The sequence below is a fragment of the Bacillus sp. OTU530 genome (assembly GCF_038440375.1).
On sequence record NZ_JASATP010000019.1, the window covers coordinates 57672 to 106281 of the forward strand.

The window sequence follows — 48610 nt, forward strand, 5'->3', positions numbered from 1 at the left end:
ATCTCTTTAAAGCAAACTTCCCTAACAATAAAATCTCCCCCTTTATATTTGATAGTACTTGCAAAATATTGTATCTTCAACATACGTCATCTTGTTTCCGATAAAAAACAAGATTTCCAATTTCAATTATACTGCTTTATATTACAATAAAACATAAAAAATATTATTCCCCATCCCTATTCAACTTAAGATCCTCGAATAATAAGAGAAAGTTTTATCAACTTTGTAGCGATGATGAAATGTATTTAAACAGTCTAAAAAAAGCCGCTCGTCTTGAAGCGGCTTTTTCCGTATGTATATAATTGAGCGTACTATCTCCAAGTAAGCTGCCGCGTGCTCTTAGCGATGCTTGCGAGCGTTACGCTACAGCTTATGCGGGGAGTGGCGAAAAAATGCAAGTACATTGTAAAAAATGGAAAATACATAAAATTCATACAAGTTTCCCCTATAAACCTGTTATACTTAATATTGCAAAAATACATAACTTTTAAGGAGGATTTTTTTTATGGCAAAGCTAGTAAACTGTAAAGCATGTGACAAGGAAATTGCAAAAGGGGTAAAGAAGTGCGTGCATTGTGGTAAAGATCAGCGTAATTTCTTTGGCCGACATAAATTTCTAAGCGGTATTGGGGCATTAGTCATTATAGGTATTATCATTGGAGCGGCAAGCGGAGGAAAAGAAGCTACTACTACATCCGGAACTGCAGTAACAGAGCAAGCAGCAAAAGTGTTCAAACTAAATGAGACATTCAAGGCTGATAATGTAGAATATAATGTTGCGAAGGTAGAAGAGAAAAGTGAGGTAGGGAACGACGTTATTAATAAGAAAGCGTCTAACGGCGGCACTTTCGTAGCGATAGAGTATACAGTTAAAAATGTGGGAACTAAACCGGTAAACCCATTCTCCATTAATCAAGCTCGTCTTGTAGATGAAAAAGGAACAGAATATAAACCTGATATCGATGCAACAAGCACTCATCAAACAGCAACAGGATTAGATAATTCTAAGTTCGCAAGCGACTTGAATCCAAATATCCAAGTCACAGACCAAGAGGTATTTGAAGTTTCCAAGGACGCTTATGCGGCTGGAAAATGGTATGTGCAGATTGGTGAAACAAAGGTAGAAATTAAATAATTACGAACCCTGCTCATCTGAGCGGGGTTTTTATTCATGAATAATATCAGTACAGTTCCTTACCATACGTTACATTAACGTATACAAAAAGAAACACGGACGAATACACTATTACATAAACTGTTTTTAGAAGTGGATTTTTGGTTTACATAAATACCGAACAGAATTAAAAACAGATAAAATGATGCACTCCTACATAGAAAAACTCCTGTATGAACGTACAGGAGCTTTCGACATCTAATAGTTTTTCTAGTTTAACAACCGCCGCCGTAACCTCTATGACCACTAAAGCAAGCAGCACCCACTATAATTAATAGGATAAATAATACGACGATTAGTGCAAATCCTCCAGCATAACCGCCACCGCCGTAACCACCGCCGCAGCCTCCATAACCATAACCACCATAACCGCCGTAACCATAACCTGAACCATACATGTGTTTATATGTCCCCTTTTCCTTTTTATTAGGAGAGAACAACTATTTGTAACGGATATAAGATATTGTATGTTTTAGGGGATTCTTGGAGCCAGTCTGTATTGTAAATAAATTAATTTGTAGAATGATCTTTTGATTAATGATAAATGAAAAGGTCCCCTCTGCGTAGGCGAGGATTTCGTTCGTTTATTTCACTGTAAATTCGTGCTTTCCAAGAACAAAGAACCCGCGACATTCCCAAAAAACAGGTTGAGATAAATCAAATGGTCCGATTTTGAGCTTAAGAGAACCATCTTCTCCACGCGTCACGTCGAAACCGAATCCTTTCTTGAATAAGTAGTCGTGTACTTCAAGCAATGCTGTTCCTGAAAAACCACCTGTATAAATAAACGCATGCGGCGATTCTTCTATTTTCGGCTTCCAGTCTTCAGCTTTTTCACGCGAAATCAGCTCATACTTATGACCATTTCCACGCAGGAATTGCTCACAATTCTTAAAGTTAGGCTGCGACGTATCAAACGGACCGATTAGAAACACAATGCTGCCGTCAGCTCCTCGCTTCACGTTGAAGCCGTGGCCGGTCTTGAACAAATACTCATGTACCTGTCCTAATGCTGCGCCGGCATAACCTCCTGTTTGGATGTGGTAAATGCCTGTTGGGAAGGTAGGAGATGCTGTCACTGTTGCAGTTGGTGTATACGGCTTAATTTTCTCGCCATCCACTACGTTATATAATTCAAAATGCGGATTATCCTGGAATGATTTCCAATCCCCTCCCCACTTGAATCCTTTTGCTTTCATAGCAGCGACAACTTTTCTAAAATTAGGAGTGACATCAAAATCAGCCGATTTTCCATCAGAGCTGTAAATAAACAAATCTACAGCCACGCCAAAATTATGATTGGATTGGCCACCTTTTGCATTCGTGACCACGTGCTTACAAGCTTTACCTGACGCTTTACAAGAATCACATTTAGCAGTACGCCCAATAGCATACACAGCATTTTGCTCTGCAATGGATCGGTATGCTTGTGCCACACAGACGTAAATACCCTGTGCATACATCTCCTCAATGACTTGACGCGTTTTGTCAGCAGTCTCAGGGTTCATTCCAGTAACATTTAGCTTCTTGTTCGCTTTTTCAAGTAACCAGTTTAAAGCAATTGTCATTGTACATCCTCTCCCTTGCTCTCTTTTTTCTTGTTTCGCCCTTTCAAAACTTCCACTGCATTCATAACCGGATCAGGAAGTTTCACGCCCATGCGTCCAGCGTTCTCTACAACAGACAATAGTTCATTACTCAAATAAAAAATGATGGTCGCATCTCGTACGGATGCAGAAAAGCCAAGCAAATGTAGGTCAATTCCCTGTTCAGCGATTGCTATATCCAACTGTGCGGCCAAGATAACAATAAGAAACATCATGACCTTTTTCGCAATACCACGGAATCCGACTTTTGACTTCAATTCCCCGTTTGCGCCGGCCGCCATGATACCAGAGGTGTAATCTACAATCGATGTAATCAATAAAAACTGAAGCAAATGACTCCACCCCCCAAATAAGAATCCAAAGAACGCTCCAAACCCTGCTGTAGACATTTTCCAAACTGTGCTGATATGTTCTTTCATGTTTCCTCTCCTTTCATGCGCAAAATAAAAAGAGCAGCCGTGGGCTACTCTTATAAAAAATATCTATATAAAAAGAGGAACATCTCTGCTCCCCCCTTTGGATTACTATAAAACTGTATTTTTAAAATAAAAACCTTTTTAGAAGACTTTAAAACGTGGGTTTATCCAATAATGAAGACTGTATAACCGGCTTATCTTCTAACCCATATTTCTTCAAAACACGCTCCACTAATTCCACAATCCATTTTGGTGCAGTTGGCGCTACATATACTGACTCAATTAGAGTTGATAAATCCACTGGAACATAATCACCGAATTCAAAAGGGTGCGCTGAGTAGTCAATCGCGTCTCCCTTTGTTGGGAATTCTGCGATAACCGCTCTCAATTCTCTTTCATGTTCAAATGACCGTCTTTTATGAAGAAAAGGGTGAAATGAGTTCTTTATCGGTATGGTATCACTAACATAATCAATGTATGCTACCATCCCAATGTAGACTTCCCTTTCTTCTGAAGAAAAGCTGTTACAAAGCTTTTGAAATGTAGATTGTATGGCGATTCCTTCATTACTTTTAAGATACAACTTCCACATTGCGTCAGATTCATACTTATTCATATGCCAACAATTAATGACTGTGCACTCTTTCATTTTGGCATCAGCAAATGATACGTGATTTATTAATTTTTCACGTAAATCCTTATCTACATGCTTCCAAGCGAAATTAAGCTGTTCATTTCGTTCTTCAAGTGTTCTTTTTGTAAGTACACCTTCAAAAGGATCTTCAAATTTATCAGAGCGAGTAAAAAAGATACTCTCTCTTTCTAGGATATCCACTAATTTCGTGAAATCCATATACCTCCAAATTTTAGTATTCTCATCATATGGCTTTTGAAAAACTGGATGTTCCACATACATTATTTATTTACCTCCCTCTTCATTTGAAAATACGGGAAGTGGGCAATATTGTCAATTCATTTTAGAACAGGCCTTGCACTTCATAACCCTTTCAAAATAAAAAGGAGTATCTCTGCCCCTCTGAATTGCTAACAAAGCCGTATTCTGCTCAACTATCGAACGCCGTTAGTTAGATAATACTTTCCCATCCGACTAGCCTCATACAATCTTTATATTCTTTTTCATTTAACCGTTCCTTCGCTTGACTACGAATGATTCTGACCCAACCTCTTTTTTCTTCAACATAAAATCCTCTTTGTCTGCAAAAAGCAACTTTATCAGGATACATACTCAATTAAATCACTCCTTTAAAAAGACTGGTATATAATACGTTTTAAGGATTGGAAAACTAAAATGTTTTATTGAAATTAAGCCAAAGAATGCCGTTAATGCTACAAGAAATATAGAAAAAGCTGCCCATAGCAGCTTTTTCTTGAACTCAAATCCTCTGTTAGTCAATCATAGAGCAGGGCTTTACCACGGAAAATACAAGAAAGTTACGCTCTTACATGGGAGTTACTACTCCACTACTCTAACGCGCAGACTCCCCGTTTTTCCTCTGTAAGAAGCCTTGATATCTGTTATACCTTTTCTAGTACCTTTATATTCGCCAGGAGTTTTAGTTGGATCAACACACGTATAGTAAGATGGACCTATAACCCTGTTATCTTCTCCAACGATTAGGTCCTGTTTTATCTCTCGGTCCCATTTACATTCGTTTGTTACCTCTTCCCTTTTATCACCACAGATCCAATATGCTCGAAAATGTCTTGTTTCATTTAATGGGATATCTGTGGATATTAATACCCCTATATCAAGGTAACCATCCTCCTCTATTTTTTTCTTCTTTTTATCCTCCAAATAATCAGAGAAAAACTTTTCAAATTCACTCACTTCTCCTGAATATCTTCCCCTATCTTGCTTCCCCTTTGACCCATGCGTTGGCCTATTCTTATCTCCAAACCCTCCTCCTACACTAGGGCTCGTCGGTGGAATACGAATGTCATCACTCATACTTTTCTCTCCTCTCTTTTTCCCTTTTAATATCCCAAGGTTGTACTGAATAGCTCTAATAGCTACACAAATCATCCAAAATTTCATATTTTTCAGATGAATGATTACACTTTTTTATCTCCACTTTCTTCGGCTTCTCGACTTTTTCTAATCTAAATATTGACGCCAAATAAAGATACTATATAGTGCACACATCAATAAGAATATTAGTTAATCCATTACTCATTTTTTATGACCCCCATAAGAAATAAAAATTAATAACTGACTATTAGTTTTACTTATTATTTAAAAATCCTTTTTTTATTTTATAAATGATTGCCTTTGGCAATAAACGAACGCCGTTAGCAAAATAAAAAGCCTTCAACAGGCTTTATTATAAAGATATCTTTGCTTTTAAAATCATCAAATCCATACTAAGAGCTTTGGGTTCCTCATTTTCAATGCTAATTTTACCTTCCTCAATTTTAACTGCATGTTTTGCACCTTCATCATGCACCCTTACAAAAACAACAGGTTGTTGCCCTTTTGTAATCTCTTCATAAGGTACCTTAATCGTCGCTCCTGCAGCAATAGTAAAAGTGTATGTGCGACTTTGCTCTTCTATTTCTTTCGTCAACGATTCCTTAATATCTTTTTTTATGTCATTGATTTTACTATTAATCGCTCTTTCGGCCCACGATTTAGATAAAACTGACAACGCCCAACCTGCAGCTCCTATAATTAAGGTTAAAACTATTCCAAGAATCGTCCAAGTCAAGACTAGATTGAATTGAACAGTTTGTTGCCATGCATCAACTACCTCTTTTAGTCCTTCAAATTTAGCAGATATAATTTCAAAATTTTTGTTAGAATCGGATATTTTCGTATTCAATTCCGATACTTTTTGATTCAATATTTCCACAGAGGAATTCGTACTTTGGGCCATCCCTATCCACACTCCAATTTATTTGCATATGATTGAAGTGTAAAACATAGCCTTGTTTCAATCAAATAAAAAATCATTTTTAACAAAAAAATAAAAAGAAAGCCGTTAATTAAATATCCGATTCAATTTCGATCATCTTTAATCCTAGTTCTAGCAATACTTGTTCAGGAGTGTAAATATCTCCATCAAATAACCGCCGTTCAGGTGCTTTGTTAAATAAGGTTACTAGCTTGTTGTAGTCCTCTTCGGTAGTAACCCAACTACACCAATAATCAGTAAGGTTTACTCCATCATTTGAAACACCTGTGGTAAATGTAAACTCCCCACCACTTGTGTCTATGGTTGCAGCATCATTGTTGGCTTCGATTACAATATTTTTATCAACTACAATAATTGCCCTACGCACGATATGAGATACCCCACTTCCTTAAAAGATATCTTTCAACCTTTATACGATTTGCATTGCTTAGTTTATCACTGTACAGAATAACCTCTGCTATACTTCCCTTTAAAAATCGAGCACCATCTACAATATATCCCGCTCCAATACATCCCAATAATTGATCTGCCGCATTGCCCGCATATGCGCTAACAATATGCGAAAAGTTAGCCGCTACTGTTCCAACGCTCTTAGGGTTAAAAATATCTATGCTAGGCTTAGAGAATGGAATGCCTACGGATAAGCCTATATTCATCTTTAATACACCGCCAATATATTAGTTGCTGTTGTGCCTATGGCCCATACCCTCTTAACTGCAATAGGATGAATAGTTCCACTCGCTAATGCTGTAAAGGTAACGGTATTCCCGCTAGATAGAGTAACTTTTACATCGCCAGTCACACCAATGTATATACCTTTAGTTGGGATTTTTGCTAAATCTGCTGCATCATTCGGTGTAACCGCCGCCGCATCTGTCGCATTACTGCCCGTTAGCGACACTTGCTTTGCATAAAAACCATCTGGCTGCTTTACATATTCTCGTAATGATCCCACTTTTTCATCTGCCATAAATCTATCTCCTTTCAAAATAAAAAGGAACCTCGATTGGGATTCCTGAAAGCCACATTCGATTAAATAAACTTAGGCAAAGTGGCTTGGAATAAATATAATTCTGTTGTTCCAGCGTTATTCTTTTGGAGTCTGCCGAAAATTCTCCGCTGCGGATCTGCTGCATGTGGGCCGAGGATATTATAAAACCCTTCGTAGTTACCACCTGTTGTATCCATCCTCCAAATCTCATACCAATCTGTACCGTTTTCCGAAGCGTAAAGGAGTGCACCGCCTTCCCCGTTGCTTCCGTTTCTACACCACGGTACAAGAGTTGCTTTCAATGTATCAGAATCGACTTTTGAATACTTATTCGCAAAGAATTTAAATACATCGCTGCCGTCTAGAAATTTCAAATTAACGATATCTGCTTCAAGAATAGGAGCTCTTGTTTTATCAGTAGGTCGCTTCCAATACCTGAAACCATCTGGCTTTCCGTCCGTACAGAAGACAATCCCATGTGGGTAGGAGATGATTTGCGTATATTGAAAGTAGCTGGCATTTGTAGCTGCAACCTTAGACCAAGTGGCTCCCATATCATCAGAATAATACAGATTAGCATTTCCGTTGTCGCCCGTTGCGATGAGGATTCGTCCTGCATACGGATCATACTCAGCGTCATGAATATGGTTGTTCGAGCCGCCATCCGTAACGGTTCCGTATGTGAAAATCTTTTTCCAAGTCGCACCGCTATCGGATGACATATATACTTCTTTTCCACCAGTACCATAGGCGGTCATCAAACAAATTTCCCCACAAACGCGGAACCCCATCTGATAAGAAGTAAAGCCAGCGGTAAAAGTGAACGCAATTGCGAAATTTTGTTGGTTCACATCCGAAACGTAAACTTCCCCCTGCCCATTCGATAGCTGGTGACAAACTACCACTCTTCCACTTTCTGTTACGAACACTGCTTCAATACGGTAGTAGTTGTTTGTGACAGTAAACAGAGTTGTTGTTGTTCCCCAATAATCTGTACTCTTCACAATTGCCGCACCTTGATTACCATACATGTGGCCTGTTTTTTGATCCATATGCTTCGGAAACTTGCCATTTGTCACAAGGGTTAGGGTCGGATTCACTCGTGCAGGAGAAGGGTATTTTGGTATTTGTGTTACGCTTGCATTTAAGGTGTTAGCAACTTCGACTTGCAATTTTCCGTCTGCTGCTTGTTTGAACGGCTTCTTTAAATCGCCTATAACTCTGATCCAATCTCTTACCAAGCTCATCGTTTTGCCCCCAATGCAATTACAGATACTTGCCCAAGTGTTGGTGCAGCTCCGTTCGATCTAACTGAAAAACGCACCATTTTGTAAGACATATCAAATAACCCACCATATGTATTTAGCAGGTAGGGCTTCTTATTGGAATCAGGCGGAACAATAATACTGTCAGCATCCTTCCATTGTGCGCCATCATGTATTCTAGGCGTTGCTGGTGTCACATCATTTTCAATTGCAGGCTGAATAGTTACTCTCATGTCCTGATCAGTGTTATTGATTACCCAATAATAAACTTCTGCATATTGCGAAAGATCAGTAATAGGACTTGTTACTGACGCTGTATCTCGAATAGGGACAGCATTGATGAGTAGTAACTTGTCCATGCTATTCATCTTGTACATTTCCAAGCGTCCGTCCGTTGACTGTACAACCTTTTTTCCTTTGCTACCTAGAAAATTCATCCACGCCATAATTATTGACCTCCCCACGCCTGGACATTAACCACGCCGGAGGTTGGTGCAACGTCAGCTTTTATAGAAAATTTAACTTCTCTCAAAGGCATGTTGAGAAGGTCCAAATATGAATTTAGAGAAAAGTATTTTCCTAATGTGTTAGAAGGAATTGTAATTGTATTCCCCTCAACGAAATTTTCTCCATCCCATTCTAGGAAACTCTTTGCGCCATCACCTGCATAAAGCTGCAGCAGCGGCGTAACTTTTATTGGTTGGTCCGTTGTGTTCGATACAAGAAACAATGTTTTCTTATAGGCTGAAAAGTCAATAGCGGCACTTGTGATTGAGTTAGTATCCGCAATTGATTGGTTCCTAAAAATTGAAATCAACTCGTTTTTCGCGGTTGATTTAACATTGCCCGGGTTTCCCGCTGTAAATAAAGGATTCCCAGCATCGTCAATTGGCTTCGTTTTTAAGAACGGGTTAAGAAGATTAAATCCTGCCATAGTCATCCCTCCTTATAGAATGGTTGTTGTAGAAGATTTATACAGTCCGTTTTCATACGTTAAATCTTCTTGGATGGTTCTTCCCCCACCTGTTCGGGCAATTCTCGTACATACCCCGTTCGTGTAGGTATAAGTTGTAACGTATTGTGTTCCATGTTCATCTATTTCGGTTTCTGTCTCAATCTGCCCGTTTGCGTTATAAGTGGCAGACTGACTTGTCATTACAGCAACCTTTTCTGGCGTGACAGATCCAAGCGCTAACTTTTCTGTTGTCACACTTCCAGGAGTAGGTACCCCGACTTGCTCCTCAAGAGTTTCGACTCGTGTTGCTAATCCGTTATGGGCAGTTTCGATATCAGTAGTGTTTTCATCCATCGCTTCCCAAAATGCGACTCCTAACCCTAGATTCAACAACTTTCTCAGGATAAGCATGCTCTCACCTCCAATAAAAAAGAGCTTACTCTGCCGTATTTTCGGTCAAAATAAGCTTTTGATTGATAACCTTGTAATTTGTTAGTTCTTGCTTAACAGTTTCTAAATCTTTGTCGTCGATAAAAAAGAAATGACTGTACTGTTGAAGAGGAATTACACGTTCGCCAACCAAGCTGGCTGTGAGATTACCTTCTTCATCTGTATTACAAAAGAGTAAAACAGCCATATTATCCCTCCTGTACAATGTACCTTAAACTCCCGTATACATAATCAACATCATTTGCTCCATACATCCGCCAATATACTGCTACAAGTTCGCCTGTGGGGACGCCTAGATCAATTAAGGCTTCTTTTCTATATCCTTGATCATCATTCCATCTTGTTTCGATAAGGTATGTTGAACTCAAAATAATTTCGTCATTTGAATCTAAAACATCAAAGGCTATCGTTCCTAACATCCCATTTGTTGTTTTCATATTAGCAACTACATGCAGATATCGGCTGTCATGCTTAAAGGTATAACGCTGTATGTTATCACGATTTGTAGTACGCACTCGGTAAAATTGTCCTATTTTTTCAACACCTTCAGTTTGAAAAGGTGGCTCAGATGCCTGAATATTAAACCCGTGCTGTATGACTCCACCAATGATTGTTGCATACCCGTCCTCGCGCTCAACTCGGATTAGTCCCCGATGCACATCAATTCCACCGGCTCCAATGTGTACAAATCGATTTGGGTCTGTCGGATCGACATACCATACGCCGGATTCATCCGCATATACGTCTGTATTCATATACAGGCGTTTCAAAGCAAGAGTAAGATTCCCATCTGCATCCATAACCTGTTGTATTTGCTTCTGTGCAAATGCAAAATTAGCTGTAATCGCTGTGAAACTCTTTTTCTGTAAAGCTTCTCGATAATTTGTTAATGTGACTTTTGGTGACTTCATTGGATGTAAAGGGTAATCTACAATTCTGGCTGCCCTGATTTGAATATCAATATCCATCTTTTCATGTAACATATAGACATAATCGCCAAGGTCAAACTGATTTAGTTTTAATCCTTGTTTCTGCAATGCTACAATTTCAGATTCAATCAATACATCGGGTTTATCATTCAATTCTGCTTGTAATCGAGCATCTAAGGAAGCCGCATCGGTGTATTTTTCGTCTTTTACTGGGTCTTGCTCAATGATTCCGTAACGCGGATCACTCGCTAATGGAGAGGTATACGTTCGTTTCAATCCATCTTTTCCATACCCCTCAATATAGGTGAAAATATTTTTGCTATCGATGCTTTTCTTTAATGTTTTGAGATTATGATTATAACGAAACTGCGCTTCAGTATCCGTCCCAATTTCATTGCGAATGGTAACAGTTTTATTTTTGTTATCAATTGTGAATTCTGCTTCGAATTTATTTAATAGTTCTTGAAATAAGGCTAATTGACGCTTATCTCCCCAATTTTCGACCCTAATACTTGTGAATGCTCCTTGATTCACCCACGTCCATCCAGTGCCCTCAAATACATGATTCAGCGCCTGCACCATATTAACAGTTCCGTTCAAAACGGAATGTTGATAGATTTTTGCCATATCTATAAAAAATACATGAATGGATGAGACTTTTTTACTGGGTGCTTGCCCAATCATTTCTTCTCCTAGCTGTTTAATACGAAACTCATCATCATCAAGGAATATCGCCGCATCTTCTACAACCATAGGAAAAGAATGTTCATTTTTACTTGTCTTGAAGAGTGTAAATGACAAGTAATATTCACCGTTTACTACTCGGTCTCTCTCTGGAACCGAATAGTCCGTCAGTAATTCTTCGTTTCCGTTTAAATCTGATACATATAACATAAAATCACCTACAAATAATAAAACCGGAAGTCAAATGAAATAGAAAAAGCGCCTAAAGCGCCTATAATCTCAAAATCATTCCATCCCGGTTGTAATGTGATTGGTTTTCTATTCGTAGACTTGAAGATGCTACTTCCGTTTTTGAAGGAGCGTACATCATCCAATGTAATCGTGTCCCCAGCAACAGTAGTTTCGGTGCAATTCCATTCATCGCCTGTTGTGGTATTTCTGATGGTCAGGTTACTCGATGCCCCTTTAAAAACAACCTTCATATACATTTCAATATCTCGCGGATCTACCGTCACATCCCCTGCATTGAAAACACCGAAAGTTGGAGTATCGAATGTATATATGAGGTCCTGATCTGTAGGAAGGTTCATTCCAATCCCCCATAATTCAGATTCAAATGTATAGTCATCCTGAGTCGTCCCAAAACTCTCAGCAAACGGCCTAGCTGCATTAAATACCAGTTGCAACTTTGCTTTTACTTGTTTAACTTCATCTAGCGTATACGGATCAACTTTTGCAAACCAGCGTTTCCCAGGCTCGCGCTCATCTATAACAAAGAAGCTCTCCTTACTGTGGAAGAGTTGAAAAATCAAGTTTCGTAATAACACGAAATGATTTTTATCACGAGAGACTACATCAAATTCAGCAGGTAGCTTTCTTACACCAATCGTTGTGCCGGTGTCAATTGCGCCGTCGCGCCCTTCTATTTCCTCATATACGGTGTTGTACGCTGGGGATGAAGGTATGAAATCAATTAAACGCAATCCATAGTCTGCTGTATTATATGTCGTCCCATCTTGCCTTTGAATAATTAGACTCATAGATTCACCCCCATTATAAACATACGATTACTGAACCTTCTTTCTAACTCACTTTCGAGAAAATCAACCATTGCTAATAGATCTGTTTGACCTGCATTGCCGCTATAATTCAGCGTAACAGCAATAGGTGTGTTATTTGTTACATTGTTGGTTCCTCCTGTTGTGGCACCTAAAGACAGTGGTGGGACATCCGGCATCATCCAAGTTGCCATTTCTGCTGCTTTTTGTAACATTGGAATTTTTTCTTTATCGATACCAATCTGCCAACCTAGCATCATATTCTTTCCGACCATATCACGCATCCATCGAGAGGGAGAATGAATACCAAGCGCACCAGTGATTTTATCTTTAATGTTCCCTGCGACTTCTTGGATTTTTGATGCGACCGCACCAACCATTGAACCAATCCCGTTTATTAATCCTTGAATGATATTTTTTCCAACTCCAACAAGGTCAACAGCTTTTAAGGTATCAACAATTTTTGGAATGATATCGCTAGTAATTGTTGAACCAAGTTGTCCTGCTAATTGAAGAATCCCTTGGATAAGAGCTAAAATCAATTTAACCCCGGCATCTATAATCTTTGGTAAGTTTTGAATCAGCGCCGCTGCTACTTTGACAATTAAGTCAATCGCACAGTTTATGAGCTGCGGTAAAACTTGTACAATTCCATCAATTAGCGCCATTAAAAGTTCAACGCCTGCATCGATAATTTGAGGTAGTTGGCTAATTAGCGCATCAACTAAACTCACAATTAAATTAATTGCTGCATCAATCAATGAAGGTAACATTTGAATAATTCCATCCACAAGAGAAACCAAAATTTGCACCCCGGCATCGATGATTAACGGCAAATTTTGAATCAGCATATTGCTTATAGATGTAATCAGCGTGAGCGCTAATTGCACAAGCTGCGGAAGCATCTGCATAATTCCGTTTATCAGTGCCATTAAAATTTGGATTCCCGCATTGATGAGAAGCGGCAGATTCTGTACCAAGAAATTAGAAAGCATAGTAACGATTTGAAGTGCCGCATTTATAATTAACGGTAAGTTTTGCACCATACCGTTAATAATACCCATCAGGATTTTTACACCTGTATTAAGAATCAATGGAAGTAATGTGCTAATCGTTTGGGTAATAAAATTGATTATTGTTGTAAATGTCGAAATTAAAGCAGGTACAACAATTGGAATCGCTTGTGTAATTCCGTTTATTAAACTCGTTAAAATCTGAAGCCCTACAGAAATAACCTGCGGTAAAGCTGTAGTGATTGTTGTGACAAATTGGGAAACGATATTATTAACAACATTAGAAATAACGCCCATATTATTCACTAGAACTTGTGCGATAGCAGGGAGATAACGAGATGCCGCCAAGATAACGGAAGGAATTCCACCGATAAGCACCCCGATAATCATCGGTGCTATTTTTGCAAATATCGCGCCTATTTGACTGAAGTCACCTTGAAACGCGCTGGTAATTGCTGTTTTCAAGACAGAGAATCCGGCTGCTGCTTTTGCTAGTATGCTAGGGATAAATCCAAACACTTCTATTGCTTTTTGCTTAATCGCAGACCATGCCGAAAGTACACCGTTTCTGAACCCTTCATTCTGCTTCCATAGATACGTAATCCCAGCTGTTAAAGCTACGATTACCCCGGCCACAAGCAAAACAGTTCCGGACATTGCTGCGAGACCCGTAACGAGTGGTCCAATGATAGTCCATAGACTTGCGAATGCGGCTTGCATCCCTGCGACTAATCCAATCCCGATCGCCAACGGGCTCAAAATCAGGGTGAGCAGCGGAATAAGCATCAAGAACCCTTGTATTATTTTCGCCAACGTCGGATGTGCTTCATTGAATTTAATAATCATGTTCGCAATGGCGGTAATGAATTTGTATACAGGAATCATCACAGCTGCAAATACTTGCACCATCGGTTCGAACGCCTTTTTCAAGCTGTTTATCATGTTTGTGTAGGCTGCTGCGTATTGCGGATTCATCGCCATATTCGCTTTATGTAAAGCGCCATACAAAAGCACAGAAGATATGGCAGCAGCGAGAGCAACCACTTGGAACCGCATGAGTCCTTGGTTAATCATTCGAACCATGTCACTCAATTGCTTCATATTCGCATTTGGCCCCAACATACGAAGAGCTAAGACAGCCGCATTCCCATTGTTGGCGATACGATTGAGCGAATCTGCAACAGCAAGCCCCGCTCTATTTACGTTATATAGCGGATTTGCCATACGTTGATAATTGGCAGAGATTTTAGAGGCCTGTGAGCTCATATTCATCATGACACCAGCCGTTCTAATCAATGACATACGCGCCATTGTATCAGCCTTCATCATGTTTTCAGATGCCGTTTTGTACTCTGCTCCTAGTTGCTTCACCTGAGCCATAAATTCCGCATTGGTGCCAGTGAAACTTCCCATACTTGAACCAAGTTCGTGGAATTTCTTCTCCACTTCAAACATTTGCTTTTGAAATGGCATGAGCGCTTTTGTGTTTGCAAGCTGTAATTCCTTGCCCATATTGCTAATTTCACGTTGCAACTGCCTCAACTCTGTATTTACATTATTCTGCTCTATCTTGGTATCAATTCTAATCTGTCCATCAGATCCATTAGACACATTCTCACCCCCTCACCATCAGCGCCAGGGTATCCCATTTGGCATCGAGTGCTTTTATTGCATCCGCTTCGCTCTGCTCTTCCTGCAAGGCGTAGACTTTCTTAACTGCTATTACTTGTTTCCGATAGTTTGTATTGTGTTTATCGGCTGCTGGAATTTCCATCGTACGAATTCCAATTACTTCACGAAATTTAGTCCCTTCCGGTAAATGCGCTATAAGTTGACTAAATTTGTGCCAGTGGAGCTTCCCTTGTTGCTCAAATAAATCCATGTTGTAGGCATGCAAAAAAGACGCGTAGATAATCCCCGCGTCCTGTTCGAAATCGAATGTTTTTTTGTTAGTTAAGTCCTGAGGCTTTTGCAAGTCAATGCCAAGGAACTCTTTGAAGATGTATAGAAAAAGAGTATCTTTCTTACGCAAATCATACTCCTCAATAGAACGATACTCTTTCACCAACATTTCCAATGTGATATCCACTTTTTCATATCCGTGAAAGACATCGTCTTTGAATAGTTCGAATACACGCAGCACGTTATCAAAAGAAAGATCCAAATGAAGAACGATTTCCCCATACTCGAAACAATCTTCAAAAAAAGACGTGAGAAGAAAAGGCTTCATGCCCTTCCCTTCTTCACATATTTCTTACGAGCATCCTCTTTCACTTTTTCCGTTTTCTCAGCTACAACTTTACCTAAAAACAGAAGAAGCTGCATGTAATTTGCCGTGGAACGACCTGACAGTTCATACAATTCATCAAATGCACCTTCACCTAGAATCACGTCGGTAATCTCTTTCATGTTTTCGCGATTTTTATGAAAAATTGCGAGTTGCTCTTCATCCGAAAGAGTGTCAAGATCGGTTTTTTCTAGCTCTTGTGCTTCTTTGTAGAATTTATTGAATTTTGCTCGATACTCTAATGCTTTATCATCAGAGAAATCAACTCGATAGACCTTATCTCCAATTTCCACTTCTTCATATACCTTTTCGAATTGGAACTTTTTCATATTTTATCTCCCCCCTATATAGCTTCCGTGAACGCCGGTTTGCCGTTGAAGTGTATTTCGAATGAGATTTCACCTTTTGCATTTGCATCGCCACTTGGTCCTTCGATGTTCGCGATTGTGCAAGGTCCTTCGAACTTATCACCGTTTGGCAATGTCCAGCGGAATGTTGTTTTTCGTCCGTCACCCAATTCTAGCAATTTACTAAAAATAAAATCTTGTGCTACATCGCCTGTTTTTCTATGCCCGCTAAAAGTAAGGATTAACTGAGCTCCCGTGACATCAGAACTAGCAAAACCATCTCCGTCTAAATATGCAGTTTGATCTACTTCTTCATTGTTAGATGGTTCAAAATTGTTTAATCCTGCACCAACACGCGCATATGTCGCTGTGCCTGACGGAGTTGTGTTGATTTCAAATAAATGTTTCGATTGCAATAATAATCCTGTTTCGCTCATCTCATTCATCCTCTCTCAATTTCAGCGACAAAGAGCGCCGAATAAATATATTCATCATGGTCTGTCTTATCGAAAGAACTTGGAATAGTATTGACCTCACAAGAAATGAAAATGAAGCTTCCATCTTGACTTTGAATATCATCATTCTGCATCTTATCCAATAAATCAGAAATGATTTGTATCGTATTTGCCGCTATTTTTTGGTCTGTGTGCTTCGTATAAATACGAAAACTTATATTTTGCACACTACCACCATCAAGATATTTCGCATTAGGTGAAGAAGGAATAGACAGGATAGCGATACCGTTTGTTTTCGGACTCAAGACACCCATTTGTAAAGACGCATATAAAGTTAGGTGACTTTCGATGTAATCCATCATCCGATCATAGAAATCCATGTGCCATCCTCCTTCACTGGTAATTCTGATTGAATGTCTGCTGCGCTAATCGTACCCAATGGTCACCTTTTGCCGCTTTTGCGTATTCAAACCACAAACCAGAAGCGTTTGGGTTCTTATCCTGAGAAAAATCATACTCAGGATGGTGATATAACCGCCTTGCATACGGCGTATCCCATATAAGCAATCCTTCTCCGATATGAGAAGTACGAATGGAACTCTGTTCTAAGTTCGTAGTGTCTTTTGGAATGTAGTAATTACTATCCTTTAACACTTGCTGATCCAAAGCCATCTGTGCTTGATCTAAAGCTTTCTGAAGCTTTGCGGATACCTTATTCGGGTCAAAATCAACTTTAATATTCATCTTGATCATTGCAGCAACACCTCAAAATGATGTGGCGCATCTTCAGACGCATATTGTTCATTTACTCTTTGGACCATCATTTCTTTGCCGCCGAATACAATTTTTGATTTTTCCACAAATGTGATATCTCGCGGCGTTGAATTGGTGCAATCATAGATCATGAAAGTGTTGAGCCGCACATCTTCTCGTATCCCACGCCGTAAATAGCTACCTGGGAATATTCTGACGTTCTGTAAGATAACAGATTCTTTGTATGTTTCACCCCATCGTGCATTTCCTGTATACTCCTGATATTCAACAGAATGAATCAGTACTGCCAATGGGATTGGTCTCACTCTCATCGCACATCAACTCCTGCATATAACAATCCGGTCGGACGCAAAAATGCAATAGCATCAGGTGAAATTGAAGTGTCGCTGCCACCTGAATAGTTAAAAATACCGACTGAGACATTAGTTGGTGTAGTATCATTTCCACTATACAATCCATTCAACACTAAGAACTCCGTCTGTGCGGCAACCGCTTTTTTTACCTGTTTCTGAATAAAAGGGTGAAAATCAGCTAACTGATTTGTGCTCAAGGTAATCTTGTAGTGTGTTAACTGATCAATTACATCACAAGCCCTTGCAATAAAAGAAGGGAGCTCCGGCTCTCCGGTCACTCCCTTTCCTTTGTACTCCTCAGTGTAGTACGTTTCGTCAATGTAGCTCATATTGCCACCTATTTATTTTCGGCAGATTCAGTTTTAACAGCCGATTTTTTCAGCTTAGCAATCTCAGTTTCTAATTTCTTATTTTTCTCCTTTAAATCCTCTACTTCTTCGATTGCCTTATTGTACTCCGCTAAAGGAACTGTTTTTCCGCCTGTTGCATATTCAATAACCTCTCCGGACTCGCTATCAATAACATCGAATCCGTCTTCTAGATAGGTCGGAATGAAATCCTCTTTAACTTCTACTACTTTGTTTTCTTTCCTCATTTTTGCCACTGAAAATCCCTCCCTGAATAAACGAGAGGAGAGCTCAAGCTTCTCCTCTCATTTTTATTTTAATTAGACAGCCCTATTAATTTGGATACCGTCTTTTTTCTTGACGTTAACAAATACATCCCAGTACTTACGCTCATAATACAACCATTTACCACCAGTTTTTGCAGTTGGCTCATCTAATGACACAAACTCATATTTGTGAGGGGCAAAAACTGCCTCAGGATGAATTAGGATCATGTTGATTTGTTTAGCAGTTCCATCAGCAACAGCGCCGCTAGTGAAGTTGTAAAGTGACATCATTCGTGAGCTTGGAACAATAACAATTGTTACTTCATCAAGGCTGCGAACGCTACGATTAACATCAGAAGACCCACCAGTAATTTGGAGTTGACGTTGAATCGCAGTTGCATTTTTCAACAACGTATTCACAGCTGGAGTAACATAAAGAATACGGCCTTCAGTAGGCACTTCGGCTTCATCCATGTTTTGCATCATTTGGTCAAAAATCGTAAGCACGTTTGCAGTTGTCAATGCAGTTGTATCAACTGTTCCTCCTGCTGCAACAAACCCTGACAATAATTTAGAAGCCATGTACTTATCCATTTCAGGGATTTTTTGCTCTTTGTTGAACACTTGCGTTATATTCGCAATAGTAAGCGCCATGTTTGTTTCATCGATATCAGCAGGATCAACAAGTGTGCTAAATTCACGGTCATGAGTTAACGTGTAAGGAATCCAGCTGTTATCAACTTTACGAGAGAAAGTTGAGATTTGGTCACGGTTAACATCTACATAACCGCCAGTTGCGATGTTTGGCACTTGGATAGTTTTGGCACTAGTCCATTTCACCAAATTGTTGTTAGGTGTATTGTATAAATCAGTAAAACGTAAGCCGACTTTAAAAATTTGTTGCAAAGCAGCTTGATATTGACTTGCATAGTTTAATGTTGCCATGAAAAATCACTCCTCATTTATTGTGGTTTAAATGCATTTAACCAGGCATCCATTTCGGAAGCCGGTTGCTTTTGATGCTGGCCAGCAGAAAAAGATGGTTTTTTGTCTTCCGGTTTTGGTTGTTCCTGCTGCTTGAAATGCGGATACTTTTCAAGGACTTTCTGAATAGCTTGATCCATATCCACTTCATCAGAGACTAGGTTTTTAGCAAGAGTGACTACATCCTCGATGCTTTCTGCATTCACGCCTGCTTTCATTGCAGATAGGTGAGATTTCAAAGTCTCATTTTCACCTTGTGTTTTGCTAAAGTTAGTCTCTAACTGCTTAAGTTGCTCAACTTGCTTTTCTGCCTCTGATTTTTGTGACTCTTGCCACTCCTTAAACTTTTGCAGGCCTTCTTTTGCGCTATTGAAGTCCTCAATTCCAAGCTGTTTGAGCAGTTTTTCTTGAGCCTTTTTAGCTTCTTTGGCAGCAATGCTATTCACATCATCCTGCGAAAATGTTTTAGGAGGGTCTTGTGGTGTTGGGTCTGTGCCACCGCTGCTAGGAGGCGGTGTTGGATTTGGTGCTGGGTCTGCTGGTGGATCATTTGGAACTGGATCTCCTTCAGCGAAAAATTGTAAATTCAAACGTAAAAAACCTTCAGCTTTATAAAGGTGCTGATTCCCCATTTGTTTAATAAATTCCATGATTCAAACCTCCCGTAATGGGTATTTGTACTTTCGTTTCTTTAACGTCTTACCGAATAAAAGACAATAAAAAAAGATGCCTGAGCATCTGATTTACTTAGCTAATTCACACTGTAATTTGTAGCCCTCGAGCTCCCAAATCTTGTTTTCGATACGCTTCATGCAAATTTCAGCACCTAATTTTTCGTTGTAATTCACAGGTTCAATACATGCAGAGCTTTCAACAATAATAAAACCACTCGGCAATTGAGCTGTTACGACTGTACATTTATCAAAAATGGTTTTTACATCGATGATTGAAACTTCTAAAATAGCTGTTACTTGAGCCTGCGTCACTGTATTCTTACTCATATGTCTTATCCTCCTACAATTTGTTCTCTATCCAGTCTGCGTCTGCGGCCTGTCTCCTCCAAGAACATGCGCAACTGCTCTTGCTTTTCACGCACTTTCAATTTCGCCTCTTTGATTCCTTCTGGATTATCGATAGCTTCCATCATCGAAAGCTTTCTCTTTTCCTTACGAATCGCTCTCTCAAAAGCACGCTGCTGTTGGCTTTCCTTATAAACTTTATCGTTCTCGGTCTTATTGTATGGCTCATAAGTCTTCCTACTCTTGCCTTGAATGTAAGGATAAATGTTATGGCCGCAATTAATCCCCAGTAACCCGTCAGGCTGTCCGTATGAGGTCGTAGACCACGCAGGATACCGTTTACTGTTACCACTTCTGGAAAAGATACGCCCTTGATATGGAGCGCACTTCGGTCTTGCTCCTAAATGGCTACTTACTTCAATCAAGTCTGAGCCGTATTCGTCCATGCGAGCGAACTGCATTTCACTTGATACCTTTTGATTCATGGAACGTGTGACAGTGCTGACATAAGCCTCTGTACTCCATCTCCTACCGCCACGATCTATCAAAGCAGGAATACCGCGTTTTGCCCAATCAGAAAAAGTCTGTTTCAGTGCCTGTTGTGGCGTAATTACACCGGTTAGTACCTTACCTACCGTTTTGTTAAGAACGTCTATATACACTTGTTGGGACTGCTTAAGCAGGGTTGTATTAATCAGGTTGAATACATCCTGCGCTTGCTTCTCATAAGCTAGAAGAATATTAAACAAAGATTGGCTTTCTGTTGTAGGTGGTGCTGGTATCAAGTCCACACCTTCCAATAAAGCCTGTACAAAGAACCATTCATGTTGTTCTACCACTGTATATCCCGCAGTTTCAACCATCTTTCGTATTTCTTTTGCTGTTTGTCTTGAGTATTTTGCGATAGTTTTTAGTTGCTGTTGCGTTAAATTGTTCACCTTATTCAGTTGAACCAATCGCCAGTGCTGATATTCTGTTTCATCATCAGCTTGCAGCAGCAACTCCTTCCCTTGCCGGATAATCCTTGCCATATTGAGAAGCAATTCTTCCTCTATGCTGTTATAAATATCTATCAATGGAGCTGACAGCCGTTGTAAGTGTTCAGGAGAAAGAGGCATTAGGTTTCATCTCCTGTACCGAAAAGGTCCGATATCTCTGGAGTAAGAGTTTTATTCTCCTCTTGAATTTCAGCAAGTATCTCCTGTGCTTCTTCCTCTGTGATCCCTTGCACCTTCATAATGGCTCGTAATTTACTCTGCAATCCTGCAGTAACAAGCATAATTTGACGGTTTGCAATAGCACTTGTATCCTCTGCGATGCTGTCATCAAAGGTAACTGTCACTTCATAAGGTTCATCAGGTGCAGAAAACATCTCGTATAGTTCAGCGACTTGCACAATGGCTTCTATAAGCTCTTTAATAGCCGCTTCTATAACTGTTTCGTGTGCTTGTTTAGTCCGGAAAGTCTTACTGTTTTCACTGACAACTTCAGTTGCTGTTTTCATGCCCGATGCATCAAATTTAAAGGCACCAGGACTAAAGCCGGTTTGCATAGCAAGATAAGCAAGCATAGCATTAATAGCTGCTATATGCTCCTCTACTCGAAGAGTCACCGTCATCTCCTCTATTGGCTTTGTCAGACTCTCTCCAAGATTCATAGCTTGATACACTTCGTCGTTAGTATCAAAATAACGGACAAATTGCCCAGTTTCTGGGTCAACTACCGATTTCACAGCCGTTTCTGGAACAATGATTCGCTTCTTCCCAAGACGGAATTCTCGTTCAAAGCTGTCAAAAGCAGTATCAATCGCCTTTAACGTATCCAATGAATTTGCGTATAAAGAAATACCCAGCGGGCTTGTTAAATCAACATTGTTCGCTGTATTCGGTTTGATGTATACGAATAAAGGTCGATTAAGGTTATCGATCGGTGTTTCTTCAGCTAAGTCAGGGTACAAAGTCGTTAAAAGCACCCTGATACCTAATTCATTTTTATTGCTGCTTTTATACAATTCGTTACGAATGATATACTGCGTACCTTGCCAAGTATGCCATTCCAGCAATGTATAAGTATCCTCCCCTTTAACAGTTTGATTAACAAATACGCCGCTGCGAATCCCTTGATTATCCCATTCAGTTGGCAGGAAACAATCCGCATTGACATACGAAATTTTAATTTCGTTGTCAAAATACACCTTGAGCACCGAGCCGCCCATAGCAAAAGCATATTCAATATATCTCTGAAACTCTTTAATAAAGTTATTTTGAGATAATACGTTTTTAATATTCTCTGCTAATTTTTCGTCAGAAATGCTAATCTGGCATTTCTCATTAAAAACTAATGTTGCCATCTCTTGTGCAATCACTTTTGGCATGCCTAGCGAAGCCATACGACGTTTTTTCTGTCCATCTATAGTTTGGTAACGAATATCATGGAAAGGAAAATGATACCCTGCATACAGCTCTCTCCAAACATCGATCTTCTTATAGCTTTCCTCGCTTACTTGGACGGTAACAGCATCCGTCATCTTTTGAATCCCTTTTATAATATTCAATTTATACAACACCTCCTTTATCTTGGAGATAATAGTTTTAAACACATTCTCACCCCCTAAGAAGGCATAATAAAAAGCACTCATCATCATGAGCGCTTTCTTAATTCTCCAGCACATTTCCTAGAGCACGTTTTTGTCTTGCTGTATTTATTCACTTCAAAATCATTCCCACAAACAGCGCATTTTCTTTTTACATTATCCAAACCTTGCGCCCTTCTCCAAGCTGATTTGCAGTTATTAGAGCAAAATTTAATTCTACTTCTATCATGAGAAAGGAACCCTTCTCCACACTGCTCACACTTATGTTCAACTTTCTTATTTTGCCAATCACTTAAGTATTTGTACTGTTCTTTATGCCATTCGTGCCCTTCCTCTGAACCATGCCATTCACTAGCTTTAGGACGCGCATTTTCTTCGAGATTCTTCACTAAGTATTCATAATGCGTTAAACCTCTTTCTGCACTATGCATCGTAACATGCGCTTTCGATTCAACTAACTTTAAATTGCTTATATCGTTATTGCTTTTGTCGTGATCTATATGGTGTATATGATAGCCTTTTGGTATTTCTCCATGATGACATTCCCACACATAACGGTGTAACCTTTTTCGATGCGTCGAATTTAAATAATACCCTGTTTTGTCATCCCTTGTGAATTTCAAGCCATTATAGAAAATGTACTTCTCCATATAATCACCTCTTAATGATATTATACATAAAATATCTAATATCATCAATAATGATTATACGACGTAACGTTTGTAAAAATAATTTACGCTGTATCTAAATTCATCCATTGCGTCATTAAATTCATCTATCGGCTTTCCGTTTGCATCGCGGCAGTACATTCCAACTTCTTTCAGAAAATGATAATGGCCGTATGGTTCTTTCTCTTCAACCAAGCAGAAATACTTTTCTGTTATGGCGTTCTGCGCACGCTCAATACCAACCTCAATTCCTTTAGCAGATCCCTTCACATCTTTTGCATTATTATTTGCGATGCTCGTTCTAATGCCGAGCAGATGCAACTCTTCACGCAATGATTTACAAGCAGGGTCCACAAACACCTCAGAATAACGCATTTGAAATGTTTTAACGCACCATTCAATAAACTCTTTAATCTCTCTGGCATATACGCTCATCGCCTTCACTTGTTCTGTTTCTGCGCCACTGTGATAATAATGAGCAACACGATTTAAGCGATACTTTAGCTTCCCTGTTTCCTCATCCTTATACTGCGTCACGATATTGCACGAACAGCTAGTGGCGTCACTTTGGCCGCCGTCTGCGGTGAAATACATTTCAATTGGATTACCTTGCAAAGCAGGAAGGATATGTTTCTCCATATCAAACATTCCATAGATAACACCTTCAGGCATAACACGCTTACCTTCCCAATCTCGGGCAAGTAAATAAGGGTTTTTACGTAATATGTCATAAATCTCTTGCTTACGCTTTTCTGTAAGAATTGGGTTATCATGAGGCGTCCAATGTGTCCAACGTGTATTCTGTACATCGAACACTTCCTTAATAATCGGATGGTTTGGCGACGGAGGGTTCAGATCAGCAAGATGATATCTGTCTTGAGCAGCGAATGTACGCCTAAAACACTCTTGAATCATAGCCATATGAAGCAAATTAATCTCACAAAATACAACGCTGCCAAGCGACATACCTGTAACAGCACCGACACTATTACTCTTTCCTCCGCCTTTGTAATACACCTTTTTTACGCCAGCTGGAGTGTGTATTTCTAAGTGTGAACCGTGTTCATCGTGCTTTATATCGCACAAACCATTAAAAATGTGTATTAAGCCTGTTCCGTCACCGTCGATAAATAAGCGATAGGCTTGCTCCTGGTTGTAAGCAACTATTAAATGATTTGTATCACGCGTCATTGTATAATAATCAGCCATACGAAAATGTCCTGCTGTTGTTTTCCCGCTCCTTGGTGTCCCTTCAAACACATCAAATGTGTAATTATAAGGTCTGTAAATCGTCTGAAGTTGTTTTGGACTAAAAACGATGTTTTTACTCATCATTCTCACGTCCATTCATCATTTGTTCGTACTGTTTACGACCTTCGATAAGAACATTAAGCATGGAAGTATCTTTCTTATCTCCGCGAAGCTTAGCAGCACGCATTTGCGCGAAATCTGTTTCAGCTTCAGTCTTCTTAATTCCTAAACGCATTTGCTCAAGCTTCAAGCGGCGCTCATCGTCAATATGGGCCATTTCATCGAATTGTTTAATAAGACTCTGCAAGGTAGAGATTGCCCTAGACTGTGCATTTAAGAAAGTCGCATGCCTATCCCAAGCGAATTGGAATTCATACTCCTCTTCGGTAGTCATTTGCTCAAACCCGCCATCTTCTTTTGGGACAATTTCATACTTCCTCTTTTTAAGCTCTTTTATCATTTCTTCTTTACTTTCAACAAACATGATTTTTTGAGCTCTCGCAATAGCTGCATACTGGATAACGATATTTTCCCATATCATATCAATAGGGCTTTTCGTGCCTATCTCATCAACAATAGCCAATGTTTCCTCATCATCTGGAAAGATACGGCGGAAAAATCCGTGTGTTACAGCATTGCTATTACCTTTTGGTGCAGCTCCTCCACTATTGCCGACCGCGTTCTTATTTTCTTTTGGAGCGCCTCGTTTCGGAGTACTCCGTTCATTTATTTGGAGTACTCCGTTCAATTGTTCATTCCATTTATCTTTTACTTTCCAGCCGCCGATTGTTTTTTCTGGAACGTCCAGCAGTTCCGCAATCCTGCGATTTGTAATATTTCCGCTATGTTCTTTGAAGAGTTCAAAGGCTTTTTCGCGGTTTGGGCTGCGTTGTCTTGCCACTACATGTCACCCCACCTCCGATGAATTGGAATTGAGTTTGTTTTGTAAACTCCTCCTTGTGCTAGTCGCTTTGCAAAATAAAAAGCACCCTCGAAAGGATGCCTTTATAACTAGTCTATCCAAACCGTTTCAAATGCTGCCTTAAATAAGACATCGACAACATTAGAATCTAAATAAAGTTTTTTACCTTTTTGGATTGCAGGTAATTTCATTTCTATGTACGTTGGGTTATTAAAATAAATCGCTCCCCACTCCTCAAAATCTTGAGAAGAACTGCTGATTCTTGAAATATAAACTCCGATATATCCATTATCAGAGTTTTCGTGTAGCAACAACCCGTTTTTTCCTATAATAAACCTTGCTTCATTTTCTTCAATTCTAATTTCGCATACACCTTCATAATAGGACAAGGGTTGAATCAATCCCTTAAACTCCTCTTTAAAAAAATCAAAAACTTTCTCCTTAGAATCAATCCCTCTGCTAAATTGAATCTGTTTAACAGAGTCATACATTGCTTGCCGCCAATCACTCATACTCTCCTCCCCCTTCCACCTACCTACATTCGTCAAAAAAAGATAATATCCTTTCATCTAAATGTAAAAACCGCTCGCCAATAGGCAAGCGGCATGCATAAAAGGGGGTCAAAGCTTTCGCTTCATTCAACTCACTCTCTCTGATATTCGATCCAGTACATAACAGAAGAGAATGAGGTCAACAAAACGGGAGAGGCTGGGAACTCTCCACTCAAGCCAAAAGCATTTTCTGAAGAGTTTGGTTATTGCATTATGATTTTCAATTCGAATCAAATATTAGTCTTGATACCTTGACTAACGAACAAGTCAGCAGTTTCCGCTACTGCTTGTCCAGCACCGAATACAACATACATAGTATTCAAGTTCATATATAGATGGCAACCGTACGACAAAAAAGCGAGCTGCCGCAGCAATCCGCTTTCAAATATAATTCCTTTCAGAATCTAACATCTCTATGAATGTGAATAAAAAGGAATTAGTTTAGTATAAAGGTTGCTGCTGATGACAACTCGGGAAAGGACGTATATCTTGAATTTGCCGAAGATCATAGTGCTTCATAGCAAATTGAGTATGGTATAAGTACTCCATTAAATAAATGTACCCTCCATCTACGTTACATAAAACACCAGAAGTTCCTTGACCGTTCATCAAAGAAACACCAACGGGTTGACCTATCAAAGAACTCATATATTGTTGCCAAGGCATAAATGTATCCCTCCTATAGGATACTACTATACGAATTCATAACAAATTGGTTACTCATCCCTATGCCCATTTGATTATGCTTTTCTAGACCGCCAACTTGGACTTACCTTATATAGGTGTATAGGTGGCAACCGTACGACAAAAAACCTCATCCACAACACAGAAGAGGCTTCTTAACTTATTAAAAATATCTATTTTTCTATGCACGATTTTCCTCTCGCCATAGTTCTCTAAGATATTCCAGATACTCATATATTTCACTATCCCGAGGATTAATTGAATAAATATAATTTGCTGTACCTAACAAATGTTTTAAGTACTCATATTTCTCTCTTTTTACAGTCATTAAGTGGGAATCTAGTCCATATTTCTTTATGTAATAAATATTTTTTCGTAATTCCCTTCTCATTTCACGTGATACCTGAATTTTTTCATTAACTATAATTCCAGTTACCTCTTGCCTTTGATGAGGAAGCCGAACTCTTGTCTTCTCATGGTTTATAGCAAATCCTTTAGATTTCAGTACACTGTCGACAAACTTAATGACCTTTCCCTCTTGGAAGTCCCCAGAAAATGTTAAATCATCAGCATACCTTGTATACCGAATTCTATTTTCTCTAGAAAATGCTGCTATACGCTTATCAATATCTCTCATTACTAAATTTGATAAAGCCGGACTAGTAGCTGCCCCCTGAGGAAGTGTTCCCTTTAGAGTACATAAATTAGTTAACATGGCAGATACATCTCTTGAATAGCCTAAAGAGCTAAAAAAAGCATATATCTCTAAATCTTTAATTGTTCCAAAAAAATCCTTAATATCTATAGTCAACACCTTTTTTTGTCTGCGATGAAACCTTGCATTCTCTTTTAAAGAAACATTTTTTTTGTAAGCTTTAGCAAATTCACTTGTCTTACATGAGTATAATATTTCTTCTAAAATCCACCTTTGTATAGATTTCAGGTTAGGCAATGGCTCAGCAATACTCCTGAAGTCACCATTCTTCTTCGGTATTTTGAAATATCTATAGAAACTTTTTTGGGAATTGGATACCTTTAATAAATATTCAATACTATAACCAACAAGGTAAGAGAGGTGCTTTTGGTCATATATAATGGGAAGCCCCTGAGAATAAAGGAGGTGTGCTTTTTCAAGATTCTTTTTGATATATAAATCATCATGACCAGCTTTAAGAGCGGCATCTGTAAAATTTCTCCTGTACTTCTCCCAAATCATGCTTAATAGTCCCCTCTAAATAAAATTGACCTTTACAAAACCTACTACTATCACTCCATTATCCTCTACTCCCACCATGTTGACGCGCTTTTTGTCGACATGGTGGGAGTAAACCGTGGCGGAGCCTAAGGTTGTGTAAGACATTTATACAGCGCCTCCCGGAGCATTAAATGTTTTACACAGGGCTTGAAAATAAGTCCTTCTCAGCATGACGACTCGTCATACTTGGCTTAATAAGCCTTGAGTCTAGTAAGGTCTTTTGTAAAGGTCAAAAATATAAATTCAAGGTAAGTATACCTTAAATTTATCCCACTTTTCAATAACATATTCATATTGCGGACTAATCCATTTCTCAGAGTGATTATATCCAAGCTCTTTGTTTAATTTATCAATCATTTGCAATCCCAATTCAGTTATTTTTAACTCCTCATACATATCTGTGACTAATCCGTTCCTTTTGAGATGGCTTATATAACCATAAATTCTCGAGAAGCTTACATCTGAACTAATAATCCCTTGAACATTCCCATTATTCTTTACCAAATGTAAAATTACAAGTATCAATTTTTTGTCATGCTTAAACACAATCAATTTCCTCCTCTCGGAAAAGGCACCCTGCTCCCTTTTGCCTTTTCTAACCAATATACTGGAAACGTATTATTGGGTGTTCTGGCCAAGGTAATTAAGGCTTCTGAGCCTTTGTAACCAAACTTATAATCATCATGAGGTCCAACAATTTCCTCAATTGATTGCATAATATTTAGTTTCTCTGCTAATTCCTTAGCATTATAATAATCCGATAATGCCCTTTTATTTATTTTACTTGAAAAAATTTCAATATCGTTCTCCCTGATCAAATTGTACCCACTAAATAAAGAAACAAGCGATGCTATGATTATCCTCTCGCTTTTTATCCCCATTTTCTTATAGAAATTAAATGCATTTAAGGCCGTTTCACCCGTACCAATGAAATCGTCAACCAACAGTAGCCTGGTCTTCGGAGATTCATTTATTCTATTAACCTCCCTAGGAGTCAACTCATTTCTCACTTTAAAATCCAATCCAGAAATATTTGGGTTGTACTTTAACTGTGGCGACTGAAATAGATAAGCTACTAGTGTGGAACTCTTAATTTTGTTTCGATCTTTCTCTGGCACTAAAGGCATTACATAAAGAGTTTTTAGCTCTTTAAAATAATCTAATTTCTCCGTCATTTGATTTAATAGTTCGTTTATTAATTTAGTATAGTCATCAAAATTCACCTTTTGATATCTACGTGTTAAATCAATTATGAACTCTTGCTGCTCTACATTTAAACGACTTAACAACTCACAAAAACGACTAAACAAACTAGAGTCGTTATGTTCATCATCAATTACCCAGCCTTTTTCTTCAAACAGACTACCTAATTTATTAAATATTATTGTATTTATCTCTTTGTATCTCGATTTTTTTTTCATAGCAAGCACCTATTAGTAATGTATATTATTTGCAAAGAAACTTCTAAACCTTAAAAATATCAGCCGCACATTTTATAAGATTATACCACGTAATATACCTAAAAATGTAAGCAACTATATAAATGCGGTTTAATTTCTCAACATGACTATCTGTCAGTCGCTATGTCTATTAGTGCATTAGAACAATTCATACACCATATATATAATAAATCAAATATTTTCTAAAGAGTATTACAAATACAAGCTAACTGTATCTATTACACTTAGTTCCAACCAGACTTGTTATACAACGCGAACCTTCTAGCACGATTAGATGATAAAGGTTTCTGATTTGCCCCCAATCAGATTACGATTGTAGATACCTCATGTAATATTCTAATAAAAGTTACTAAAAAACCTCAACTGCATCGGCAGAAGAGGCTTTCTTGAATTTGCTTTTTAATTTTCTCTTCTTCTCACCCAATCATAATTTAGAGCACACTCTTTAATATTGCCACATAACACACAAAGTACTTATTTCAGGTCAATAATACTTTTTATGATAATCCTCTAAGATTTTACTAACAATCTTTGCCTTAATAGTAGGACTGCCAACGTTATTGGAACCAGAGAACGAATCTGAGTCCTGTGACAATTGATGAATGTAGGACAAAGATTCTAACAAATTAATTAAATAAAATATATGCTTTTTATCAGATGTGTATAAATCCTTAATATTAAACCTAAGCATTCCTACAAAAACATCTAGAATGAATGCGAGGAGCATAATACTTAACAGATATTGAACCGCACTCTCTAAACTTGAATTAAATTTAAAAATCCATGTATTAAAAGCTGACCAAGCAGGGATTGTAAATACTAAAAAGATCCCCGCGAGCACCTTAAAATTACTTGTATAAAGTTTCTCTTTTTTCTCCAGAAGGTCTATTAACCCATCTATCTTTTCCTTATTAGAGATACCTTTTTTACTCAAGAAAACGCTCAAAACTAATAAACTAAACATTTGCCACTCTTTATTAGCCCAATGTTTAAAGAATCTTTTGTCTATTGGAAGTCCATACTTATGCTGGACTACTTTTTTAGCTGGGGAATTCAAAAAAATATACGTACCAATAAAAACCTGTATAACATATAAAAGGCTTAAAATCGGAAATGGTGCCCGATAAATAAAGAAATAAAATAACGCTAAACCTACAATAAAAACTACTTGTAACAAGGTAAAAATGATTATATTCCTACGTAGATACTTAAGTATTAGATTTGAAGTACTTAAACCATACTTATAAAAATGGAACACTTGCTCTTCAATCATTATCACACCTCTATCCTAACTAAGAATATATTAGTAAAGTCATCTTAATTATATCTGTGATGGTCCTAATGTAGATATAAAAAATTTATTATATAAACAATTAATTATCCATGCAGGCAAAACAGACTTTCATGTACTTGCCTCTCGATTTTCTTTTCAGCACGCTCCACCATAATTTGTACTGCGCTCTTTGAAATTACTAGATAACGAGCAATCTCTCCATAAGATAAACAATACCCTCGGCTCATGAGATAAACTTCCCTTTCCCGATCTGTCAACGTTGATAGCGCCTCCTCGATTCTAACCCGGTCCCATTCACTTACTACATCTTCTTTCAATCCTTCATCCCAACCGTATTCTGTTTCTTGGCTCCTAAAGTACCGCTGCATGAGAACAGGATCAAGCAGACGATCTCGTTGATATGCTGCTCTTCGTTCGATTCCTCGACGATTCCCTGGCCGCCTTGCTGTTTTCATCCATTCCAACGCATACTGTAAATCACTCGCCATGCTGCCTAATATCCTTTGTTCATCTTCTGGTGCCGTTTCTTTCGCTTTATTTACCTGATACAACGCTTTGCTGTATTGCCGAATGAGGTCTTGCATAGCTGTTCCCCCTTCACTTCTGGCGCATAGCTCCTCTGCGGCGTTCATAACGAGGTGCTTTCATGCAATCTAAAATGTCACGACGGCTAAATTCTTTCTTAATCGGCTGTACTAGTGCTTCTACTTTCCCTTTTCGTTTCTTTTGCTTTTACGCTTTACTTTTACCTCAATAGCATCCTTCTTCCAACCCTTGAGCTTTTGTTTCTCCGTTTTCCAATCTGCCATTCTTTTCCCCCTTAACAAAATAAAAAGGACACCAAACAAACAGTTGTTACTGCTCGTTTAGTGCCCTCACGCTTTCGGTCTTGGACATAAATATATAAACATCTATTCCAAAAAATCAAAGTGAAATAGTCCTTGCTCGATCTGGAATCCAATCCTTTTAAGGATACCCAAGCTATACTGTTGCGGTGCTAGCGCTGGCCACCGCTAATAACTTTCTTTTATCTTCCTCTAAATCTAATGCATGCATTTTACGATGACAATTAGGACAAAGTGCTACTGTATTCTCTATCGTATCGTCTCCTCCTCTAGATAGCCAAACAATGTGATGTGTCTCCAAATAAGGTTTTTCTTTTTTATCCTTAAAGGGAGCTTTTTGCTCACACAGTTCACATACACCATTTGCCCTTCTCTTAGCAAATTCTGTAACATAGGCATTTCTTTCATATGCTGTAGCACTAGTATTACGTTTACTTGGTTTTTTACCAGCATACCTTGCTCTTTTTAATAATTCATCATAACTTAGACCTTCAGCTTCCTTTTCCTTCTTCTCTTCTTTAGCTAATAAATCTTTCTTTGGAGTAGTGTTTGTGTCCCCTTTGATTTTTACTGGAAACATCCAAACAGTTCTTAAGTCACCATTTTCATCTGGCTGATACTCTTGAAAGGGGACGGCTACTAGTTCAACTTGCCCCATAAATCTATACTTTTTAGGCGAAAACACCTCAAATAAAAAGATATCTACACCATTTGTATTGGATTCGTTTAATGTTTTATTTTGATCACTATTTATATCCTGAGGACCGATTTTCCCCATTCCAGTGTAATACAATATGTCTTCATCCCACTTGTCTTCATACAAAGACTTAAAAGGGTCTGAAATAATTATCAATGTATTTGTTTTATGGGAACGTCTCATCCCCCCCTGTGTTCCACATCCGAAAATTGAAGAAAGTTGATCATTAGTTAGTTCCTTACCAATCTGTAATTCTGTAATTTCTCTTCGAACCTCATTAAACCAATTAAGGGCTTGATCTAATTCAAACCACTTTTCCCTTTTCTCTTGAACATGAGGCATCCCCTCTTCAATCATTTTATTTAACGTTGTTCGGGACAAATTCATCTCCTGCATTAATTGTTTGATACTAATACGATTAGCCATAGTAGATCCCTCCTAATTTAAATTCTACTACTTTCTGCTTAAGCAACCAATCGTAATATCTTAGTTTTCTATATCAAATATCCACACTCAAATTTTACCCTCGCAGACTTTCCCTTAGCGGTTTCAATAACTGTTAAACCATGTTCTGGAGCTTCTACTTTTGTTGCTGTACCTTTTACACCGTCCAATATCAATACTAATACTTTCCCATTCTCCAGTTTTTGTTGAATAGACATGTCCTCTACATTAATTTTGATTACTTCAGGTCTTTTCACAGATAACATTCCTTTCCCAACATCCCTAGGGATACCGCGTTTATTTAAATAAAACTCCCATTTTCCGAACTGTAACGCCTTAACCTTATTCTGTAATTCTCATTCACCCTCAGACGGTTTAGTCTACAGTGACTTCATAAGCTTTGTATGTTCCAATGGTTTGCCTCCGACTCTTTTTCTCATTCAACTGTGAGTAAAAATCTAATTTCCTCATAAACTATTAATAAATGATTAGGGGTGAACAAATGAGGTTCTTTAGTAGCTTTTTGCATTGGCATGCTCAAAGATACGAAAAGCGTCGACTTAAAAAACAATCACTTGGCAAATGTCCAGATTGTAGCGGAAGTGGATTTATCTTCAGCACTTCTGCATTCGACATTATCTATATGGCGGCATATGAATGTCCTTACTGCAAAGGAAGTGGTTTGAACTCTGATCAGCCTGAACCCAAGCAATGAGTTTTTTGATAAACAGGGTACCAGCCTCGAAAATCTAAAGAGAGACTGGTACTCTTTTTTTGCTACAAAACAATCATTCTATTTCTTTCAATGCCTTCACCGCATCCCGAAACGTCTCTTCATCCCGTTCATCTAGCGCCTGATCAATTCTCATAAGTAACCAGAACCTGTTGCATTCCTGAAGCAGTTCCTCCCATGCCTTATCTTCATAGGGGATAAGTTTTTCTTCTGAGAGCCACTCAACCTTTACGAACCGACTCTTTTCATTAGCTGTGACTGCGCATACGTTCCCTGACAACTCATATCGAACCGCCATAACCATTAAGTAAGGCTGTCCCATTCCCTTCGCTTTCTGCCACTCAGAACAGGTTTCATCGAGCGGTATGACTTTCGCACCAGGTTTGATTCCCTCGAATTCAGTTCCCATAATTTACATCATCACCCATCCCCATAGACCGCCTCTACGAGGCTTGATTTTCCCCTCTTCTGCCTGATCCAAGACGAGAACAACAACCTCGTTTTGCTTGCGCTTGAGCTGCTTTGCGATAGCAGGAAGAGAAAGACCCTCTTCCCACATCTCACGAAACTTGAGTACGTCATCCTCATCCCATAAGAAATTCAGGTCTTCTAACGCGATATACGTTGCTCTCCGTTCCACTGCTACGCGTGATTTATACATCTCACTAACTCCTGTTCCGCTGCTGCCAAACGTATTTCAAACTCTGCCATTCTTTCCCGAGAGCGTGCTATGCCTTCCTGAGCCACTTCACAGGAGCAAGGGACGAATGATAATATCCCTGCGCCTAACAGCTGTATAAGCTTGCCTGTACCGTTACATTCACACATGCTTGTCATCCTTTCGTTCGATAATCATCGCCTGAAACAGCAACAAGATAATCCTTTGCCATCCCTTGAAGCCGGCTCCATGCTGCGTACCCAATCTTTTCCGCTAATGTTTCATCGTCCTCATTAGAACTGAAGAGAATAGGTTTTTTCTTGCGATATCGACCATCAATGATTTGGTAATACAGGTTTTCCTTTGCTTCTGAGTGTTTTGATTTCCCCATATCATCCCAAATGAGCACATCTACCGAAATTGCATATCCGAGAAGGCGATTCAATTCCTCACCGTCGTCTTTTGCCATCTTTGCTGCAATGAGGTCGTCCATAAAACTCGCATCCGCAATCATCAGTACACGCTTGCCTTCCCCCTGCTTCATTAGATACTTCGCAGCAGCTACCTGTAGATGTGTTTTACCGAGTCCGAAATTGTTATATTTCAGCTTCGCTTCTGCCCGTTCTTTCGGCGGAAGCTGCCGGATACGAAGCTCTCCAAACTCAGCCATAAAACCGAGTGAATTATGCCTTTTTCTTTCGATCTCAGGAAACGCTCGTAAATAATCAGCCATGGTTTTATATAACAACTGCTGCGCTGTGGTTTCTTGGATGTAGCTATCAAACCGAGCATTGGCAAACTCTTCTGGAATCAGAGCGTTTTGTAAGCGGCGCTCTAGCCTACGTTGATTCCGACAATCACAAGGCTCTCCCACTTCCACGTAGTACACTTTTTCCTGCCCTTCACTGTCATAGCGAATCTGCGGTTCTTTCCTGAAGACAAACTCGCTGTCTTTGCATTTCGAGCACTTATACCCGTTTGATGAAACTTGGCATGCTTCTTCGTCTGTTTGCATCTTCTTCTGCATAGCTTCGGCTCGCTGGAGAATAGCTTCCATAGCCACTCCGATGTGTTGCATTCGTTCCACCGCCTTTTTGTTGATCATCTAGCGCTTTAACATCCGCAAGAGTGCGGCATTGATTGTTTTTCCATTTCATTAAGGTGCTTTCGATATACCGCCAGAAGCGTTTGTTTTTCCCTGCCGCTCGTTTGATTGCTTCTACCATCAACTCTTCACCGAGTAAATCTAGAAACTCTCCAAATTCCTCGTGATAGATCGGTGGGAGGTCTCCTATGTTTTCTTGGTATATTCGAAGTACTTTTGCATATACTGTATCCTGCATGTAATTGGGAATAGGATGACGAGGTATATCGTCGTCCTCTTTTTTATTTGTTGTATTCTCTGTAGTAATCTCTGTATACGTCTCACGTTCTAGCGTGGGAGGGTCTCCCGTTTTATCGTGAGAGGGTCTCCCGTTATAACGTGATAGGGTATCACTTTTTAACGTGGGAGGTATCTCGTTTTGTCGGTAGAGGGTCGATATGTTCTTAATTACTTCAGCCACCGGCTCGATAAACATCACATTGCTGTGCGGAACACTATTCACAGAGATTGTTCGGAACTCCAGCGTGATATATCCGTTATCTTTGAGATACTTACAAGCATCAACTACTTGACGCTTCGTAAATCCAAACGAATCTGCTAATTGCTGATAACTCTTTTGAAGCCTGTCAGCCTTGAATTTTTGCTTGTAGGACACCTGGCTTGTTTGTTCATCCTTTACTTCTGTTGGCTTGTACCAGTAAAAAATTTCACCAAGAATTACGATTGCAACCATATATGGTTTCCCGTTCGGTAAGGTAATGCTCTTGAACCATCCATGGTCCATAACATTGCCGCGCAAATTAATTTGTGCAATTTTCATAACCTGTTCATTCATGCTGTTCACTTCCTCTCGCATACTGCGATATAGCATTCTTTGTTCTTCTTCAATTTCAAGACCTGATAATCTGGATATGCTCGTCCCATGTAATCAAGGATAAGTTGCCGAAAATGATCATTATCCTGTGCCTTCTCTCTCCAAGCTGAAGAGAGGAGCACATTATGAACAGGACGTTTATCTATCATTCTTCAATCGGGAACGAACCTTGTTCCGGCTCCAGCGGTTGTTCTTGGTCAACAATCTCAATATCCGCTTCGATGTATTCCGGTTCTTCCGTGATATCCTTGCGCACCACTTCGTCTTGCTGTGCTTGTGACTGTACCTCGATACTGATCGGTAAGTATTTGAACATATAACGAACTACTGTTTTCTTTGCCATTTCTTCATAGTCTGTTGTCCAAGGGCTATAACTGGAGTTTGCAGACGGTGAACGCTTGCGGCGTTTCTCAATTTCACTTTTTGGCATAAATTCCATCTGATGACCGCCATCTTTAAAATGAGCTACCGCGTACGCACCGATAAATTCTCCACGCTCTCCAAACGATGGCTTGTGTGTCAATTTCGGATGTAACCCTAGTTCATAATCGAATTCATCATTTTCATATACTGCATGAGCATAAATGCTTTGAATGTGTCCAGATCGTCTAGCAAGGTCAATCATGCCTTTATAGCCAATGATGAATGTAGCCTCTTTTTTGTACGGTAAGATATAGCACTGACCAAGCAAACCAGGTTCAAGACCTAATTGAACAGCTGACATTACGGCACCCATTAAGGAAGGGACACTGCATTCTAAAAGCTTCGGATTCGTACGAATAGTTGTAAGAGCAATACGACTCATGCGATCCATATTCATGTGTTTCGGTAGTACCTCCGCCATACGTGGCGCCATTTTCTTCATATAACCTTCTACTAATTGTTCCGGTGTAGCTGGTTTATCTGCATTACGTTGTGCTAATTGACCTTTTAATTTATCGTTAGTTGCCATGGATTAGTTCCTCCTTATTTGACCAAAAATCGGCGCGAGTTTGTGACATTGACATACTTTTCATAGAAATCAGGATGTTCTTTTGCAAAACGTTTGCTGTCAAAGCGTTTAGAACTAACAGACTTCCAAGTAATCTGATACTTCTCTGTGCTGCCTGCTTCGTTTTCGCCAAGCATGGCCTTCAACTTGTTCTCATACTCAGCCTTTTGTGTTTCTAAGGCCTTAATCTCTTCATCAACTTGATTCCGTGCTTCAATGAGCATTTCAGCATCCTTACCTAAGCTAACAAAGCTATCTCTCAGTGATTCGGGATACATTGACTTAAGCAGCTCTGTTGAAGCTGGTGTACCATCAAACATCGGCGGTTCATTTTTCTCAATATGATTAATCCAAAAATCTTTTTCAATGTTTGTAATGTAATGAATGATTTCCTCGTCACGCTCAATGCGCTTGTAAACGAACTTGTTGCCACCAATCAACACCGCAATCCACCATGCCTCAAAGCCTGTAACTGCCATATAGTGCTGGCATTGGAGGAGGTAAGCCGTAGGAACCTCATCACCTTCCCACTCTTTTTTCATGTATGCCGATGTTGTTTTGCACTCTAAACCAACTTTTTCACCAACAATTAAACGGTCCACGTTTGCGAGCATCCAATAGTATTCGGGATGCTGCAGAATAGCGTTCCTGCGCTGTACCTTTAAACCTATTCGTAAGCTGAATTCCTTTGCTACTACTTCCTCTAGGACATTTCCAAAATAAGCAGCTTCGCTTTGCAATTCCTCTTGTTCTACTGCACCTGTTTTGTCTAAATACACACCAATTGGAGATTTCCATTTACTAAGACCCATGATTGCCGCTACATCACTGCCGCCGATGCCTTTTGTTCGATATCGCAACCATTCATCATGGTTCATGCCAAGCGTGTTCACTAGCACCTTTGCTTGCATGGTATTTCCTCCTTATATGTGGTAAACTAATCTAAACTGTTTTTTCTCAATGGTCTTCCTGCTGCAACAGGAAGGCTTTTTACTTTTGTACTGCCTGTAACACTTCCAACACTTCATCGATTGTTTCATCGATATCTTCCAAATCCTCAACACCAGGACATTGTGGAGTTTCTTGTAAAAGTGCCACTGCTTTTGCGATTGCTTCTTCAAGTGCTACCATACGCTCTACCACTGTCATTCGCTCACCTCCTTCAAGTGATACGCCCGAATCACATCGGCATTTGCTCCAATCTCCTCCATGCGATTAATCACCATCTGCACTTTTGTTCGTTCGTCTTTCAATTCATTCAGGCGTGTTTGCAATTCAATTTCACGAAGTTTCCAAATGCGGAATGCTGCGTTATCATCGTTATCAATCGCCTTCCACTGATGGCCTGACACATATTCCAATTCAGCACGGATTTTCACAGCTTCCTCCAGATTCTCCGGCAAAACCTGAGTGGAGAGTGAGGCACTCTTAAAGCTTGTTATCATGCTGTCACCTCTCTCCGAGGTATCCATCCTTCGATATAGCGAATAGCCAGCTGTAAATCTTTTCGTTTTAAATCCCGATAACTTGCAACTCCAAACCGGTCACGGATTTCTCTGTATAGCTCAGCGAACAATTCTGAACGACGAATTTTATCACTTACTTCTTCATATACCCGACTGGCGATTGCTTTCTGGACCCTACGCTGTTCACCGTGGTCGATAGTAATTTGCTCCTCAACTTTTGTTTCAAGAAGGTTTAACCGTTCCTCATGCTTCATCATTTCGGATGTCATCGTGTGAATCATTTGGAGCGGTGACATTGTTCGTTTTTGCAACTCCTCTTTCATGCGCCGGAATTCTTGTAGGAATTTCACTTTCATTTTCATGGCTTCCGGAGTTGTATACGCCATAGCGACAATCGTAAACGCATCTTCCGTCAAATTGTATTTGGGATACATCTGTTTATTTTGTTTGTGCTGATATTGGGTATGAGCAAAGTTGCGTAGACCCCATTGTTCTTCACCAACTTCTTCTAACTTTGCAATCTGTACTTCAATATCACGCATTACATCTGCATGACGCTTGTTGAAAACCTCCGCTACTGTAAGACTGTCAGTTACTGCTTCCCCATTGCTTACAAAAACTAAATCTTTGTCCATTCCGATTTCTCCCCTTATTTATTTGATATATTTGATGTATAACCAATGGAAGCTCCCTACTGTGACGACTGGCGCTAATACCAGCACATAAAGTAAAAACTCGAATGGGTTCATTAGCAAATTTCCTTTCCATCAGCCTGTTTTTCCATCCACTCATAAAACTTGTCACTAAGTACAATCCACTTTGTTCCTACCTTCATGGCTGGGAAATCCTTACGACGAACCAACTCATACATTTTTGTCATGCTCTGATGCAGGATGACCCCTGCTTCTTCCAAAGTCATAGTTGGATTCATGTTCCCTGTTGAAACTTTCCCGGCTACCGCTTCTACAATTTGAGGAATTGCCTTTTCAATGGCTTTCTCAACAATTTCTTGCATGATTTGCTCGTAACTCATGTTGTCACCTCGCTTCGTCAATATTTACGTATGGTCTCGAGTTATTCAGCTCATCAACTAATTTAAGTAAATCTTTTATTGCATCTTGTTTGCTGTATGCTGAGTCATCATGAAGATTAATAACAACATTCATTACGGAATGTTGAACTAAGAGAATCAAGCCTAACTCATGGATGTTTTTCATGGTGTCCTCTCCTTTTGTGCAAACTAATAAATAAGATACTTTTGCCAAAATGGCAATTTAATCTTCAAAAAAAAGCTCGCTCATACCAATGTTAAATACGTCAGCAACTCTTGCTAATTTATCGGCAGGAAATGCACATCTTCCTGTTTCTAAGTAATAATAACCATTAGGACTTCTATATCCCAAGATATTAGACATTTCCTGCAATGAAATCCCGGATTTTCTACGTAATGATTTGATTTTTTTTAAATCAACTTTTTTAAGCTTTAGCACCTTGCATCTCACCACCTTTGCCAAATCGGTAACTTATGACTTTATTCTATATTACCATTTTGGCAAAAACAACTGTTCTTTATCCGATTCGGCAAATATTTTTTTTTGTGTTTTACCAATGTGGTAAAATGTATTGACAATAGTACGGTGAAAGGAGGAGAACAAAATGGATGTATTAGCAGATAGAATTAAATCAATCAGAGAACGACATAATTACTCCCAAAAGCGCGTTGCAGAGGCACTGGGTATTTCGAATGTACAATTATCAAGATACGAATCGGGAGATCGTAAACCAGAACCAGAAACGATTAAAAAGATAGCTGACTTTTTTGATGTCTCTGTCGATTACTTATTAGGGAGGATAAATGTACCTAATACCTCTCCGGACCAACCCTACGACTCCCTCACCGAAATCACTAATTACTTAGAAAGTCTCGGCGTTAAAAGCATGGGCTTCTTCGATATTGAAAAATGGAAGAATCTTTCGCCAGAGGATGTTGAGGACATCAAGAGGCATTTCGAGTATACGTTACATAAGGCTATGGAGCGGAAGAAACAGCAGGAGAAGAGCTAAATACGAATTTCTGATACGTTATTTATATTACATACCGATGCATGTTACATAGGGCAACGGAGCGGCAAAAGCCGCAAATTTGATTAAGCATATAACAAAATTCACTGTTATTTAGGAATGCTTACAGACATTGAATACTGCACAGCGTCACACATCATGAATAGACATCACATGAAAACACGCTTATTTGGCGTGTTTTTAGTTCATTAACAAATATCTGAATATTCCTTATATTACGCATTTTTAGTCTAAACAGTATTTTAAGGGGGTGGTTACTATACAATAATTCAAATAATTACTATAGAAAAACAAAGGCGGAAAAACAAAATACAAACCACATGTTTCAAAGGCGCTATATGATGCTAATAAAAGTAAGGATCGCGATAAAGACTTGATTGCTTGTGAAAAATGATCACTTGTTTTCTAATTCGTCATCTTGGGAGACTACTCTTGGTAACAACCGTTCTCTAATAAGAACGAATGGCAGTGAAAAACGGAAAAGTTTCTTTTTAAAATTTTTTATGGTGCAATAAATAAATACAAATCATGAAAATATGTAGGAATAGAGGGTATTCCTAGGAGCACTTAGGAGAAGCTGCATCCAGAGGAACTTACATCTCACTTGATTGTTCCTGTTAATATATAAAACTATTACTAACAATGGAGGTTTTGAGTATGTTGTATGTTCCTATTTTGAAATGTAAGCAGGGCGAAAAGGATGCGCTTTACTCTTTGAAGGACAGCGTAAAAGATGAGATTGTTCCACTACTAGAAATCACGCCTGATGTCGTTGCAAAGGGGAATTTTAACGGCGTAGAAGATTTTTGGAAAGATCGTCCTTTTATCTTAGATATTTCCCCTGAATATCGCCAAGAATTAAGCGACGAAGAATATTATAAATTGATTGGAAAGTGTAACAAGGAACAAGCTATACCCGTCATTAAATTGGCCGATAACGAAGAGAGAATTACCAGACTAATCGCTGAATATGCTAACGGCGTGGCTTTGAGACTGTACCTCCATGAAATTCTTGATGACGATTTTGAACTCAATTATGATGAATTCTCAACAAAACTAGACCTTCGTAACACAGATTTGATAATTGATGTACAGCATGTTGAAAGCTCTAAAATCAATGAAGCCTCATTTTTAATAAGAGGAGCTTTAAATTTAATTGAGGGCATCGGTGGTGAGTACAGAAATGTAATTTTCTCAAGTAACTCTTTCCCCGAAACCTTGCAAGTTGAGAAATATGAACTTTCAGCTATTCCGAGAGTAGAAACAAACCTGTTTGAAAAAGTTAAGCCTTATTTTTCTAAGAAAAAAGTAAATCTAATCTACTCGGATTACTCAATCAACCACTGGAGTTTCTTTGAATTCGTACGCGGAATGCAACCATCATTTAACATCCGGTATACAGCCGAAGACTTTTATATAGTCTATAAGGGTGACACTGTTAAAAAGGGTGGTCTAAAAATTGAGAAGGTGCAAGAGGGGTGTAATCTTCTAGTATCCTCAATATACTTTAAGGGTAAAGATTACTCTTGGGGAGACAATGAAATCCATGAGAAAGCGACTGGAGAAACCACGAGACCGGGCGGGCTCACAACATGGCGTGCCATCGGTACTAATCATCATATCACTTTCATTGTAGATCTTCTCTCCAGCCAGTCCTAGTCTTTAACGTCTCCCTTGTATAATCTCTTAGATTCTTAAAAGGGATACTGTTTATAGCCAACTCCTTTAAGCCTGCTCTATCTTTATTGGAATACCCTCGTATTTTATTTTCTTTTAAATACGATTTTATTTCCGGATTCCAGAGCAGGTCTAAAAGGTTGGTTAAGATTATTTTTTTGTTCACCTTACATCCTCTTAATCGTTTAATTGAGATATTCCCAAAACGATTTATATATGCAACTTCTATCCCCCAATGATCAGGCACGACCTCTTGTATTTTATCAGCAAACTTCTTCCCCACAACTATAGTGATTTTATCGAAAGTTTTATCGTAACAAGGAATTTGGTTAGACAATCTATCTAAGCTATCGTGATCGCTTTTTATTTCAAAACCATGAAGAACACCATTAGCAACAACTACATCTGCTCGGGCTAAACCGTCACAAATAGCTAGTTCCTCAATGATGCGATAGTGCTTATCTTCGTTTTCTTTACGAAGTCTCTCTATTAATTTTTCCCTAATATCAAAATCAGTGAGCATAAAATCACTCCGATATTTATTTTCTTTTAAGATTCTACCATATGTTCGCCTTTTATGTACTAAATATTCGATATGCTTTAAAACAAACCTTCCTGAAGCCTTGAGTCTTTTTGCTCTAAAACGAATCTACATTTTAGATAAAATTTCTAAAAAAGCCTCTTTGCAAGCTTTTTCTTTTTATATTACAATAAGAACATAAGTTCGTTTTATATACATCTACGAGGTGACATTCATGTTTTCTGGCTATCGTACTACTCCACTTGAAGATTGGGTAACTACCTTTTACAAACGTATAGGTATACAAAAACCTTCCGATTTACAAATTGATATCATCGCTGAACATTGTGATGTCATTTTAATAATCGATGAGGCAGAATCCAGCTATATTATCACTGATCTTTTTCAAATCATTACATTGGATTCTCGCCTGTCACCTGAAAAACAAAAAGAAACATTCTTTCATGAGTTGTGTCATATCCTTCGCCATGAAGGGATGCAAGGAAAAATGCCGTACATGTTCCGAGAGTGGCAAGAATGGGATGCGGTAAATTTCACCAAATATGCGGCAATTCCAGCTCATATGCTACAATATATCCGTCTCGATCGAGACAGTATCGCCGAAATGTCTAATCTATTCAAGGTAACTCCTGAACTGTGCAAAGCACGCTTGGAACAAATTCGTAACAGACTGTATATAAGGGAGTGACATGGATGAAAGGGCATACTTACAAGCGGGGTAAAACATGGACATATGTCGTGGACACCGGATACGATGAAATAAGCGGGAAAAGAAAACAAAAAACAAAAGGCGGTTTTGCTACAAAAAAAGAAGCACAAACCGCACTAGCGAAAGTAGTTTCAGAAATATCAGAAGGTTCATATGTAGAACTTTCAAAAGAAACAGTTGAGAATCTTCTTGCCATGTGGTTAGAAATGAAAAAGGCTTCTCTAAAAGAAACAACTTTCATTTCATACGAAACATCCGTCAAACACATTGTATATCATTTAGGAAGAGTCACGCTAGAAAAATTAAACGCGACACAAATCCAGCGAATGTGTAACACGCTTGCCAATGACCTAAGCTCAACTACCGTCAATAAAATCCATAACGTTCTCAAACGTTGCTTAAGGTATGCTGTAAAGATTGGAATGATTCAGAAAAATCCAGCCGAGTTTGTAGACCCTCAAAAAGAAGAACCAAAGGAACTGGTTGTATGGGACGAACAACAAGCTCAACACTTCATGGAATTAACAAAAAAAAGTCGAAATCATATTGCTTTTGTGCTAGCACTCACGACAGGTATGCGAAAAGGAGAGATTCTTGGTCTCCGTTGGCAAGATATAGACTTTGAAAACAAGTCCCTATCCATTCGCCAAACTTTGTCACCCCTAAATAAAATCCAAACGGGTGGGAAGACTACGGCAGCAAGAAGATTCATTTCCCTTCCAGATATGACGTTAGATGCTCTAAAGCAACATCGACTACGGCTGAAGAAAGAAAAATTAAAGATGGGCGAAGCGTATACTGATAACGACCTTGTTGTTTGTACTCGATTCGGTAATGTTCTCGGTCATAATGATTTATCAGATAGCTTTCAACTCTATTTGAAGCGCTCTGGGTTACCGAAAATCCGTTTCCACGATCTCCGACATACACACGCTACGCTACTTCTGAAAGCGGGCGTTCATGTGAAAATTGTATCTGAGCGTTTAGGACATACGAATATCGCTATCACACTTAACACATACAGCCACATTATGCCCGGCATGCAAGAAGAAGCTGTAAGAAAGTTTGAAGAACTTTTTCAAACGGCAAAGTAACGATTGTTAGCAAAATGTTATCAAATCATAAAAAAGCATCGTAATCAACACTTGAAAACCCAGTATTATTGCGGGTTTTCAAGTGAAGCAGAATCATTACCTATGGTATCAATTGTACCGTCTGTATACATACTGCTCACTTGTCTATGCGTGATTGCAAACCCTTGTACCGTTTCCGAATCATCATGATGCTCAGCCGGATTGTAATGCAACAAATCCGCCATAAATAAGCTTGGTTTCTTTTCTGTCATATGGCACGTCTCCTTTAACTATTGTCTTACCTACTTTTTGTTTAAGTAGAAAAAAATATAATAGGAAGAATAATCCAATCCTCTTTATCAAATATCACTTGGTGTCTTTATATGAATTTTCTTATGTTAGATGTTTTTGAGGATAAATAAATTAAATACAGTAAATGAAATTTCATGTTTTTTTGCATCATCAAAAAAACGTTTCCACCGTTGAAGTTTCACACTCAAAAAACAAATCCCCCATAACTCACACATTGTATCGTTATGGGGGATTTGTTTTATTGTAAGCTTAAAAAGATTTGCTTATATTCTAGCTTTACGCAAAACTTGTGTCATCATATCTGCGTTAGGATAATCCTTTTCTTGATATTGTTGAATCACCTTTTCTATATCAAAACTCACGCGCTCAATAGATGTTCTAAAACCATCCTCCTGTATCTCGACAATACCATAGGAAGCTTTATTCATTCCATCGAAGGGCAAGCCAACACTCCCAATATTCATAATTACTTTACCATCAAGATAGCGAATATACGGCTTATGAATGTGCGCGTATACATACAGATTCGCTTCCACAGTTGACATCATTTTAGATTGTAAAGTTTCATCATCCGCGTTTGGCGGTATAATATCGAACAGACTGTTCGGCGTTGCATGAAATGCATGAAATGATATACCTTCGACTGTAGAATTTATTTCTGTAGGCAAGCTGTCTAAGTATTCAATATCAGCTTGGTCTAACTGGGATACAATCCAGTCACGTTCCGTGTTCATTAGTTGCAAAATCTTATCAGGCACTTCTCCCTGACGAACTCCACGGACTACCCATTCATCTGCATTCCCCTTAATAACCTCTGTATGTAATGAACGAATTAAATCAAGAGAACGCTTAGGTTCTGGACCACGGTAACAAATATCACCAAGCACATACACTTTATCAACCTGTTTTTTACTTACATCCTCTAATACAGCCTCAAGTGCAACTGCGTTTCCGTGGATATCAGATATAAATGCTAGCTTCATTCCCATTCAACCCCCATTCTTACTTACAACATCCCTTTTCAAAGCTATAAAGAATGATAAGACAAGATTACCTTGTTAACCATTTTTATTCAAGTTCAAATCGCACTTCTTTTGTAAAAGAAAAGTGAAGCTGATCATGATCCGAGAATAAAATATCATCCTTCCTCACAAACTAAAAAAATGAATGGGAGGTGAGTAAATGGGACTCTTTAGTACAATTTCTAACTGGAGAACCGCAAGTTATGAAAAACATAAATCTAATATGCAATCACTAGGTCATTGTCCTGATTGCAGCGGAGCAGGCATGATTCTTTACCCTGCACTCAGCAGCTCGTTTTATATTCCTACGTATGATTGCCCAGGCTGTAATGGAAGCGGTTTATACACTGACTGGTTTGAGGCCAATCAATAAATCTTTTATTAAAAGGGATATCTCGTCTCTGAAAAGCCCAAAGAAGGGACAACTGCTACCTTAAAATTGTTAAAAATTATCGATCTAGGCAGTTTAAAACAAGTTAAGTTTACTATTGAACTTAATTTGTTTTTTTGTTCATAAAGCTTCTAGTTTCGTGCTTAACGCTAACCTTTAGTAAATTTTATGATTTTGCTTTTGACGACATGATTGTGACAACTTCTATAGACAAATAAAAAAATATATCTATTTAAAAACCTCCCCCCTAAAAATTATCTACAGATTAGTTAGCAGGAATGAATCCCCTAAACAGCGAACTATACTAACGTACGTAGACTTTTAATTGGGAAAGGGGTAAAGATGATGATATTTTCCGAATGGGATGAAGCATTCAGCCACCAGGACCCGCAGACAGAAACAGAAGCAGTTTCTCAACAACCTATCAATGATAATAATATTTTGCTTTTGTTGGACATAGCAAAGCAGCTAGACAAATGCATTAAAAGTTTAGAAGCGGAATACGGAGCAAAAGCTACAAAGCTTGCAGAAATTCCATTTAATCAGCTAATAGATTATATTTTCAATATTTGCAAAATAACTCCCTCTATCAACAGCCGTAATATAAATCTTTCTAAATAAAAAGCAGTGCTACAGCTGCTTTTTTTTGTGTGCCGAACAATCTTCCTTTTGTTTTATAAACGAAATATGCACATATAAGTTAACCTTCGAAAGATAATGATAGTTACTTTTATCCTGATAATTAAGTGTAACGCTAGTATCTATAGGCAGGGGGCAGGGAAGGATGAAACAAAATTATGATGTCATCATTGTTGGAGCCCGTATTGCAGGGTCTACATTAGCTTATGAGCTATCAAAAAAAGGATATGACATTCTCCTCTTAGAGCGAAGTACCTTTCCAAGCGATATTTTGTCCACTCATAACTTTTTTAATAATTCTGTAGGTATGCTCAGAGAAATGGGTGTATTAGGTCGATTACTTGCAACCAGAACACCAACATATAAGCGAGCTTATATACAATTTGACCAAAATATAATTGACGGTTCCTTTCCTGAAGTAAATGGTGAAACGGATTGTTTATGTATACGTCGTACATATCTTGATCAGATTTTGTTCGAACATGCCTCAGAGCACGAAAAAGTCACTGCGATAGAAGGATTTCGTGTGACTGACATAGTTTCTAAGAATGGCAGAATAGAAGGAGTCATCGGAATAGATCAAGCAGGAAATACAAGCAGCTATATGACCAAACTCGTGATTGGGGCAGATGGCAGAAATTCCACAATTCGAAGATTAGTAAACAGTGAGAGATTAAAATCTGTTCCCACAGATTTTGCCTCCTATGTCGCCTATTTAGATCACTATCCCCAGAAGAATGAAATATGTACTGAATTCTATAAAATTAATGATAAATTATTAATTTCGTTTCCAACAAGTGATAATTTGTGCGTGATAGGCATTATGTTCCCACTAGAGGATATAGAGTGGAGAGAAACCTTTAGGAGCAACCCTGTGCTAGGCTTCCGCTCCCTCATTAATACCGAATTTAGCAATACTGATCTTCCTGCTCGAATGCAAGACGCCCGCTTCGTAGGGCCGATTAGAGGACTTTTAGGCTACGACAACGATTGGTATAAAGGGATGGGCAAAGGATGGGCCTTAATCGGAGATGCCGTGTCCTTTAAAGATCCTGCTGTAGGTCAAGGCATGCATGATGCGATCTATGAATCACGAATACTAAGTGAGATATTAAATACACATAGCTCTTGGGATGACAACTGGGAGGAAATGGCGAACACTTATCAAAACTTGATGGAATCAAAAATGAAAACACGATTTGAAATGGCATGCCAATTCACAAAAAATATTCCATTTTCAGATCAACAGCACTTCATAAACAGTATGATTGCCTCTGACTCTAACCTAACGCAAATGTTTCTCGGTGTATATAACTATACGTTTGAACCCCAAGATTTAGAGAATAAAATTAAAGAACTCATTGCT

Annotated in this window: 68 protein-coding genes and 3 pseudogenes (1 of these 71 running past the window's edge); 9 read left to right on the forward strand and 62 right to left on the reverse strand. The window is 38.8% G+C overall.

What is annotated here, in order from left to right:
* Positions 1 to 28 carry the start of a hypothetical protein gene (locus AAHB12_RS15445; RefSeq protein ID WP_342045892.1) on the reverse strand. The gene continues 3431 nt to the left of window position 1, outside the view, so the window shows 28 of its 3459 coding nt (coding positions 1-28); it begins with the start codon at positions 26 to 28; its stop codon lies beyond the left edge, outside the window.
* 477 nt (positions 29 to 505) lie between these two features.
* Between AAHB12_RS15445 and AAHB12_RS15450 the strand changes: the two genes are divergently transcribed.
* Entirely contained in the window at positions 506 to 1135 is a 630-nt protein-coding gene (locus AAHB12_RS15450) for a DUF4352 domain-containing protein (protein WP_342045893.1), read from the forward strand.
* A 254-nt stretch (positions 1136 to 1389) separates the two neighbouring features.
* Here the strand turns inward: AAHB12_RS15450 and AAHB12_RS31820 are convergent.
* The 58 genes and pseudogenes from AAHB12_RS31820 to AAHB12_RS15735 form a co-directional block, all read right to left on the reverse strand.
* A pseudogene (locus AAHB12_RS31820) lies at positions 1390 to 1497 on the reverse strand (YjcZ family sporulation protein); the annotation flags it as partial.
* Positions 1498 to 1758: 261 nt separating this feature from the next.
* Positions 1759 to 2742, reverse strand: a complete 984-nt coding sequence (locus AAHB12_RS15460) for a M15 family metallopeptidase (RefSeq protein WP_342045895.1) — start codon at positions 2740 to 2742, stop codon at positions 1759 to 1761.
* Positions 2739 to 3200 (reverse strand): phage holin family protein, encoded by a 462-nt coding sequence (locus AAHB12_RS15465; protein ID WP_342045896.1) that lies wholly within the window; start codon positions 3198 to 3200, stop codon positions 2739 to 2741. Before AAHB12_RS15465 ends, AAHB12_RS15460 begins: the two co-directional genes overlap by 4 nt.
* A 148-nt stretch (positions 3201 to 3348) precedes the next feature.
* Positions 3349 to 4113, reverse strand: coding sequence for a hypothetical protein (locus tag AAHB12_RS15470; RefSeq protein ID WP_342045897.1), 765 nt, complete (start codon positions 4111 to 4113; stop codon positions 3349 to 3351).
* Between the two features lie 169 nt (positions 4114 to 4282).
* A complete protein-coding gene (locus tag AAHB12_RS15475) occupies positions 4283 to 4447 on the reverse strand; it encodes a hypothetical protein (RefSeq protein WP_342045899.1) in 165 nt (54 codons plus the stop codon).
* A 224-nt stretch (positions 4448 to 4671) separates the two neighbouring features.
* On the reverse strand, positions 4672 to 5166 hold the full coding sequence (locus AAHB12_RS15480) for a hypothetical protein (protein WP_342045901.1): 495 nt from the start codon (positions 5164 to 5166) through the stop codon (positions 4672 to 4674).
* Between the two features lie 373 nt (positions 5167 to 5539).
* Positions 5540 to 6091, reverse strand: a complete 552-nt coding sequence (locus tag AAHB12_RS15485) for a hypothetical protein (RefSeq protein WP_342045902.1) — start codon at positions 6089 to 6091, stop codon at positions 5540 to 5542.
* A 109-nt stretch (positions 6092 to 6200) separates the two neighbouring features.
* Entirely contained in the window at positions 6201 to 6497 is a 297-nt protein-coding gene (locus tag AAHB12_RS15490) for a hypothetical protein (protein ID WP_342045903.1), read from the reverse strand.
* A complete protein-coding gene (locus tag AAHB12_RS15495) occupies positions 6490 to 6786 on the reverse strand; it encodes a hypothetical protein (protein ID WP_342045904.1) in 297 nt (98 codons plus the stop codon). Before AAHB12_RS15495 ends, AAHB12_RS15490 begins: the two co-directional genes overlap by 8 nt.
* A 2-nt stretch (positions 6787 to 6788) precedes the next feature.
* Positions 6789 to 7100, reverse strand: a complete 312-nt coding sequence (locus AAHB12_RS15500) for a spike base protein, RCAP_Rcc01079 family (RefSeq protein ID WP_342045905.1) — start codon at positions 7098 to 7100, stop codon at positions 6789 to 6791.
* 62 nt (positions 7101 to 7162) lie between these two features.
* Positions 7163 to 8368: a hypothetical protein gene (locus tag AAHB12_RS15505; protein ID WP_342045906.1), complete on the reverse strand. Its 1206-nt coding sequence runs from the start codon at positions 8366 to 8368 to the stop codon at positions 7163 to 7165.
* Entirely contained in the window at positions 8365 to 8832 is a 468-nt protein-coding gene (locus tag AAHB12_RS15510) for a hypothetical protein (RefSeq protein WP_342045907.1), read from the reverse strand. Before AAHB12_RS15510 ends, AAHB12_RS15505 begins: the two co-directional genes overlap by 4 nt.
* A 2-nt stretch (positions 8833 to 8834) precedes the next feature.
* Positions 8835 to 9320: a hypothetical protein gene (locus AAHB12_RS15515; RefSeq protein WP_342045908.1), complete on the reverse strand. Its 486-nt coding sequence runs from the start codon at positions 9318 to 9320 to the stop codon at positions 8835 to 8837.
* A gap of 12 nt (positions 9321 to 9332) precedes the next feature.
* Positions 9333 to 9752 (reverse strand): hypothetical protein, encoded by a 420-nt coding sequence (locus AAHB12_RS15520; protein ID WP_342045909.1) that lies wholly within the window; start codon positions 9750 to 9752, stop codon positions 9333 to 9335.
* A gap of 25 nt (positions 9753 to 9777) precedes the next feature.
* A complete protein-coding gene (locus AAHB12_RS15525) occupies positions 9778 to 9978 on the reverse strand; it encodes a hypothetical protein (protein ID WP_342045910.1) in 201 nt (66 codons plus the stop codon).
* 1 nt (position 9979) lies between these two features.
* The gene (locus tag AAHB12_RS15530) at positions 9980 to 11614 is read right to left on the reverse strand and encodes a phage tail protein (protein ID WP_342045911.1); all 1635 of its coding nucleotides are present in this window, start codon (positions 11612 to 11614) and stop codon (positions 9980 to 9982) included.
* 8 nt (positions 11615 to 11622) lie between these two features.
* Positions 11623 to 12444, reverse strand: a complete 822-nt coding sequence (locus AAHB12_RS15535) for a phage tail family protein (RefSeq protein WP_342045913.1) — start codon at positions 12442 to 12444, stop codon at positions 11623 to 11625.
* On the reverse strand, positions 12441 to 15086 hold the full coding sequence (locus AAHB12_RS15540) for a phage tail protein (RefSeq protein ID WP_342045914.1): 2646 nt from the start codon (positions 15084 to 15086) through the stop codon (positions 12441 to 12443). Before AAHB12_RS15540 ends, AAHB12_RS15535 begins: the two co-directional genes overlap by 4 nt.
* A gap of 4 nt (positions 15087 to 15090) precedes the next feature.
* On the reverse strand, positions 15091 to 15705 hold the full coding sequence (locus AAHB12_RS15545) for a Gp15 family bacteriophage protein (protein ID WP_342045915.1): 615 nt from the start codon (positions 15703 to 15705) through the stop codon (positions 15091 to 15093).
* Positions 15702 to 16091, reverse strand: coding sequence for a hypothetical protein (locus AAHB12_RS15550; RefSeq protein WP_342045916.1), 390 nt, complete (start codon positions 16089 to 16091; stop codon positions 15702 to 15704). The genes AAHB12_RS15545 and AAHB12_RS15550 overlap by 4 nt, the downstream gene beginning before the upstream one ends.
* Positions 16092 to 16105: 14 nt before the next feature.
* Positions 16106 to 16546 (reverse strand): phage tail tube protein, encoded by a 441-nt coding sequence (locus AAHB12_RS15555; RefSeq protein WP_342045917.1) that lies wholly within the window; start codon positions 16544 to 16546, stop codon positions 16106 to 16108.
* Positions 16547 to 16551: 5 nt separating this feature from the next.
* Positions 16552 to 16944, reverse strand: coding sequence for a phage tail terminator protein (locus tag AAHB12_RS15560; protein ID WP_342045918.1), 393 nt, complete (start codon positions 16942 to 16944; stop codon positions 16552 to 16554).
* Between the two features lie 13 nt (positions 16945 to 16957).
* Positions 16958 to 17317, reverse strand: a complete 360-nt coding sequence (locus AAHB12_RS15565; RefSeq protein WP_342045919.1) for a minor capsid protein — start codon at positions 17315 to 17317, stop codon at positions 16958 to 16960.
* Positions 17314 to 17649 (reverse strand): putative minor capsid protein, encoded by a 336-nt coding sequence (locus tag AAHB12_RS15570; protein WP_342045920.1) that lies wholly within the window; start codon positions 17647 to 17649, stop codon positions 17314 to 17316. The genes AAHB12_RS15565 and AAHB12_RS15570 overlap by 4 nt, the downstream gene beginning before the upstream one ends.
* The gene (locus AAHB12_RS15575) at positions 17646 to 18020 is read right to left on the reverse strand and encodes a hypothetical protein (RefSeq protein ID WP_342045921.1); all 375 of its coding nucleotides are present in this window, start codon (positions 18018 to 18020) and stop codon (positions 17646 to 17648) included. Before AAHB12_RS15575 ends, AAHB12_RS15570 begins: the two co-directional genes overlap by 4 nt.
* Before the next feature lie 8 nt (positions 18021 to 18028).
* Positions 18029 to 18286, reverse strand: coding sequence for a hypothetical protein (locus AAHB12_RS15580; RefSeq protein WP_342045967.1), 258 nt, complete (start codon positions 18284 to 18286; stop codon positions 18029 to 18031).
* Between the two features lie 72 nt (positions 18287 to 18358).
* Positions 18359 to 19249: a capsid protein gene (locus AAHB12_RS15585; RefSeq protein ID WP_342045923.1), complete on the reverse strand. Its 891-nt coding sequence runs from the start codon at positions 19247 to 19249 to the stop codon at positions 18359 to 18361.
* Between the two features lie 17 nt (positions 19250 to 19266).
* Positions 19267 to 19938, reverse strand: coding sequence for a hypothetical protein (locus AAHB12_RS15590; protein WP_342045924.1), 672 nt, complete (start codon positions 19936 to 19938; stop codon positions 19267 to 19269).
* A gap of 93 nt (positions 19939 to 20031) precedes the next feature.
* Positions 20032 to 20289 carry a Gp49 family protein gene (locus AAHB12_RS15595; protein WP_342045926.1) on the reverse strand — a complete coding sequence of 86 codons (258 nt, stop codon included), beginning with the start codon at positions 20287 to 20289 and terminating at the stop codon, positions 20032 to 20034.
* Between the two features lie 5 nt (positions 20290 to 20294).
* The gene (locus AAHB12_RS15600; RefSeq protein WP_342045927.1) at positions 20295 to 21425 is read right to left on the reverse strand and encodes a phage minor capsid protein; all 1131 of its coding nucleotides are present in this window, start codon (positions 21423 to 21425) and stop codon (positions 20295 to 20297) included.
* Entirely contained in the window at positions 21425 to 22906 is a 1482-nt protein-coding gene (locus tag AAHB12_RS15605; RefSeq protein WP_342045928.1) for a phage portal protein, read from the reverse strand. The genes AAHB12_RS15600 and AAHB12_RS15605 overlap by 1 nt, the downstream gene beginning before the upstream one ends.
* Before the next feature lie 41 nt (positions 22907 to 22947).
* A complete protein-coding gene (locus tag AAHB12_RS15610; RefSeq protein WP_342045930.1) occupies positions 22948 to 23550 on the reverse strand; it encodes an HNH endonuclease signature motif containing protein in 603 nt (200 codons plus the stop codon).
* Between the two features lie 54 nt (positions 23551 to 23604).
* Positions 23605 to 24900 carry a PBSX family phage terminase large subunit gene (locus tag AAHB12_RS15615; protein WP_342045968.1) on the reverse strand — a complete coding sequence of 432 codons (1296 nt, stop codon included), beginning with the start codon at positions 24898 to 24900 and terminating at the stop codon, positions 23605 to 23607.
* Positions 24893 to 25720, reverse strand: coding sequence for a phage terminase small subunit (gene terS, locus AAHB12_RS15620; RefSeq protein ID WP_342045931.1), 828 nt, complete (start codon positions 25718 to 25720; stop codon positions 24893 to 24895). Before terS ends, AAHB12_RS15615 begins: the two co-directional genes overlap by 8 nt.
* A gap of 110 nt (positions 25721 to 25830) precedes the next feature.
* Positions 25831 to 26253, reverse strand: a complete 423-nt coding sequence (locus AAHB12_RS15625; RefSeq protein WP_342045932.1) for a hypothetical protein — start codon at positions 26251 to 26253, stop codon at positions 25831 to 25833.
* A gap of 480 nt (positions 26254 to 26733) precedes the next feature.
* Complete coding sequence (locus AAHB12_RS15630) at positions 26734 to 26958, reverse strand: hypothetical protein (RefSeq protein WP_342045933.1); 225 nt, start codon at positions 26956 to 26958, stop codon at positions 26734 to 26736.
* Positions 26959 to 27157: 199 nt separating this feature from the next.
* Positions 27158 to 28192, reverse strand: coding sequence for a retron St85 family RNA-directed DNA polymerase (locus AAHB12_RS15635; RefSeq protein ID WP_342045934.1), 1035 nt, complete (start codon positions 28190 to 28192; stop codon positions 27158 to 27160).
* Positions 28193 to 28207: 15 nt separating this feature from the next.
* Complete coding sequence (locus AAHB12_RS15640; RefSeq protein WP_342045935.1) at positions 28208 to 28336, reverse strand: hypothetical protein; 129 nt, start codon at positions 28334 to 28336, stop codon at positions 28208 to 28210.
* Positions 28337 to 28474: 138 nt separating this feature from the next.
* A complete protein-coding gene (locus AAHB12_RS15645) occupies positions 28475 to 28777 on the reverse strand; it encodes a winged helix-turn-helix domain-containing protein (RefSeq protein ID WP_342045936.1) in 303 nt (100 codons plus the stop codon).
* Between the two features lie 2 nt (positions 28778 to 28779).
* Entirely contained in the window at positions 28780 to 29652 is an 873-nt protein-coding gene (locus tag AAHB12_RS15650) for a phosphoribosyltransferase (protein ID WP_342045937.1), read from the reverse strand.
* 523 nt (positions 29653 to 30175) lie between these two features.
* Complete coding sequence (locus AAHB12_RS15655) at positions 30176 to 30964, reverse strand: hypothetical protein (protein ID WP_342045938.1); 789 nt, start codon at positions 30962 to 30964, stop codon at positions 30176 to 30178.
* A gap of 104 nt (positions 30965 to 31068) precedes the next feature.
* Positions 31069 to 31569, reverse strand: coding sequence for a sigma factor-like helix-turn-helix DNA-binding protein (locus AAHB12_RS15660; protein ID WP_342045939.1), 501 nt, complete (start codon positions 31567 to 31569; stop codon positions 31069 to 31071).
* Positions 31570 to 31582: 13 nt separating this feature from the next.
* A pseudogene (locus AAHB12_RS31825) lies at positions 31583 to 31794 on the reverse strand (hypothetical protein).
* Positions 31795 to 31966: 172 nt separating this feature from the next.
* Positions 31967 to 32953 (reverse strand): HNH endonuclease, encoded by a 987-nt coding sequence (locus AAHB12_RS15665; protein WP_342045941.1) that lies wholly within the window; start codon positions 32951 to 32953, stop codon positions 31967 to 31969.
* 68 nt (positions 32954 to 33021) lie between these two features.
* Complete coding sequence (locus tag AAHB12_RS15670) at positions 33022 to 33210, reverse strand: XtrA/YqaO family protein (protein ID WP_446715570.1); 189 nt, start codon at positions 33208 to 33210, stop codon at positions 33022 to 33024.
* Positions 33211 to 33759: 549 nt separating this feature from the next.
* The gene (locus AAHB12_RS15675) at positions 33760 to 34113 is read right to left on the reverse strand and encodes an IDEAL domain-containing protein (RefSeq protein ID WP_342045943.1); all 354 of its coding nucleotides are present in this window, start codon (positions 34111 to 34113) and stop codon (positions 33760 to 33762) included.
* Positions 34114 to 34116: 3 nt separating this feature from the next.
* Positions 34117 to 34365 carry a helix-turn-helix domain containing protein gene (locus AAHB12_RS15680; protein ID WP_342045944.1) on the reverse strand — a complete coding sequence of 83 codons (249 nt, stop codon included), beginning with the start codon at positions 34363 to 34365 and terminating at the stop codon, positions 34117 to 34119.
* Positions 34347 to 34532, reverse strand: a complete 186-nt coding sequence (locus AAHB12_RS15685) for a hypothetical protein (protein WP_342045945.1) — start codon at positions 34530 to 34532, stop codon at positions 34347 to 34349. Before AAHB12_RS15685 ends, AAHB12_RS15680 begins: the two co-directional genes overlap by 19 nt.
* Positions 34533 to 34537: 5 nt before the next feature.
* Positions 34538 to 35389, reverse strand: coding sequence for a DnaA ATPase domain-containing protein (locus AAHB12_RS15690; RefSeq protein ID WP_342045946.1), 852 nt, complete (start codon positions 35387 to 35389; stop codon positions 34538 to 34540).
* A complete protein-coding gene (locus tag AAHB12_RS15695) occupies positions 35331 to 36302 on the reverse strand; it encodes a DnaD domain-containing protein (protein ID WP_342045947.1) in 972 nt (323 codons plus the stop codon). Before AAHB12_RS15695 ends, AAHB12_RS15690 begins: the two co-directional genes overlap by 59 nt.
* 184 nt (positions 36303 to 36486) lie before the next feature.
* Entirely contained in the window at positions 36487 to 37293 is an 807-nt protein-coding gene (recT, locus tag AAHB12_RS15700) for a recombination protein RecT (RefSeq protein ID WP_342045948.1), read from the reverse strand.
* 14 nt (positions 37294 to 37307) lie between these two features.
* Positions 37308 to 38243 carry a YqaJ viral recombinase family nuclease gene (locus tag AAHB12_RS15705; protein ID WP_342045949.1) on the reverse strand — a complete coding sequence of 312 codons (936 nt, stop codon included), beginning with the start codon at positions 38241 to 38243 and terminating at the stop codon, positions 37308 to 37310.
* A gap of 79 nt (positions 38244 to 38322) precedes the next feature.
* Positions 38323 to 38481 (reverse strand): hypothetical protein, encoded by a 159-nt coding sequence (locus AAHB12_RS15710; protein WP_342045950.1) that lies wholly within the window; start codon positions 38479 to 38481, stop codon positions 38323 to 38325.
* A complete protein-coding gene (locus AAHB12_RS15715) occupies positions 38478 to 38777 on the reverse strand; it encodes a hypothetical protein (protein ID WP_342045951.1) in 300 nt (99 codons plus the stop codon). The genes AAHB12_RS15710 and AAHB12_RS15715 overlap by 4 nt, the downstream gene beginning before the upstream one ends.
* Complete coding sequence (locus AAHB12_RS15720) at positions 38774 to 39433, reverse strand: Rha family transcriptional regulator (protein ID WP_342045952.1); 660 nt, start codon at positions 39431 to 39433, stop codon at positions 38774 to 38776. The genes AAHB12_RS15715 and AAHB12_RS15720 overlap by 4 nt, the downstream gene beginning before the upstream one ends.
* A 113-nt stretch (positions 39434 to 39546) precedes the next feature.
* Complete coding sequence (locus AAHB12_RS15725) at positions 39547 to 39831, reverse strand: helix-turn-helix domain-containing protein (RefSeq protein WP_342045953.1); 285 nt, start codon at positions 39829 to 39831, stop codon at positions 39547 to 39549.
* A 4-nt stretch (positions 39832 to 39835) separates the two neighbouring features.
* A complete protein-coding gene (locus AAHB12_RS15730) occupies positions 39836 to 40015 on the reverse strand; it encodes a hypothetical protein (RefSeq protein WP_342045954.1) in 180 nt (59 codons plus the stop codon).
* Positions 40016 to 40072: 57 nt separating this feature from the next.
* Complete coding sequence (locus tag AAHB12_RS15735) at positions 40073 to 40288, reverse strand: helix-turn-helix domain-containing protein (protein WP_342045955.1); 216 nt, start codon at positions 40286 to 40288, stop codon at positions 40073 to 40075.
* 166 nt (positions 40289 to 40454) lie between these two features.
* Here AAHB12_RS15735 and AAHB12_RS15740 point away from each other — a divergent pair, with 166 nt between their 5' ends.
* The 3 genes and pseudogenes from AAHB12_RS15740 to AAHB12_RS15750 all read left to right on the forward strand — a co-directional run bounded on the left by AAHB12_RS15740 (position 40455) and on the right by AAHB12_RS15750 (position 42539).
* Positions 40455 to 40862, forward strand: a complete 408-nt coding sequence (locus tag AAHB12_RS15740) for a helix-turn-helix domain-containing protein (protein ID WP_342045956.1) — start codon at positions 40455 to 40457, stop codon at positions 40860 to 40862.
* A 304-nt stretch (positions 40863 to 41166) separates the two neighbouring features.
* A pseudogene (locus AAHB12_RS15745) lies at positions 41167 to 41274 on the forward strand (excalibur calcium-binding domain-containing protein); the annotation flags it as partial.
* A 263-nt stretch (positions 41275 to 41537) separates the two neighbouring features.
* The gene (locus AAHB12_RS15750; RefSeq protein WP_342045957.1) at positions 41538 to 42539 is read left to right on the forward strand and encodes a beta family protein; all 1002 of its coding nucleotides are present in this window, start codon (positions 41538 to 41540) and stop codon (positions 42537 to 42539) included.
* Here AAHB12_RS15750 and AAHB12_RS15755 read toward each other — a convergent pair.
* Entirely contained in the window at positions 42508 to 43080 is a 573-nt protein-coding gene (locus AAHB12_RS15755) for a sce7726 family protein (RefSeq protein WP_342045958.1), read from the reverse strand. The two genes, AAHB12_RS15750 and AAHB12_RS15755, sit on opposite strands and share 32 nt — an antisense overlap.
* A 232-nt stretch (positions 43081 to 43312) precedes the next feature.
* Here AAHB12_RS15755 and AAHB12_RS15760 point away from each other — a divergent pair, with 232 nt between their 5' ends.
* The gene (locus AAHB12_RS15760) at positions 43313 to 43786 is read left to right on the forward strand and encodes an ImmA/IrrE family metallo-endopeptidase (protein ID WP_342045959.1); all 474 of its coding nucleotides are present in this window, start codon (positions 43313 to 43315) and stop codon (positions 43784 to 43786) included.
* 5 nt (positions 43787 to 43791) lie between these two features.
* Positions 43792 to 44901 (forward strand): site-specific integrase, encoded by a 1110-nt coding sequence (locus tag AAHB12_RS15765; RefSeq protein WP_342045960.1) that lies wholly within the window; start codon positions 43792 to 43794, stop codon positions 44899 to 44901.
* 65 nt (positions 44902 to 44966) lie between these two features.
* Here the strand turns inward: AAHB12_RS15765 and AAHB12_RS15770 are convergent, their stop codons facing one another.
* Together AAHB12_RS15770 and AAHB12_RS15775 are read right to left on the reverse strand one after the other, a co-directional pair.
* Positions 44967 to 45152, reverse strand: coding sequence for a YozQ family protein (locus tag AAHB12_RS15770; RefSeq protein ID WP_129726201.1), 186 nt, complete (start codon positions 45150 to 45152; stop codon positions 44967 to 44969).
* Between the two features lie 303 nt (positions 45153 to 45455).
* A complete protein-coding gene (locus AAHB12_RS15775) occupies positions 45456 to 46175 on the reverse strand; it encodes a metallophosphoesterase family protein (protein ID WP_342045961.1) in 720 nt (239 codons plus the stop codon).
* 199 nt (positions 46176 to 46374) lie between these two features.
* Here AAHB12_RS15775 and AAHB12_RS15780 point away from each other — a divergent pair, with 199 nt between their 5' ends.
* From AAHB12_RS15780 to AAHB12_RS15790, 3 genes are all read left to right on the forward strand, one after another.
* Positions 46375 to 46587 (forward strand): methionine aminopeptidase, encoded by a 213-nt coding sequence (locus AAHB12_RS15780; RefSeq protein ID WP_129726199.1) that lies wholly within the window; start codon positions 46375 to 46377, stop codon positions 46585 to 46587.
* 360 nt (positions 46588 to 46947) lie between these two features.
* Positions 46948 to 47226 (forward strand): hypothetical protein, encoded by a 279-nt coding sequence (locus AAHB12_RS15785; protein WP_342045962.1) that lies wholly within the window; start codon positions 46948 to 46950, stop codon positions 47224 to 47226.
* 163 nt (positions 47227 to 47389) lie between these two features.
* Positions 47390 to 48610 (forward strand): NAD(P)/FAD-dependent oxidoreductase (locus AAHB12_RS15790; protein WP_342045963.1); only part of this gene is annotated, 1221 nt, incomplete at its 3' end.

Bases quoted from the DNA above. Each gene is read 5' to 3' on its own strand.
- AAHB12_RS15450 (WP_342045893.1), top strand. From the start codon at position 506: ATGGCAAAGCTAGTAAACTGTAAAGCATGTGACAAGGAAATTGCAAAA.
- AAHB12_RS15460 (WP_342045895.1), bottom strand. From the start codon at position 2,742: ATGACAATTGCTTTAAACTGGTTACTTGAAAAAGCGAACAAGAAGCTA.
- AAHB12_RS15465 (WP_342045896.1), bottom strand. From the start codon at position 3,200: ATGAAAGAACATATCAGCACAGTTTGGAAAATGTCTACAGCAGGGTTT.
- AAHB12_RS15470 (WP_342045897.1), bottom strand. From the start codon at position 4,113: ATGTATGTGGAACATCCAGTTTTTCAAAAGCCATATGATGAGAATACT.
- AAHB12_RS15480 (WP_342045901.1), bottom strand. From the start codon at position 5,166: ATGAGTGATGACATTCGTATTCCACCGACGAGCCCTAGTGTAGGAGGA.
- AAHB12_RS15485 (WP_342045902.1), bottom strand. From the start codon at position 6,091: ATGGCCCAAAGTACGAATTCCTCTGTGGAAATATTGAATCAAAAAGTA.
- AAHB12_RS15495 (WP_342045904.1), bottom strand. From the start codon at position 6,786: ATGAATATAGGCTTATCCGTAGGCATTCCATTCTCTAAGCCTAGCATA.
- AAHB12_RS15500 (WP_342045905.1), bottom strand. From the start codon at position 7,100: ATGGCAGATGAAAAAGTGGGATCATTACGAGAATATGTAAAGCAGCCA.
- AAHB12_RS15505 (WP_342045906.1), bottom strand. From the start codon at position 8,368: ATGAGCTTGGTAAGAGATTGGATCAGAGTTATAGGCGATTTAAAGAAG.
- AAHB12_RS15510 (WP_342045907.1), bottom strand. From the start codon at position 8,832: ATGGCGTGGATGAATTTTCTAGGTAGCAAAGGAAAAAAGGTTGTACAG.
- AAHB12_RS15515 (WP_342045908.1), bottom strand. From the start codon at position 9,320: ATGGCAGGATTTAATCTTCTTAACCCGTTCTTAAAAACGAAGCCAATT.
- AAHB12_RS15520 (WP_342045909.1), bottom strand. From the start codon at position 9,752: ATGCTTATCCTGAGAAAGTTGTTGAATCTAGGGTTAGGAGTCGCATTT.
- AAHB12_RS15525 (WP_342045910.1), bottom strand. From the start codon at position 9,978: ATGGCTGTTTTACTCTTTTGTAATACAGATGAAGAAGGTAATCTCACA.
- AAHB12_RS15530 (WP_342045911.1), bottom strand. From the start codon at position 11,614: ATGTTATATGTATCAGATTTAAACGGAAACGAAGAATTACTGACGGAC.
- AAHB12_RS15535 (WP_342045913.1), bottom strand. From the start codon at position 12,444: ATGAGTCTAATTATTCAAAGGCAAGATGGGACGACATATAATACAGCA.
- AAHB12_RS15545 (WP_342045915.1), bottom strand. From the start codon at position 15,705: ATGAAGCCTTTTCTTCTCACGTCTTTTTTTGAAGATTGTTTCGAGTAT.
- AAHB12_RS15550 (WP_342045916.1), bottom strand. From the start codon at position 16,091: ATGAAAAAGTTCCAATTCGAAAAGGTATATGAAGAAGTGGAAATTGGA.
- AAHB12_RS15555 (WP_342045917.1), bottom strand. From the start codon at position 16,546: ATGAGCGAAACAGGATTATTATTGCAATCGAAACATTTATTTGAAATC.
- AAHB12_RS15560 (WP_342045918.1), bottom strand. From the start codon at position 16,944: ATGGATTTCTATGATCGGATGATGGATTACATCGAAAGTCACCTAACT.
- AAHB12_RS15565 (WP_342045919.1), bottom strand. From the start codon at position 17,317: ATGATCAAGATGAATATTAAAGTTGATTTTGACCCGAATAAGGTATCC.
- AAHB12_RS15570 (WP_342045920.1), bottom strand. From the start codon at position 17,649: ATGAGAGTGAGACCAATCCCATTGGCAGTACTGATTCATTCTGTTGAA.
- AAHB12_RS15575 (WP_342045921.1), bottom strand. From the start codon at position 18,020: ATGAGCTACATTGACGAAACGTACTACACTGAGGAGTACAAAGGAAAG.
- AAHB12_RS15580 (WP_342045967.1), bottom strand. From the start codon at position 18,286: ATGAGGAAAGAAAACAAAGTAGTAGAAGTTAAAGAGGATTTCATTCCG.
- AAHB12_RS15585 (WP_342045923.1), bottom strand. From the start codon at position 19,249: ATGGCAACATTAAACTATGCAAGTCAATATCAAGCTGCTTTGCAACAA.
- AAHB12_RS15590 (WP_342045924.1), bottom strand. From the start codon at position 19,938: ATGGAATTTATTAAACAAATGGGGAATCAGCACCTTTATAAAGCTGAA.
- AAHB12_RS15595 (WP_342045926.1), bottom strand. From the start codon at position 20,289: ATGAGTAAGAATACAGTGACGCAGGCTCAAGTAACAGCTATTTTAGAA.
- AAHB12_RS15600 (WP_342045927.1), bottom strand. From the start codon at position 21,425: ATGCCTCTTTCTCCTGAACACTTACAACGGCTGTCAGCTCCATTGATA.
- AAHB12_RS15610 (WP_342045930.1), bottom strand. From the start codon at position 23,550: ATGGAGAAGTACATTTTCTATAATGGCTTGAAATTCACAAGGGATGAC.
- AAHB12_RS15615 (WP_342045968.1), bottom strand. From the start codon at position 24,900: ATGAGTAAAAACATCGTTTTTAGTCCAAAACAACTTCAGACGATTTAC.
- AAHB12_RS15625 (WP_342045932.1), bottom strand. From the start codon at position 26,253: ATGAGTGATTGGCGGCAAGCAATGTATGACTCTGTTAAACAGATTCAA.
- AAHB12_RS15630 (WP_342045933.1), bottom strand. From the start codon at position 26,958: ATGCCTTGGCAACAATATATGAGTTCTTTGATAGGTCAACCCGTTGGT.
- AAHB12_RS15635 (WP_342045934.1), bottom strand. From the start codon at position 28,192: ATGATTTGGGAGAAGTACAGGAGAAATTTTACAGATGCCGCTCTTAAA.
- AAHB12_RS15640 (WP_342045935.1), bottom strand. From the start codon at position 28,336: ATGTCTTACACAACCTTAGGCTCCGCCACGGTTTACTCCCACCATGTC.
- AAHB12_RS15650 (WP_342045937.1), bottom strand. From the start codon at position 29,652: ATGAAAAAAAAATCGAGATACAAAGAGATAAATACAATAATATTTAAT.
- AAHB12_RS15655 (WP_342045938.1), bottom strand. From the start codon at position 30,964: ATGATTGAAGAGCAAGTGTTCCATTTTTATAAGTATGGTTTAAGTACT.
- AAHB12_RS15660 (WP_342045939.1), bottom strand. From the start codon at position 31,569: ATGCAAGACCTCATTCGGCAATACAGCAAAGCGTTGTATCAGGTAAAT.
- AAHB12_RS15665 (WP_342045941.1), bottom strand. From the start codon at position 32,953: ATGGCTAATCGTATTAGTATCAAACAATTAATGCAGGAGATGAATTTG.
- AAHB12_RS15675 (WP_342045943.1), bottom strand. From the start codon at position 34,113: ATGGGAACTGAATTCGAGGGAATCAAACCTGGTGCGAAAGTCATACCG.
- AAHB12_RS15680 (WP_342045944.1), bottom strand. From the start codon at position 34,365: ATGTATAAATCACGCGTAGCAGTGGAACGGAGAGCAACGTATATCGCG.
- AAHB12_RS15685 (WP_342045945.1), bottom strand. From the start codon at position 34,532: ATGTGTGAATGTAACGGTACAGGCAAGCTTATACAGCTGTTAGGCGCA.
- AAHB12_RS15690 (WP_342045946.1), bottom strand. From the start codon at position 35,389: ATGCAGAAGAAGATGCAAACAGACGAAGAAGCATGCCAAGTTTCATCA.
- AAHB12_RS15695 (WP_342045947.1), bottom strand. From the start codon at position 36,302: ATGAATGAACAGGTTATGAAAATTGCACAAATTAATTTGCGCGGCAAT.
- recT (WP_342045948.1), bottom strand. From the start codon at position 37,293: ATGGCAACTAACGATAAATTAAAAGGTCAATTAGCACAACGTAATGCA.
- AAHB12_RS15705 (WP_342045949.1), bottom strand. From the start codon at position 38,243: ATGCAAGCAAAGGTGCTAGTGAACACGCTTGGCATGAACCATGATGAA.
- AAHB12_RS15710 (WP_342045950.1), bottom strand. From the start codon at position 38,481: ATGACAGTGGTAGAGCGTATGGTAGCACTTGAAGAAGCAATCGCAAAA.
- AAHB12_RS15715 (WP_342045951.1), bottom strand. From the start codon at position 38,777: ATGATAACAAGCTTTAAGAGTGCCTCACTCTCCACTCAGGTTTTGCCG.
- AAHB12_RS15720 (WP_342045952.1), bottom strand. From the start codon at position 39,433: ATGGACAAAGATTTAGTTTTTGTAAGCAATGGGGAAGCAGTAACTGAC.
- AAHB12_RS15725 (WP_342045953.1), bottom strand. From the start codon at position 39,831: ATGAGTTACGAGCAAATCATGCAAGAAATTGTTGAGAAAGCCATTGAA.
- AAHB12_RS15730 (WP_342045954.1), bottom strand. From the start codon at position 40,015: ATGAAAAACATCCATGAGTTAGGCTTGATTCTCTTAGTTCAACATTCC.
- AAHB12_RS15740 (WP_342045956.1), top strand. From the start codon at position 40,455: ATGGATGTATTAGCAGATAGAATTAAATCAATCAGAGAACGACATAAT.
- AAHB12_RS15750 (WP_342045957.1), top strand. From the start codon at position 41,538: ATGTTGTATGTTCCTATTTTGAAATGTAAGCAGGGCGAAAAGGATGCG.
- AAHB12_RS15755 (WP_342045958.1), bottom strand. From the start codon at position 43,080: ATGCTCACTGATTTTGATATTAGGGAAAAATTAATAGAGAGACTTCGT.
- AAHB12_RS15760 (WP_342045959.1), top strand. From the start codon at position 43,313: ATGTTTTCTGGCTATCGTACTACTCCACTTGAAGATTGGGTAACTACC.
- AAHB12_RS15765 (WP_342045960.1), top strand. From the start codon at position 43,792: ATGAAAGGGCATACTTACAAGCGGGGTAAAACATGGACATATGTCGTG.
- AAHB12_RS15770 (WP_129726201.1), bottom strand. From the start codon at position 45,152: ATGACAGAAAAGAAACCAAGCTTATTTATGGCGGATTTGTTGCATTAC.
- AAHB12_RS15775 (WP_342045961.1), bottom strand. From the start codon at position 46,175: ATGAAGCTAGCATTTATATCTGATATCCACGGAAACGCAGTTGCACTT.
- AAHB12_RS15780 (WP_129726199.1), top strand. From the start codon at position 46,375: ATGGGACTCTTTAGTACAATTTCTAACTGGAGAACCGCAAGTTATGAA.
- AAHB12_RS15785 (WP_342045962.1), top strand. From the start codon at position 46,948: ATGATGATATTTTCCGAATGGGATGAAGCATTCAGCCACCAGGACCCG.